Origin of the sequence: Maribacter polysaccharolyticus, from assembly GCF_028882255.1 — a bacterium.
Classification (GTDB): Bacteria; Bacteroidota; Bacteroidia; order Flavobacteriales; family Flavobacteriaceae; genus Maribacter_A; species Maribacter_A polysaccharolyticus.
In genome coordinates, this window is sequence record NZ_JARBUY010000006.1 from 1 (window position 1) to 42,491 (window position 42,491).

At 42.2% G+C, this 42,491-nt stretch carries 40 protein-coding genes and 1 pseudogene; 28 read left to right on the forward strand and 13 right to left on the reverse strand.

Annotation, left to right across the window (positions count from 1 at the left end):
* The 5 genes and pseudogenes from PHU20_RS17305 to PHU20_RS17325 all read left to right on the forward strand — a co-directional run.
* Nucleotides 1–988, forward strand: a pseudogene (locus PHU20_RS17305) (hypothetical protein); the annotation flags it as partial.
* 93 nt (nt 989–1,081) lie between these two features.
* On the forward strand, nt 1,082–2,254 hold the full coding sequence (locus PHU20_RS17310) for a T9SS type B sorting domain-containing protein (protein WP_274826670.1): 1,173 nt from the start codon (nt 1,082–1,084) through the stop codon (nt 2,252–2,254).
* A gap of 224 nt (nt 2,255–2,478) precedes the next feature.
* Nucleotides 2,479–3,219, forward strand: coding sequence for a M15 family metallopeptidase (locus tag PHU20_RS17315; RefSeq protein ID WP_274826671.1), 741 nt, complete (start codon nt 2,479–2,481; stop codon nt 3,217–3,219).
* Nucleotides 3,220–3,257: 38 nt separating this feature from the next.
* Nucleotides 3,258–4,019, forward strand: coding sequence for a M48 family metalloprotease (locus PHU20_RS17320; RefSeq protein WP_274826672.1), 762 nt, complete (start codon nt 3,258–3,260; stop codon nt 4,017–4,019).
* A 132-nt stretch (nt 4,020–4,151) separates the two neighbouring features.
* Entirely contained in the window at nt 4,152–4,319 is a 168-nt protein-coding gene (locus PHU20_RS17325) for a DUF6747 family protein (RefSeq protein WP_274826673.1), read from the forward strand.
* A 91-nt stretch (nt 4,320–4,410) separates the two neighbouring features.
* On the opposite strand, the gene PHU20_RS17330 is transcribed toward PHU20_RS17325, so the two are convergent.
* Nucleotides 4,411–4,806 carry an ankyrin repeat domain-containing protein gene (locus tag PHU20_RS17330; protein WP_274826674.1) on the reverse strand — a complete coding sequence of 132 codons (396 nt, stop codon included), beginning with the start codon at nt 4,804–4,806 and terminating at the stop codon, nt 4,411–4,413.
* Nucleotides 4,807–5,045: 239 nt separating this feature from the next.
* On the opposite strand from PHU20_RS17330, the gene gpmI reads away from it, so the two are divergent.
* From gpmI to PHU20_RS17350, 4 genes are all read left to right on the forward strand, one after another.
* The gene (gpmI, locus tag PHU20_RS17335) at nt 5,046–6,548 is read left to right on the forward strand and encodes a 2,3-bisphosphoglycerate-independent phosphoglycerate mutase (RefSeq protein WP_274826675.1); all 1,503 of its coding nucleotides are present in this window, start codon (nt 5,046–5,048) and stop codon (nt 6,546–6,548) included.
* A 14-nt stretch (nt 6,549–6,562) separates the two neighbouring features.
* Entirely contained in the window at nt 6,563–7,348 is a 786-nt protein-coding gene (locus PHU20_RS17340) for an ABC transporter substrate-binding protein (protein ID WP_274826676.1), read from the forward strand.
* A 74-nt stretch (nt 7,349–7,422) separates the two neighbouring features.
* Entirely contained in the window at nt 7,423–8,241 is an 819-nt protein-coding gene (gene map / locus PHU20_RS17345) for a type I methionyl aminopeptidase (RefSeq protein WP_274826677.1), read from the forward strand.
* Between the two features lie 59 nt (nt 8,242–8,300).
* A complete protein-coding gene (locus tag PHU20_RS17350; protein WP_274826678.1) occupies nt 8,301–9,068 on the forward strand; it encodes a class I SAM-dependent methyltransferase in 768 nt (255 codons plus the stop codon).
* Here PHU20_RS17350 and PHU20_RS17355 read toward each other — a convergent pair whose 3' ends face one another.
* From PHU20_RS17355 to PHU20_RS17390, 8 genes are all read right to left on the reverse strand, one after another.
* Nucleotides 9,069–10,112 carry an FAD:protein FMN transferase gene (locus PHU20_RS17355; protein ID WP_274826679.1) on the reverse strand — a complete coding sequence of 348 codons (1,044 nt, stop codon included), beginning with the start codon at nt 10,110–10,112 and terminating at the stop codon, nt 9,069–9,071.
* A 3-nt stretch (nt 10,113–10,115) separates the two neighbouring features.
* Complete coding sequence (locus PHU20_RS17360; protein WP_274826680.1) at nt 10,116–10,472, reverse strand: Na(+)-translocating NADH-quinone reductase subunit F; 357 nt, start codon at nt 10,470–10,472, stop codon at nt 10,116–10,118.
* Nucleotides 10,473–10,561: 89 nt separating this feature from the next.
* A complete protein-coding gene (gene nqrF / locus PHU20_RS17365; RefSeq protein WP_274826681.1) occupies nt 10,562–11,869 on the reverse strand; it encodes an NADH:ubiquinone reductase (Na(+)-transporting) subunit F in 1,308 nt (435 codons plus the stop codon).
* 2 nt (nt 11,870–11,871) lie between these two features.
* Nucleotides 11,872–12,618 (reverse strand): NADH:ubiquinone reductase (Na(+)-transporting) subunit E, encoded by a 747-nt coding sequence (gene nqrE, locus PHU20_RS17370; RefSeq protein WP_274826682.1) that lies wholly within the window; start codon nt 12,616–12,618, stop codon nt 11,872–11,874.
* 22 nt (nt 12,619–12,640) lie between these two features.
* Nucleotides 12,641–13,288 (reverse strand): NADH:ubiquinone reductase (Na(+)-transporting) subunit D, encoded by a 648-nt coding sequence (locus PHU20_RS17375; protein WP_274826683.1) that lies wholly within the window; start codon nt 13,286–13,288, stop codon nt 12,641–12,643.
* 1 nt (nt 13,289) lies between these two features.
* Nucleotides 13,290–14,039 (reverse strand): Na(+)-translocating NADH-quinone reductase subunit C, encoded by a 750-nt coding sequence (locus PHU20_RS17380; protein WP_274826684.1) that lies wholly within the window; start codon nt 14,037–14,039, stop codon nt 13,290–13,292.
* Between the two features lie 2 nt (nt 14,040–14,041).
* Nucleotides 14,042–15,325, reverse strand: a complete 1,284-nt coding sequence (locus PHU20_RS17385; RefSeq protein ID WP_274826685.1) for an NADH:ubiquinone reductase (Na(+)-transporting) subunit B — start codon at nt 15,323–15,325, stop codon at nt 14,042–14,044.
* A 3-nt stretch (nt 15,326–15,328) separates the two neighbouring features.
* On the reverse strand, nt 15,329–16,681 hold the full coding sequence (locus tag PHU20_RS17390) for a Na(+)-translocating NADH-quinone reductase subunit A (protein WP_274826686.1): 1,353 nt from the start codon (nt 16,679–16,681) through the stop codon (nt 15,329–15,331).
* A gap of 151 nt (nt 16,682–16,832) precedes the next feature.
* On the opposite strand from PHU20_RS17390, the gene PHU20_RS17395 reads away from it, so the two are divergent.
* The 4 genes from PHU20_RS17395 (at nt 16,833) to pruA (ending at nt 21,361) form a co-directional block, all read left to right on the forward strand.
* Entirely contained in the window at nt 16,833–18,077 is a 1,245-nt protein-coding gene (locus tag PHU20_RS17395; protein WP_274826687.1) for a type IX secretion system plug protein, read from the forward strand.
* 22 nt (nt 18,078–18,099) lie between these two features.
* Nucleotides 18,100–19,248, forward strand: a complete 1,149-nt coding sequence (locus tag PHU20_RS17400) for a DUF3667 domain-containing protein (RefSeq protein ID WP_274826688.1) — start codon at nt 18,100–18,102, stop codon at nt 19,246–19,248.
* A gap of 6 nt (nt 19,249–19,254) precedes the next feature.
* Nucleotides 19,255–19,647: a Co2+/Mg2+ efflux protein ApaG gene (gene apaG / locus PHU20_RS17405; RefSeq protein WP_274826689.1), complete on the forward strand. Its 393-nt coding sequence runs from the start codon at nt 19,255–19,257 to the stop codon at nt 19,645–19,647.
* 82 nt (nt 19,648–19,729) lie between these two features.
* Entirely contained in the window at nt 19,730–21,361 is a 1,632-nt protein-coding gene (gene pruA, locus PHU20_RS17410; RefSeq protein WP_274826690.1) for an L-glutamate gamma-semialdehyde dehydrogenase, read from the forward strand.
* 475 nt (nt 21,362–21,836) lie between these two features.
* Here pruA and rsmG read toward each other — a convergent pair whose 3' ends face one another.
* Complete coding sequence (gene rsmG / locus PHU20_RS17415) at nt 21,837–22,472, reverse strand: 16S rRNA (guanine(527)-N(7))-methyltransferase RsmG (protein WP_274826691.1); 636 nt, start codon at nt 22,470–22,472, stop codon at nt 21,837–21,839.
* A gap of 109 nt (nt 22,473–22,581) precedes the next feature.
* On the opposite strand from rsmG, the gene PHU20_RS17420 reads away from it, so the two are divergent.
* Both PHU20_RS17420 and PHU20_RS17425 read left to right on the forward strand, forming a co-directional pair.
* A complete protein-coding gene (locus PHU20_RS17420) occupies nt 22,582–23,685 on the forward strand; it encodes a fatty acid desaturase family protein (protein ID WP_274826692.1) in 1,104 nt (367 codons plus the stop codon).
* Nucleotides 23,686–23,698: 13 nt separating this feature from the next.
* Entirely contained in the window at nt 23,699–24,883 is a 1,185-nt protein-coding gene (locus tag PHU20_RS17425) for a pyridoxal phosphate-dependent aminotransferase (RefSeq protein ID WP_274826693.1), read from the forward strand.
* Between the two features lie 49 nt (nt 24,884–24,932).
* Here the strand turns inward: PHU20_RS17425 and PHU20_RS17430 are convergent, their stop codons facing one another.
* A complete protein-coding gene (locus tag PHU20_RS17430) occupies nt 24,933–26,423 on the reverse strand; it encodes a TrkH family potassium uptake protein (protein ID WP_274826694.1) in 1,491 nt (496 codons plus the stop codon).
* 1 nt (nt 26,424) lies between these two features.
* Entirely contained in the window at nt 26,425–27,774 is a 1,350-nt protein-coding gene (gene trkA / locus PHU20_RS17435; RefSeq protein ID WP_274826695.1) for a Trk system potassium transporter TrkA, read from the reverse strand.
* A 251-nt stretch (nt 27,775–28,025) separates the two neighbouring features.
* Between trkA and ubiE the strand changes: the two genes are divergently transcribed.
* Complete coding sequence (gene ubiE, locus PHU20_RS17440) at nt 28,026–28,754, forward strand: bifunctional demethylmenaquinone methyltransferase/2-methoxy-6-polyprenyl-1,4-benzoquinol methylase UbiE (protein WP_274826696.1); 729 nt, start codon at nt 28,026–28,028, stop codon at nt 28,752–28,754.
* 3 nt (nt 28,755–28,757) lie between these two features.
* Nucleotides 28,758–29,453: a type IX secretion/gliding motility protein PorT/SprT gene (gene porT / locus PHU20_RS17445; protein ID WP_274826697.1), complete on the forward strand. Its 696-nt coding sequence runs from the start codon at nt 28,758–28,760 to the stop codon at nt 29,451–29,453.
* 70 nt (nt 29,454–29,523) lie between these two features.
* On the opposite strand, the gene PHU20_RS17450 is transcribed toward porT, so the two are convergent.
* Complete coding sequence (locus PHU20_RS17450; protein WP_274826698.1) at nt 29,524–30,252, reverse strand: TrmH family RNA methyltransferase; 729 nt, start codon at nt 30,250–30,252, stop codon at nt 29,524–29,526.
* Between the two features lie 24 nt (nt 30,253–30,276).
* On the opposite strand from PHU20_RS17450, the gene tamL reads away from it, so the two are divergent.
* The 11 genes from tamL to PHU20_RS17505 all read left to right on the forward strand — a co-directional run bounded on the left by tamL (nt 30,277) and on the right by PHU20_RS17505 (nt 42,371).
* Nucleotides 30,277–32,877, forward strand: a complete 2,601-nt coding sequence (gene tamL, locus PHU20_RS17455) for a translocation and assembly module lipoprotein TamL (protein WP_274826699.1) — start codon at nt 30,277–30,279, stop codon at nt 32,875–32,877.
* 59 nt (nt 32,878–32,936) lie between these two features.
* The gene (gene fbaA, locus PHU20_RS17460) at nt 32,937–34,004 is read left to right on the forward strand and encodes a class II fructose-bisphosphate aldolase (RefSeq protein WP_274826700.1); all 1,068 of its coding nucleotides are present in this window, start codon (nt 32,937–32,939) and stop codon (nt 34,002–34,004) included.
* Nucleotides 34,005–34,031: 27 nt separating this feature from the next.
* The gene (gene accD / locus PHU20_RS17465) at nt 34,032–34,892 is read left to right on the forward strand and encodes an acetyl-CoA carboxylase, carboxyltransferase subunit beta (RefSeq protein WP_274826701.1); all 861 of its coding nucleotides are present in this window, start codon (nt 34,032–34,034) and stop codon (nt 34,890–34,892) included.
* Nucleotides 34,893–34,982: 90 nt separating this feature from the next.
* Nucleotides 34,983–35,252, forward strand: a complete 270-nt coding sequence (rpsO, locus tag PHU20_RS17470; protein WP_109652527.1) for a 30S ribosomal protein S15 — start codon at nt 34,983–34,985, stop codon at nt 35,250–35,252.
* A gap of 218 nt (nt 35,253–35,470) precedes the next feature.
* On the forward strand, nt 35,471–37,693 hold the full coding sequence (locus PHU20_RS17475) for a polyribonucleotide nucleotidyltransferase (protein ID WP_274826702.1): 2,223 nt from the start codon (nt 35,471–35,473) through the stop codon (nt 37,691–37,693).
* Nucleotides 37,694–37,843: 150 nt separating this feature from the next.
* The gene (locus PHU20_RS17480; RefSeq protein WP_013304569.1) at nt 37,844–38,707 is read left to right on the forward strand and encodes a sigma-70 family RNA polymerase sigma factor; all 864 of its coding nucleotides are present in this window, start codon (nt 37,844–37,846) and stop codon (nt 38,705–38,707) included.
* Nucleotides 38,708–39,045: 338 nt separating this feature from the next.
* On the forward strand, nt 39,046–39,756 hold the full coding sequence (locus tag PHU20_RS17485) for a peroxiredoxin (RefSeq protein ID WP_274826703.1): 711 nt from the start codon (nt 39,046–39,048) through the stop codon (nt 39,754–39,756).
* Nucleotides 39,757–39,926: 170 nt separating this feature from the next.
* A complete protein-coding gene (locus PHU20_RS17490) occupies nt 39,927–40,148 on the forward strand; it encodes a VF530 family protein (RefSeq protein WP_274826704.1) in 222 nt (73 codons plus the stop codon).
* Nucleotides 40,149–40,601: a tRNA (cytidine(34)-2'-O)-methyltransferase gene (locus PHU20_RS17495; protein ID WP_274826705.1), complete on the forward strand. Its 453-nt coding sequence runs from the start codon at nt 40,149–40,151 to the stop codon at nt 40,599–40,601.
* Nucleotides 40,602–40,740: 139 nt separating this feature from the next.
* Nucleotides 40,741–41,400 carry a ribulose-phosphate 3-epimerase gene (rpe, locus tag PHU20_RS17500; protein WP_274826804.1) on the forward strand — a complete coding sequence of 220 codons (660 nt, stop codon included), beginning with the start codon at nt 40,741–40,743 and terminating at the stop codon, nt 41,398–41,400.
* Nucleotides 41,400–42,371, forward strand: coding sequence for a YpdA family putative bacillithiol disulfide reductase (locus tag PHU20_RS17505; RefSeq protein WP_274826706.1), 972 nt, complete (start codon nt 41,400–41,402; stop codon nt 42,369–42,371). The genes rpe and PHU20_RS17505 overlap by 1 nt, the downstream gene beginning before the upstream one ends.
* Nucleotides 42,372–42,491 lie beyond the last annotated feature (120 nt).

The window sequence follows — 42,491 nt, forward strand, 5'->3', positions numbered from 1 at the left end:
TCAGGATATTTCAGGAATTGCAGTCAATGCTGCAAATATTGCTACCAATGCCACGGACATTGCGACCAATGTTGCTGCCATCGCCGCACATAACACTGCCGATGGGGATTTAAGCGCTACCAATGAAATACAAGACCTACAATTTTCAGGAGGTATTATCACCTTATCCAATGACCCAGATGCCACCACTATAGACCTTAGTGGGTATGATGATAATGCGGCCGATGATTTTGATGGGGGTTGGACCAGTCTTAGCAACAGACCAACGGGACTCGACGATGGGGATGACGACACCCAATATACGGCCGGAACGGGGTTGACCTTAAGTGGAACGGAGTTTTCCATCAGTGATTTGGCCGGTGATGTTACAGGTCCGACCAATGCCACGGTTATCGCAGACGATGCCATAACCACGGCTAAAATCTTAGATGGAGCCATAATTGGAGGTCCTGGAGGAAAAATAGCCGATAACTCGATTACAGCATCCGATCTGGCCCCTAATTCCGTAAATGCCTCGGAAATCAATGCCGATGCCGTAGGTACCTCCGAACTTAAGGTGGATGCCGTAGAAACGGAAAATATTTTGGATGGCAGTGTAACGCCCATAAAAATCGAGCCCGGAAACAGCAATCAAGTTTTGGTAACCAACAGTTCCGGAGATGTAGCATGGGAAGACCAAACCACGAATGCTGATACACCGGGTGGCGCGCTTATTCGTGGTATTGCCAGTACAACATCAGATTACACCCTAGGACCAAATGATTATACTTTAATTGTTTATGGAAACAACGATACCATTTCATTCCCTTCAACAGCTGTAACAGGACAAATCTATGTTTTGAAAATAATGCAAAATGCCAAGAAAAATGAAACGAATATAAATTATATAGATGAAGAAGGGGATAGAGAAAATGAACTAAAAGAAAAACATACCTATACATTTCAATTTGATGGAACATATTGGCAGCTAATAAACAAATCCCAGTAATAAGGTAAAACGAGCTTTAGTTTTCGTTATCAGGAAGTTTCATCGACTAAGGAATCATTGTATAGAACTCGAAAAGAAAGTATAATTCAGTATATGAATGTTATCAAACAAATATTTGTAATCCTAATTTTTACAGCTGTTGCGTTTTTAAACGCCCAAGATGCCGTACACAACTATGGCCCCATGCAGATACATGGGTCTACCATGGTCGGTTTTCATATGGATGTAATCAATGACGGTGATTTTGACCAAAATTCGGGCTTGGTCGGTTTTTATGGGTTCGATAAATCGATTACGGTTTCAGGATCTGAAATACCCGTTTTTTACGATGCCGAAATCGCGGTCGACAATGGACTGTATTTAAACACCCAAATGGATGTGACCAATAATGTGAACCTCGTCGTCGGGGATGTGATCACCCCTAGGATCAATTCCGATATATTCACCAATTTTTTGGAAGATGCCTTTTACGTAGGGGAAAATGACGTATCCCTTATCGATGGATATGCCGCTTTCACGAACAAGGACAACTTTACCTTTCCCGTGGGTGATGATAATAGACTTAGGCCCTTGGGAATAAGCTCGGATGAGATCGACCCCTTGGTCAAATGCGCTTATTTTTATGAAGACCCCAATTCGCCTTCCGTTTTCGGAAAGAGTTTTGAAACCGGAAAAATAGCCTCTGAATACATGTCGGTCAGTGACAAGGAATTCTGGCATCTGGAAGGTGAGGTCATGACCTCGGTTACCCTTACTTGGGATGAAGATAGTAATATTGGGGCATTGGCCGAATATTTAGGGGACCTCAAGGTCGTGGGCTGGCATAAGGAAGGTAATCAATGGGTAAACTTAGGAAATACCAACGTCGAAGGCGGACTTGTAAACGGTTCCATTACCTCGGAACCCTTTATCCCCAATGACTACGAAATATTGACCTTGGGAGGTAATGCGGATGAAGTGGAACAATTTGAAACTTTAGAACTCGACAATTATTATATGACCCCCAATGGGGATGGTAAAAACGATTACCTGGTACTCGATGGTTTGGAGGCGTCCCCCAATAACTCCCTTCAAATTTTCAATAGATATGGGGTTTTGGTCTATTCCAAGGAAAATTACCAAAATGAATTCAACGGGGTTTCGAACAGGAATTCGGTGATCAGCAGGGATTCTGGACTGGCCACAGGTATTTATTTTTATATCATTACAATGCACGACCTTAAAAAGCGCCATCAGGGATATTTATACCTTTCCGTAAAACAATAATGGCGTAAACATACCTTCCTGAAAACCCCGATGCATGGATCCGTTTTCGATCTTCCCTTATTATTTTGATTACTTTTAGGGAATGGAATACCCATTGGAATTTTAAATTACCCCATGGTATAATCTTTTTAGAAGGTTCGACGTTATAGAACATATACCCAATGGTGGCACCATAGTTGCAGATAAACATCGAAAATCACATGGGTTCAAATCATATTAATAAGATGAAAAGAAGATCGTTCATAAAGAAAAGTAGTATTTCCGGAATCGGCTTAGCTTTAACCCCCTCCCTGATGCTTGCCAAGGAGCCTGAACATGAGTACTCGGTCTTGGAATTAATGGGTAAGGAGGATATAGAATTATTCGGCGAAGGGATAAACCTTCGTAAAGAAGCCCACGATGCTTTTTTGGCCATGAAAAAAGCCGCATACAGCGATGGTATCGATCTTAAAATCGTATCAAGCTATCGTAGTTTTTATAGACAGGAAGCTATCTGGGAAAGAAAATACATCAAGTACACCGAAGACGATGGTATGTCGCCTTTAGCGGCCATTGAAAAAATCATTGAATATTCGACCATTCCCGGAACGAGCAGACATCACTGGGGTACCGACATCGACATTATTGATGGGTATAGAAAAACAAATGGGGATGTACTCGTTCCCGAAAAATTCGAAGCAGGGGGCCCTTTTGAGGATTTTAAAAAGTGGATGGATGAAAATTCAAAGAAATTCGACTTCCATTTGGTATATACGAAGGACCCTAAAAGAAGGGGTTTTAAATATGAACCATGGCATTATAGCTATGCCCCGATCTCCATACCCATGTTAACCGCTTATAGAAGGTTGAATATCGTTCAATTGTTACGGGAAGAAAGTTTTTATGGGGGCGAACACTTCACAACGGGATTTATCAAAAATTACTTGCGAAATAATATTTTGGATATAAATACGGCACTTTTATAGGATTTTTATATATTGGCCGACACTCGTTATTACTAACCATGGGAAGAGGCAATTGGAAAATTCGGATATTCATAGGCTTGGCCATTGTCATTTTTGCCATTATCCAAAGGTGCAGTAACCAAGAAGAGAATCCGTACACGGGCAGGGAGCAGAACATCAACATGACCTCGGACCAAGAAATTGCCATTGGCCTACAAAGTGCCCCTGAAATCGCGCAACAACATGGCGGTCTTTATCCCGATGAACGATTTCAGTCCTTTGTAGATTTCGTAGGGAACAAACTGGTCGAAAACAGTATCGCCCGTGAGACCCCTTACCAATATGATTTTCACTTATTGGCAGATGACCGAACCATAAACGCATTTGCTTTACCGGGGGGGCAGGTTTTTATCACCTATGCCCTATTTTCCCAATTGAACGAAGCACAATTGGCAGGAGTACTCGGGCATGAAATCGGACATGTGATCGGTAGGCATTCCGCCGAACGTATTGCGGACAGTAATTTTTGGCAAACCGTCGCCATGGGAGCCAACGTTGGTGCCGATGCCGGTGGAATCGTAAGTAGTATCGGACAGAATACACTCTTGAAAAATGGTCGTGGGGATGAATTGGAAAGCGATGAACTTGGCGTTCTTTTTATGATAAATGCGGGTTATGACGCTATGGAAATGATCGAGGTCATGAAGATTTTAAAGGCAGCCGCCGGGCCCGATCGCGTGCCCGAATTCCAGAGTACCCACCCTGACCCGGAGAACCGTGTGGAAAAGATCAAGGAAGCCATTGCCAAATACGGGGGCTAGTTTTTTTAGAATTAACGGAAAACGATTTGATTAAAATTTTATTTTAGTATCTTTGGGCTTTACCCCCCAATCTTTCAATTGCCTCAGATTTAACCCTTATAGCTTTGATTTACGATCACTTAAACAAACTATATGGGAACACTATTACATTTTAAAGACATTTACACGGAAGCATTCGAGGGTTGCCGTCCATATTTTGTGGTATTGCTCTTAAAAGCCTACTCGGTTTTCTGTGTTATTATGCTGATGATGGCATTCTATGCTTTTATTTATAGGGCAGCTACGGGTTTCGAATTCTAAACCACTAAGGTTCACTCTTTTACCTGAACACTATTTGAAGTGAATATCAATGAATCCCGCCAAAGGCGGGATTCATTATTTTGTACCTTCATCAACTTTGCATTTCTGCGTTGATTACCCTCAAAGCCTCCTTGGCACGGGACATTTTTGCAATTTCCGCAATGGTATATCCATTATTGCTTTTGATACTAAGGTCGGCCCCATTTGTAATCAACACCTTCAAAATCTCGACTTGGTTATAACGGGCAGCATAAATGGCAGGGGTCTTCCCAAGGGATTTTTTATTCACATCCTCCCCCAGGGCAATCAACTTTTTGACCAGATCGATATCCCCATTGATTATGGCCTTACAAAATGTACTCAGCTCTGCCATTTCCGAGGAAACGAGGTTCCCTTTTAAAGGTTCTTTTTGACTTTGATGGCTTGCCATTACATTGGAAACCACGAACATACACGCCGTGACCGCAATTACGATTGTTTTTCTCATGATGATTGTTTTTGCTACCGGATTTATCCGGTAATGATTGATGAATACTGTTAATTACTATACCAATAGACCCCTTGGGCGTAAAATTGTTTCAGTGCAAATTGTTAAATAACTAAATTTTAACATCTTGCGAATATATTTGTGCCCCTATCACGGGGTTTGAATGTTAAAAAAAGGCCCTTGAATAACTAGCTAAACTTATTGTAACACCGTATTTTTGCAGAACGAAATTATACATCATGAACAAAAAAGTAATCTTAATGATTTTGGATGGCTGGGGCAAATCCCCCGATCCAAAAGTTTCCGCTATTGACAATGCAAACACTCCTTTTATTGACAGTTTATATACGAAGTACCCGAATGCGACATTACGTACAGATGGGTTAAATGTAGGTCTGCCGGATGGCCAAATGGGAAACAGTGAAGTTGGGCATATGAATTTAGGTGCCGGAAGAATCGTTTACCAAGAACTGACCAGAATCAATCTTGCGATTGAAAACAATACTTTAAAAGACGAAAAAGTCTTGGTTGATGCATTTAACTATGCAAAAACAAACAATAAAAAAGTACATTTCTTAGGATTATTGAGCAATGGCGGTGTCCATTCCCACATTAACCACTTAAAAGGCCTGTTAAGTGCGGCAAAAGACAATGACCTTGATAAGGTATACGTACATGCCTTTACGGATGGTAGGGATGTAGATCCAAAATCGGGAGCTTCATTTGTTGCCGATTTAGAGGACCATATGGCAAAAACCACAGGTAAAATCGCCACATTGACAGGTCGTTATTACGCTATGGATCGCGATAATCGATGGGAAAGGGTAAAACTGGCTTATGACGTAATTGCCAATGGAATCGGTGACCCCACCGATAATGTGGTAGCAAGTTTAGAATCCAACTATGCTAATGGAGTTACGGATGAGTTCATTAAACCATTGGTTGCCGATAAAAATGGTATTATTGAAGAAGACGATGTTATAATCTTTTTCAATTTCAGAACAGATCGCGGACGGGAATTGACCAATATGTTGTCACAAAACGATTTCCCTGAGTACAATACGACCAAACGGAAATTATATTATGTTACCATGACAAACTATGATGATAGTTTTAAAGGTATCCATGTAATTTTCAATAAAGACAATATCACTGAAACCATTGGTGAAGTATTATCCAAAGCTGGCAAAAAACAAATCAGAATAGCAGAAACAGAAAAATACCCTCACGTAACTTTCTTTTTCTCAGGAGGAAAGGAAGAACCTTTTGAAGGTGAAAGTAGAATCCTGAGAAATTCGCCTAAAGTAGCCACTTACGACCTAAAGCCTGAGATGAGTGCTTATGAATTAAGGGATGCTTTGGTAGAAGAATTGAAAAAGCAAGAAGCTGATTTTGTATGTCTTAATTTTGCGAATGGTGATATGGTAGGCCATACAGGAATTATGGAGGCTGCAATTAAAGCTTGCGAAGCTGTGGATATTTGCGCAAAGGATGTCATTGAAACAGGTTTGGAAAATGGATACTCGACCATATTGATTGCGGATCACGGTAACTGTGAGACCATGATCAACCCTGATGGTTCACCCCATACGGCACATACCACGAATCCTGTTCCTGTAATTTTGATCGATAAGGAATTAAAAGAAATAAAGGATGGTGTTTTAGGTGATGTTGCACCGACCATTTTAAAAATGATCGGTGTTGCGCAGCCAGAAGCCATGACAAGGGAGCCTTTGGTATAAATCAATACGTAGCAATGCAAAATAGAATAAAAGACCAACTTGGAAGAACTACGGTTTTACCAAGTTGGCCTTTTCGTATCATATCCCTAGTACCCTCCGAAACTGAACTACTTGTAGATTTGGGCCTTGAAGAGTACTTGGTCGGAATCACTAAATTCTGTGTTCATCCAGGCCACTTAAAAAAAACAAAAACCATTGTTGGAGGAACTAAAAAAGTCTCCTATGATAAAATTGCCAAATTAGAGCCCAATATTATTCTCTGTAACAAGGAAGAAAACACAAAAGAAATTGTTCAGACCCTTGAAAAAAAATACGCGGTTCATGTCTCTGAGGTAAACAATATAAAAAACGCATTACACCTAATAAGACAATACGGAACCATGTTCAATTGTGCGGATAAATCGGCAACTTTGGTTTCCGGGATCGAACGCGAACAAAAAAGCTTCCTATCCTTTATTGAAAATAAACCCAAAAAAAGAGTGCTCTATTTTATTTGGCAAAAGCCATGGATGCTTGCAGGAAAAGGTACTTTCATAGATCATTTGCTTCAATTAAATGGCTTTATCAACATGAGTCCCGAAAAACCTCGATATCCCTCAATTGACAACGATCTATTGAATAAAACCAAAGTAGATCTGGCCTTGCTTTCTTCAGAACCATTTCCTTTTAAAGAGCAACATATCAATGCTATTGAAAATACCGGTATGGAAGGAAAGGGCCTCCTTGTGGATGGCGAATATTTTTCTTGGTATGGTTCTCGACTATTATTGGCTTTTGAGTACTTTAAAAGCCTGCATTAACACTTTTGACAAACCTATTAGATTGACACCTTTAGGCTTCCAAGCTTCGAAGTAAATATATACCTTTGCAACATATGATTATAGTTAAAACACCCGAAGAAATAGAACTGATGCGCGAAAGCGCATTGGTCGTTTCCAAAACACTTGGAATGTTGGCCACAGAGATCAAACCAGGTGTCAATGCCTTGTTTTTAGATAAATTGGCTGAGGAATTCATTAGGGAACAAGGTGCCGAGCCCGGTTTTTTGGGGATGTACGATTTTCCCAACACCCTGAACATGAGTCCAAATGCCCAAGTTGTACACGGTATACCCACCAACGAGCCTTTAAAAGATGGGGATATCATCTCCGTGGATTGCGGAGCCTATAAAAATGGTTATTATGGGGATCACGCCTATACGTTTGAGGTGGGTGAAGTAGCCCCGGAAACCAAAAAACTGCTCAAGGTCACCAAAGAATCGCTCTATTTGGGCATTCGCGAATTCAAAGTAGGGAATCGTGTCGGTGATGTCGCCTACGCCATTCAGCATTATTGCGAGAGCTTTGGTTATGGCGTTGTTCGTGAATTGGTCGGTCATGGCTTGGGAAAAAGTCTGCATGAAGATCCCGAAATGCCCAATTACGGTAGACGTGGAAGGGGTAAAAAATTCATGGAAGGCCTTGTCGTTGCCATTGAACCCATGATCAACATGGGCACAAAAAGAATCAAGCAACTGAAAGACGGTTGGACCATTCTTACGGCTGACGGACAGCCCAGTGCACATTTTGAACACAACGTGGCCATAGTCAACGGCAAACCCGAACTACTATCCACATTTCAGTATATTTATCAGGCTTTGGGAATTGAATCCGATGAAGAGGATGAATTTCATCAAAAGAAAATCCAATTATAGCCCATATACCGATTTCAAACCATATTGATGAAACTAAGCATCGGTAGCGGAAGGAATACATGAAAAAAGTCTTTAAATATTTCCTGAACATCATTCCGCGACCTGTACTTATAAAGTTGAGTTATTGGGTCAGACCCTTTGTTGCCTTTTGGCTTAGGGGAAAAAAATACACCGACCCTATTGACGGGAAACAATTCAAGGCATTTTTGCCCTATGGTTACGAGAACCCAAGGGATAATGTACTATCCCCCTCTACCCTTTCCTTGGAAAGACATCGATTATTATGGTTGTTCCTTAAAAAGGAAACCGATTTCTTCATTTCCGATCTCAAGGTTTTACATTTTGCACCTGAACAGGCATTTTATAAAAAGTTTCGGCGCATGGAGAATATCGACTACACCACAACGGACTTAAACTCCCCTTTGGCCGATGTAGAAGCCGATATTTGCGACCTGCCCTTTAAGGACAACACTTATGATGTGATACTTTGCAACCATGTATTGGAGCATATCCCCAATGACCAAAAAGCCATGCAGGAACTATATCGTGTCATGAAACCCGGCGGTTGGGGCATATTTCAAATTCCACAAGATTTGGACCGGGAACATACTTTTGAAGACAATAGCATTACCGACAGAAAGGAACGTGCAAGGATCTTTGGCCAATACGACCATGTGCGCATTTATGGCCGGGATTATTTCGACAAACTCAGGAATATTGGTTTCAACGTAACGGAAGTATCCTTCAATAAGAACCTGACACCGGAGGAAATAGACAGGTATAGATTGGCTCCCAATGAAATTATACCGCTGGTTCGCAAGCTTTAATCAAGGTAACACCAATTTTTTAAAACCAGGCGTCATATACTCCATGGTCTGCCCTTCTTCACCGATATAGATCACATACCCCTCCAACTCGTTTTGATCCTGTAATATTTCTTTGGCCTTTTCAAGATCCATCGCCATAAAAGAGGTCGCATAGGCATCTGCAACGGCGCAGGAATTGGCCAAGACCGTTACTCCCAAAGTACTGGCATTTTTGGTATATCCCGTTTTAGGATCGATCGTATGTACATACTTTTTACCGGTAACCGAATCCACCCTGAATTTTCGGTAATTTCCCGAAGAAGCCAAGGCCTTATCCTCCAACTGCATCAATATTTTCAAACTTCTACCCATTTCCGCTTGGGGATCGTCAATACCGACTACCCATGGTTTTTGCTTTATGCGATTGATGCCTTTTCCGACCAATTCCCCACCGACTTCCAATAGGTAATCCTCGATGCCCTTTTGGTCCATCATCTTCGCCAATCGGTCTATGGCATACCCTTTGGCAATCGCATTAAAATCAAGATACGTATCCGGATACTGTTTAACTATGAGGTTCTCAGGAGTTATATCCACTTTTTCAAGCCCCACAAATTGCATTAGGCTGTCGACCCGAACACTGTCCATAACCACTTTCTCCCCAGGGCCAAAGCCCCATGCATTGACCATGATGCCTACGGTCGGATCGAAATACCCATCGGTTTTGGAGTATATTTCCTTTGAAAGTTCAAAAACCTCCCGGAACATTCCATCGACAACGACATTGGTTTCCCCTTTATTGATCCTCGAAATATCGGAGGTATCGATATAGGTTGAAAGGGATTGGTTCACCACCTTGAAAACGGAGTCGATTTCGGTCTGATAGTCCAATTCCCGATCGGAAATATAGATGATACTATATGACGTTCCCAAAGCCCCACCGGAATTCGAATTCTTTACAAATTTTTCGGGGGACGGGTTACAGGAAGCTATGCCCATTAACAACAGTATACCAAAAAATACACCTAACATTTGGGATAGCGATCCCGGTCTTAGCTTTTCCATATCTTAAATCTCAATAAGTCCTTCATATTCGACCAAGTATTCCTCATTTAAATACACCGGTAAATTACGATTGGATGCGTTATACAACCCCACCCCGGCATAGTAGATCTTGGCCTTGTGCTTTTGGGCATGATCCTTCATTTTGGCCATCAAGGCCCCGTCGTATGATTTTGGGTCTTCGGGATAGGCCACATTGCGGACCACGATAAAATGAAGTTCCTTATCTTTCAGGCATACGAATTGGGGATTCTTTTTGGGCTTACTGTTCACCCCCATGAATTCATACCCCTCGGCCTCGAGTTGCCTCCCCACAATGTTCATGGCAAGATTGTGTAATTCTTGATCATTCAATGCCTTCATCACGTACCACTGCTTAAATTGAAAAAACCTGACAGTTATTGAAACTGCCAGGTCCGTAATCTATATTTTTGGTTTGTGGCTATTATCCATTAGCCTCCAAAATCGTCAAATCGGATATTTTCATCCGGGATTCCAAAATCCTCGCCCATTTTCTGAACGGCCTTGTTCATCAATGGAGGTCCACAGAAATATAATTCTATATCTTCAGGAGCTTCGTGTTTGCTTAAATAATTATCGATAACACAATTATGAATGAAACCGACGAAACCATCTCCCGGTGCATCTATATCCTCTTTCACCTTCCAATTATCCTCTTCCATGGGCTCTGAAAGGGCCAAATAGAATTTAAAGTTCGGGAATTCCCTTTCCAATTCATAAAAATGTTCCAGATAGAACAACTCCCGTTTAGAACGACCACCGTACCAATAGGTAACTTTTCGGTTGGTTTTCAAGGTTTTGAAAAGGTGGTATAAGTGTGAGCGCATCGGGGCCATACCGGCACCACCACCGACATATAACATTTCGGCATCGGACTCATTGATGAAGAATTCACCGTAAGGTCCTGAAATGATCACTTTGTCACCTGGTTTTCTTGAGAAAATATAAGAAGATGCCACCCCTGGATTTACATTCATCCAACCATTCGTTGAACGATCCCATGGTGGTGTGGCAATCCTTACGTTCAACATGACCTCACGGCCTTCTGCAGGATAGGAAGCCATGGAATAGGCTCTTTCCACGGTCTCCGGATTTTTCATCACCAAAGGCCAAAGGTTGAATTTATCCCATTCTGCCTGAAATTTATCGGGTGTTTCATGCTCCTCTGGGTGTGCCGTGATATCAATATCGGAATAGTTGATCTCACAAGGTGGAATTTCAATCTGAATATACCCACCGGCTTTATAGTTCATATCCTCGGGAATCTCCACAACAAATTCCTTGATAAAAGAAGCCACGTTATAATTCCGTACAACGGTTCCTTCCCATTTCTTAATACCGAAAACCTCTTCAGGAATGGTGATTTCCATATCCTGTTTCACTTTTACCTGACAGGCCAAACGTGCCCCTTCATTCAATTCCCTTTTAGAGAAATGAGGGGTCTCCGTAGGTAGCGCCTCACCTCCACCTGAAAGCACATGGCATTCACATTGGATACAGGTACCACCGCCCCCACAGGCCGAAGGAAGGAATATTTTTTGGTTTCCAAGGGTCGATAGCAAAGATCCACCCGATCCAACCTCAATCTTTTTCTCCCCGTTAATGGTAATGGTTACCGGTCCTGACGGAGAAAGTTTTTGTTTGGCAAACAATAGGATTGCCACCAAGGCCAATAATAAAATAAGGAACGAGATTACCGTTATTAGGATTGTTCCACCTGTACTTGTAGCTAAAATCATTTTTACTTGTTTATAGCGTCATTATATGAGATCTCTTTTTCATCGATCTCTTTTTTATTTTCTTTTTTCCCTACCTCTTCGTCTTTCGCAGCAGCCGTGGTTTCCTCTACAGGGGCCTCTTCATCGCTACCACCTGTCAACATACCACCAAAACTCTGGAAACCGATACCCATTAAACCGGTAATAATAAAGGTAATACCCAATCCCCTCAAAGGAGCCGGTACGTTTGAATATCGAATTTTTTCCCGTATGGCCGCTATGGCCAATATGGCCAAGAACCATCCTATTCCAGAACTGACACCGTAATTAAAGGCCAATCCCAACGTGGCGATCTCCCTGGATTGCATAAATAACGATCCTCCCAATATGGCGCAGTTAACCGCGATCAATGGTAAAAAGATACCCAATGAATTGTAAAGTGATGGTGAGAATTTCTCTACTACGATTTCTACCAATTGTACCATGGTCGCAATCGTTGCTATAAAAAGTATAAAAGATAAGAAGCTTAGGTTATAATCCGCATATTCGGGTCCCAACCAGGCCAAAGCCCCATCGCGAAGTAAATATTGATCCAATAACCAGTTCATGGGCACCGTTACCGCCAAAACAAAAATAACCGCAGCACCCAAACCTACGGCCGTAGCCACTTTTTTCGATACAGCCAAATAGGAACACATTCCCAAGAATACCGCAAACACCATATTATCTATGAATATGGACCTAAAAAATAATTCTATATGCTCTAACATGATATTATTTTTAAAATAACTATTAGTTGTCTTCTATTAACGCTTTGTTCTTAGAACGCTGTACCCAGATGATAATACCGACTACGATCAATGCCGCTGGTGGAATGATCATAAATCCGTTATTTTCATACCCCAAGGCGTAAAGACCGGTTTTATTGATCGGGTTACCCAATACCGGGATACCAAACAATGTTCCTGATCCCAAAAGCTCCCTAAAGAACCCAACGATCACCAATATAATTCCATACCCTAGGGAATTACCGATACCGTCAAGAAAAGACCTCCACGGTCCGTTACCAAGGGCAAAGGCTTCAAAACGTCCCATAATGATACAGTTCGTAATGATCAAACCGACAAATACAGAAAGGGTCTTACTCAATTCGTAGGCAAATGCCTTTAATACCTGATCCACGATAATCACCAATGTCGCAACAACGATCAGCTGTACAATGATCCTTATTTTTGATGGGATGATATTCCTCATTAAGGATATGACGACATTACCGATTCCCAATACAAACAGCACTGAAATCGCCATTACCACAGAAGCTTTCAACTCGGCCGTAATGGCCAAGGCAGAACAGATACCCAATACCTGAATGGTAATAGGGTTATTATCGGCTAGCGGGTCTTTAATTAAATTCGCATCTTTTTTTGAAAGTAGTGCCATATTATTTAACTCTAATCGTTTCTAAATAGTCCTTATATAGATTTACACTTTCGCTGATCATCGCAGAAACCCCATTACCGGTAATCGTGGCCCCTGCAAGTGCATCGACTTCATTATCGTCCTTGATTTCGTTCAAGGGATCATTATTTCCTTTGGCAACGGCAATACCAGCGTATTTGGTACCATCCAAGATGGTTTCACCTGCAAAGTCATCCATAAAATATCGTTGTTTGATATTGGCTCCAAGTCCGGGTGTTTCACCGGCATGATCGAAATAAACCCCTTGGACCACCATTTGATCGTCCAAAGCAACGAATCCCCATATGGCGTCCCACAATCCTTTACCCCTCATCGGGATGATATAGAAAGTTTTCCCATCCTTATCCCCTATGAACAAGGGCAGTTTTCTAACTTCTCCATTTTTGGCTGCAGTAGCTTGCTTTTTAAGATCGATCAGATAGGCCTGATCATCTTTGGTGATCTTGTCCCCTTCGATAATCAATTGTTCCTTGATATATTTTGAGAACTCACCCGCTACCTTTTCGGTAGGCACGAAACTAACACTACCTTCTCCTTCATTCTCATTGACACCCATGGCATAAAGAATGTTCTGTTGTTTTTCCAGACGTTTATTCTCATCGATCTTACCACTTAAAGAAGACGATAAAAAGGCCAAAATGGTACCAACGATAACAACCATTACGGCTGCAAAAATTACCGTGTAACTGTTCTTTTCTGTATTCATTGCCATGATTAAACTGTTTCTGCTTTTAATTCTTCTGCTTTGCTATCTGAATCCTTTGGTAGAATAGTCGCGTTCTTGAATCGCTTCAAACGTTTGTTGATATTCGCTTTAACCACATAATGATCGATAGTAGGTGCAAATACGTTCATCAACAGGATTGCCAAGAACACCCCTTCCGGATACGCAGGGTTGAAAACCCGGATCATCACCGACATAAAACCGATAAGGAATCCGTAAATCCATTTTCCCTTATTGGTCTGGGAACCTGTAACGGGATCTGTGGCCATATATACTATACCAAAAGCCAAACCTCCGACCAATAAGTGTTTCCAATATTCAAAACTCATCAATCCGTAAAAATTACTAGCCTCTGAAATTACCCCCATATCCACAACGAGGTTAAAAATCAAGCCCATGACCAAAGATCCGATTACGGCGCTCAACATAATCCGCCAGCTGGCAATTTTACTATAAATCAAGAACAACCCTCCCAAGAGGATAAGGAATGTAGAGGTTTCCCCGACCGATCCCGGTATAAAACCAAAGAACATATCGGATACAGAGTAATTGAGTTCTGCCAGATTGTTTTGGGCCAATGCCCCTAAAACCGTTTCACCCGAGATGGCATCCGCCGTTCCGGTCCTTTCCACGGCTTGGTACACCCAAACCTTATCACCACTCATCCAAGTCGGATAAGCGAAAAACAAGAAGGCCCTAATGGTCAATGCCGGATTCAGGATATTCATCCCCGTACCTCCAAAGACCTCTTTTCCGATGACCACACCAAAGACGACAGCTACCGCCAACATCCATAGCGGGGTATCGATAGGAACGATCAAAGGCACCAACATACCGGTAACCAAATATCCTTCTTCTACTTCGTGTCCTTTTATGATCGCAAAAATGAATTCGACCAACAATCCCACTCCATAGGAAACCACCACCAATGGCAACACCTTGATGATCCCAATCCAAAAATTATCCCAGGTCAAGAACGTATCCCACAATGAAAATTCACGGGATACATTGTTCGCGGCATCGATAGCCGCATAATATTGATAGCCTGCATTGAACATGGAAAACAACAATACCGGAAGCAATGCCATTATCACCATATTCATGGTACGCTTTAAATCATCCGCACCGCGCACATGCGCCCCTGAATGGGTAGTATCATCGGGAGAGAACAAGAAGGTATGGATCGCGTTGAACGCAGGTGCCATTTTCTTATCCCGGTAATGGTGCTTAAGGATATGCAGTCTTTTCTTAAAGGTCAGTCTTTTATCACTCATCTTTTAGCCTATTTCTTTATATAATAAGTCCAATCCCTCCCGAATGATCTTCTGGTGGGGCTGCTTGGAAATGCAAATGAATTCAGTTAAAGCAAAATCTTCCGGAGCCACTTCATAAAGCCCCAGTTGTTCCATTTCATCAAGATCCTTGATCATGCACGCTTTGAGCAGTTGCATTGGAAAAATATCCAATGGGAAAACCTCTTCATATTGCCCGGTTACGACAAATGCACGATGTTCCCCATTCGTATTGGTATTCAGATCGTATTTCTTTTTGGGGTTCAACCATGAGAAGGTCAAGGCCCTCGTCGTGGAAACCTTATTGAAAACCGGAAGTGCCCATCCGAACATTTCGTAATCATCCCCTTCCGGGATAGCGGTCACCGTATTATTGTAAAAACCTAAATGTCCATCAGGCCTACTTTTCGCACCCGTCAGGACATCGCCGTTGATCACCCTGAAATTATCATTGTTCACACCACTGGCATATAGGAAAGTAGCTATCTCAGCCCCTATTTTAGTCGTATAATATTTTGGAGCTTTTACTGATGACCCCGCTAAAGCGATTTTACGCTCCGCATTGAACTTACCGGTCAAGAGCAGCTCTCCGATCACGACCAAATCCTGGGGGGAAACCGTCCATACGACCTCACCTTTATTGATCGGATCCAACTTATTTATTTGGGTACCCACCAATCCGGCAGGATGTGGCCCCGAAACCTTATGCAATTCAATGCCGTTCAATCCCGCTAAAGGCGAACTTGAATTGGCACCCACGGAAACATGGACTTTTCCCGGAGTCAATTTCCCCAAAGCCGTAATCGCGGCCTGAAGTTCCTTTTCCTTGCCCTGTAACACATAATCACAATCGGCAGCCAAAGGTGCCGTTGTGTATCCTGAGATAAAAATCGATTTTGGGTTCGTATCCGGATTTGCTATGATATCGTAGGGTCGTTGTTTGATAAACGGCCAACAACCCGTTTTTAGCAAATGGGCCTTTACTTCGGCTGAAGTTGCCTTTTCCGTATCAAAACCCCCATGTTCAACAATTGACTGTGTTTTATCGGCAAGTATTTTCAAGGAAAGTATCTTTCGCCTTGCGCCACGTTTGATTTCCACCAATTCACCACTAACCGGTGAGACGAACAACATGGCCTCATCACTCTTATTGAAAAATAATGGTTCCCCAGCCTTTACCTCTGCCCCTTGTTTTACGAGCATTTTAGGTGTTATTCCGTGAAAATCTTCCAGGTTTATGGCGTAAACGTTGCTTAAAACCGCCTTGGCTGTAGTTTGTTCGGCAGCACCGACCAAGTTAATATTTAAGCCCTTTCGTATTCTGATGTCTTTAGACATAAATTGTAGACCTTAGGTTAACAAAATTTCGGGCAAAAATAGTATTTAATGAAACGTAATCATAATTATCTCCTATAAATTTAGGCAATTCATCGATGTTAATTTCCTAGGAACTGTTTTTGTTTACCTTTACGTATAAATACATGGATTAATGCAACATTTCATTAAACAAACGTTACTTTTATTGTTTACCCCCTTTTTATTCGCCCAAGTACAAGAAGAAGTGCACCCCCCAGAAAATATCAAATCCATTGTTTTTAAAGGGGAAAATGGCGACCAATTTCCGGTTGTCCAAATCGGGGAATCCATCTATTTGGAGTTCGATGATCTTTTGGCCAGTGAACAGGATTACTATTACAAAATAATCCATTGCGATTATGACTGGACACCCTCCAGGTTACTGAAATCACAGTACCTTAAAGGCATAGACAACCAGCGGATCATGGATTATGAAAATAGCTACACGACCCTTCAACCCTATTCCAATTATAAATTAACGCTCCCCAACGACTATGTAGGCTTTAAGGTCAGCGGTAATTATCTTTTGGAAATTTACAACAGCAGCAATGAATTGCAATTTTCAAGAAGATTCGTGATATACAAAGACTTGGTCCAAGTTAACGGGGAAGTCAAACGTTCAAGGGATTTTGAATTCCTAAACGAGAAACAAGTGGTCCAATTCAGTATCGATGCCGGCAGTTTCAAATGGATAAACCCCAAAAAAGAGGTCAAGGTGGCCATTCTCCAAAACTATTACTGGCCAACGGCCTTATACCATATTGCCCCACAATTCACAATGGGCACCGAACTTGTTTACAAGTACGACCAGGAAACCAGTTTTTATGGCGGCAATGAATTTCTGAATTTTGACACCAAAGACCTCAGGGCCACGAGTTCCGAAATATCCCATATAGAGATTGCGGACCCCTACCAACATTATCTCTTCAGGGATGCGTTCAGGGCCGGCAAGCAATATACCTATTACCCGGACATCAATGGCGACTATCTGGTACGGGCCCTACAGGGCGATGATTCATCAAGGGAGGCCGAATATACCCAAGTACATTTCAGCATCCCCTATGAGGCCCCAATAGGTCTAGACCAGGTTTACATCATTGGAAAGTTCAACAATTACGCCCGGACACCCGAAAATAAAATGACCTACAACAAAAAAAACGGTTTAATGGAGGCAGTCTTAACCATGAAACAAGGGTTTTACAACTACAAATATGTCATTGAACGGGAAAACGGGGATGTTGACATGAATACCATATCGGGAAATTTCCATGTAACCGAAAACACCTATTTGATTTTGGTTTACTACCGCAATTTCGGGGACCTCTATGACAGTATTATCGGGGTTGGGTCCGCTAACTCGAAAAATATCAGCAATTGATGTATATTTATCCTATTGAGTGATGAATATGGCCAACAAACTGATTTCCTTTTCAAAGAAAAGGGACCAACTTAAATATAGGGGAACAAGCTGCAGGAACTGTGGACGTCAGCTAGACCTCAGCGATAAGTTTTGCCCAAACTGTTCCCAGGCGAACAGCACGAAAAAATTGACGCTGAGGGATTTTTTCGATGAATTCTTTGCCAATATCATTTCATACGACTCAAAACTCCTAAAAACCTTATCGGCCTTGTTATGGCGACCGGGAAAGATCACCAAGGATTACGTAAACGGCAAAAGGGTTTCTTACACCAATCCATTCCGGTTTTTACTGAGTTTGGCGATCATCTATTTCTTGGCCATTAGCTTTAATAGCGATTTTTCAAAATTGGACGAAATTGTCCAAGACAAGGACACTCCCTCCTTTTCCTCCTTTTTTGGCGACAATGGGACTTTGAATTTGGATCTCGGGGACCACGAAGAACAAAAAGAATTATCCAATGTAATCGATTCCCTAAAACTGTCGGAAGAAATCCAAAAGATATCGAACCAAATAAAAACCAAGGATTCGATCACACTCAGTCACCCGACCGAAAGTTTCAATGCCTTTGCCGACAGCACATTCGGCGCGCGTATTTCAGGCAAGTACAAGGTCATCAGTCTTCTGATCAACAAGCAGGGCTTAAAATCATATGGTACACTACTCGACAAATACAGCATTGAAGACACCAATGAGAACAAGATTGTTTTTAATTCCGCCAGGAGTGTAAATAAATTTTCAAAACAACCGGGAAGCTTCCTAAACGATCTTATATCAAAACTTCCTTTTGCCACTTTTTTCTTTCTACCCCTCTTTGCCATCTTCATTTGGCTGGCATACATCAGAAAAAAATACACTTATACCGATCATCTTATCTTTAGTTTCCATAATCAATCGTTGTTATTTATCTTGCTCATTATTAGTTTTTTGGTAGACTCCGTATTCAAAGTCGACAGTGGTTGGATCTTTATTTCGATTTTTTCCATATATCTGTTTCGGGCCATGCGGATTTTCTACGGACAAGGAACTCTTAAAACAATAGTTAAATATCTGTTTTTAAACACTATTTTTTTTATTTTAGCAGGAATTTCGGGTATCCTGCTGTTCACGGGGAGCTTAATAACATATTAGATTGGCATGAAGACGATAACACAAGTTACTAAAGGGATAAAAATATCAGTGAACACCAGGTTTGAAGGGACTTTCTTCAAAAACTACAAAATGCACTTTGCATTTGGCTATACCATCACGATCGAAAACCTAAGCAAGGATTCGGTGCAACTTACTTCCCGTCACTGGCAGATATACGATTCATTGAACGAGATTGAATTTTTGGACGGTGAAGGCGTTATTGGCGAGAAACCGATAATTTTGCCCGGAGAATCACACACCTACAATTCCGGATGCCTTTTGGCCTCGACCATTGGCGCAATGAAAGGGCATTACAACATGATCAATATCGATTCTTCCGAAGAATTCAGGGTCTATATCCCTACATTCAAATTCAGCGCTCCTTTTGCTTTGAATTGATTCCCCTTTTACCATATATTTAGTTTTTTATCCATAGCCAATTAAGTACCTTTGGACTGTTTCACATCTAAAAAATACAACTATGGGTAAAGGTTTTTTTCAGGTACCAACGGCCATCAACGAGCCGATTAAGGGTTATTCTCCCGGTAGCCCGGAAAGAAAGGAAGTATTGGCACAATACAAAGCATTTTATAACGGGAATGAGGATATCCCGTTTTATATCGGCAACCAGGAGATAAAAACAGGGAATACACGACCCATTTCCCCTCCACATGACCACAAGCATATTGTAGGGCAATACCATATCGCCGACAAAGAACACATTACCCAAGCCATTGCCAATGCTTTGGCTTCCCGTAGCGCTTGGGCAGATCTTACTTGGGAGCAAAGAGCAGCCATTTTCTTAAAAGCCGCCGAATTGATCGCCGGCCCCTATAGGGCCAAAATCAATGCCGCTACCATGATTGCCCAATCCAAGACCATACACCAGGCAGAGATCGATGCCGCCTGTGAACTTATCGACTTCCTTAGGTTCAACGTGCAATACATGTCGCAGATCTATGAAGAACAACCCGATTCTGCCGAAGGCATTTGGAACCGGGTAGAATATCGGCCCCTCGAAGGGTTCGTATATGCCATTACCCCCTTCAACTTTACCGCTATTGCAGGTAATTTGCCGGCCAGTGCGGCCATGATGGGGAATGTCGTTGTTTGGAAACCCAGCGATAGCCAAATATTTTCCGCAAAGGTGATTGTAGATGTATTCAAAGAAGCCGGCCTTCCGGATGGGGTGATCAATGTCGTTTACGGTGACCCGGTCATGATCTCCAAAACAGTAATCGACAGTCCCGATTTTGCCGGATTGCATTTCACAGGTTCCACCTTTGTATTCAAAGAACTATGGAAACAGATCGGAAACAATATCCATACCTATAAAACCTATCCAAGAATCGTAGGCGAGACGGGGGGCAAGGATTTTATCTTGGCACACCCCACCGCAAAACCGCAACAAGTGGCCACTGCCATAACCCGAGGTGCTTTTGAATTCCAAGGTCAAAAATGTAGTGCCGCCTCTAGGGTATATCTTCCCAAATCAACTTCCAAAGAAATCCTGGAATTGGTCAAGGAAGACGTCGCATCGTTCAATAAACCCGGTTCTCCCGAAGATATGACCAATTTCATCACTGCCGTCATCCATGAAGGGTCCTTTGATAAATTGGCCAAGTATATCGATCAAGCCAAGGAAGATAGTGAAGCGGAAATTGTCGTGGGCGGCAATTATGACAAATCCAAAGGATACTTTATCGAACCTACGGTAATATTGACTACGGACCCCCATTACACTACCATGGAAACCGAATTGTTCGGTCCGGTCGTCACCGTTTATGTCTATGACGACAAGGATTGGAAAGCCACACTTCAACTGATAGACAGCACCTCTGAGTACGCCTTGACCGGTGCCGTATTGTCTAAAGATCGTTACGCCATTGATGAAGCTACCAAAGCATTGCAAAATTGCGCCGGTAATTTCTACATCAACGACAAACCTACCGGTGCGGTAGTAGGCCAACAACCTTTTGGCGGTGCACGGGCATCGGGAACCAACGACAAGGCAGGATCGGCACAGAACCTGCTTCGATGGGTGTCTCCAAGATTGATCAAGGAAACATTCGTAACCCCCGAAGATTACCGGTATCCGTTTTTAGGACAATAAAAAGAGACTACATATCACAATTCACCCCCCTACTCCCTAAAGCGTAGGGGGATTTTTTTATTCCAATTCAGAGCTTTTTGACACTATCCCGAAGACGGATATGGGCTAGGGACTAGTTTTCCGATCTATACCCGGCATTTGATTTCACCCTTGTTGAACAGACAGAAATCCCATTAGCACAACCCCTGTGCCACACCCCTGAAAACCGCACATAACCCCCTAACCCAAAACACTTTAGAATCACATTATTTGGACAAAAGGTAATTTATTTGTAAATTTAACGTTAATTTAATGTAAACTAATTTCACCATACTCAAACATTAATCTTAAAAAAGAAACTATGAACAGGGAAAACAAGCACACGAACACCTCTGATACCAGCATGTTCTCTTATTTAAACAGAGTGCAGAGGTATATTAAAAAATATGCGGAAAATTGCCGATATTCTTTCGATTCGATGTTTAAAATTTAACGATCAGCCTTTGAATTTCATAGGGAGGTATACGACTTTTTTGGTAGCATAAAAATCCTCGGTAAAATAGTCGGACAATTCAAAAATCCGGGCATTCCTATAGTCCTTCAGTTCCTCTGACAGATCCCCTCCTTTAAGGTAAAGAATACCGTTTCGCTCCTCGTGGACACTTTCTTTTTTAATACGGCCTTTTACCCAATGTACAAAGGTCGGCATGGCTGCTACGGCCCTACTGACAATAAAATCGAATTGCGAATCCAATTCCTCGACCCGACAATTGACCGGGGTCACATTCTGTAGTTGCAGCCCCTCAACGACCTCTTCAACCACTTTTATTTTCTTTCCAATCGAATCCACTAAAGTAAAACGGGATTCGGGAAAAAGAATGGCCAAGGGTATTCCGGGAAATCCGCCACCCGTACCAACATCCAAAATCAAACTCCCTGGCCTAAAGGTTTGAACTTTGGCAATACCCAAGGAATGCAGCACATGGCGCAGGTACAATTCCTCGATATCCTTTCGGGAAACTACATTGATCTTAAGGTTCCAATCTTTGTACAACTCCTCCAATGCCACGAACTGATGTTGTTGGGTATCAGATAAATTGGGAAAATATTTAAATACTATCTCAGCTTTCATCCTTATCTTTGTGAGCGGCAAAAATAGTACTTAAAGCATTTCCAATTAAGGAAATGAAAATAATTTACCTATTTTCATTGCCTAAAATTTATGAAAAGCCTATAAAAATATGGATACAAAAACAGTGCGATTCTCAAGAAAGGATTCCGCCCAATTTTTTAAAACCCTCAACAAAAGAGTAAACGAATATTTTAAAGAAAACCACAAGAAAAAAACCGGCGATTGGCGTTTGCATTTTAAGACTTTCATCATGTTCGCCTTGTTCCTCACCCCTTACTTCTTAATATTGACCCTTGGCCTTCCCAATTGGGCAAACCTATTATTGACCATTCTTATGGGTATAGGAATGGCCGGAGTTGGCATGAATGTGATGCACGATGGAAACCACGGCTCCTATTCATCGAAAAAATGGATCAATAAGATCATGGGAGGAAGTATTTATATCCTTGCCGGAAATGTCTATAATTGGCAAGTACAGCACAATGTGTTGCACCATACCTATACCAATATACACGAACATGATGAAGATTTGGAAGCGGGGCGCATCCTACGGTTTTCAAAACATGCCGAATGGCGCAAATACCATAGGTTCCAACATTTTTACTCTATCTTCCTATATGGCCTATTGACCTTCAATTGGGCCATAACCACGGATTTTCAGCAGATGTACCGTTATATGAAGAGAAAGCTATCCTTTGGAAAACTACCTAATCCGGTAATCAATTGGAGTACCTTGGTCATCACTAAAGTAATCTATGTGGCCATTTGGATCGTACTACCCATGCTTCTAATGGATATTGCTTGGTGGAAAATATTACTTGGCTTCTTTATCATGCACTATGTGGCCGGTGTCATCCTTAGTGTGGTTTTCCAGTTGGCACATGTCGTGGATGAGGCAGAAACCCCCTTACCCAATGAAGATGGCACAATGAAAAATACCTGGGCCATACACCAATTGTTCACCACCGTGAATTTCGGTACGAAAAACCGTATCGTAAACTGGTTTACCGGCGGACTCAACCATCAAGTAGAGCACCATATTTTTCCGAACATCAGTCATATACATTACACAAATATTTCAAAAATTGTTAAACAAACGGCCAATGAGTTCAATTTGCCATACAATGAATATAAAACTACCAGAAAAGCTATAATTTCGCACTTCAAACATCTAAGGGAATTGGGTAGGAACCCCAATTTGCAAATACAGTAAATTTATTCATTACATGAACAACCATTTATCCGACAGAATTAACAATATGGCCACTTCGGCCACATTGGCCATGGCTGCAAAAGCCAGGGAATTAAGGGGCCAAGGCAAAGATATCATTGGGTTGAGTTTGGGGGAGCCCGATTTCAACATACCCGATTTCATCAAGGATGCCGCCAAAAAGGCCATTGACGAGAATTATAGCAGCTATTCCCCAGTAGACGGTTACGCCGATTTAAAACAAGCCATTTCCAACAAATTCAAAAGGGACAACGGTCTTGAATATGGATTAAACCAGATCGTGGTTTCCACCGGGGCCAAACAGTCCTTGGCGAATATCGCCATGGTCATGCTCAACGATGGGGACGAGGTTATCTTACCGGCCCCTTATTGGGTCAGTTATAGCGATATCGTCAAACTTGCCGGAGGTGTACCTGTAGAAGTCCCTACTAGCATAGATACCGATTTTAAAATGACCCCTGCCCAGCTCGAAGCTGCCATTACACCAAAAACCAAAATGATGTGGTTCAGCTCTCCATGTAACCCAAGTGGCTCGGTGTATAGTGAGGAAGAATTGAAAGGACTGGCAGAAGTCTTGAAAAAACATCCGAATATTTTTGTCGTTTCCGATGAGATTTACGAACATATCAACTTTAGGGGAGGACACGTAAGTATTGCCGGAATAGAAGGAATGTACGATCGCACCATAACGGTCAACGGGGTATCCAAAGCCTTTGCAATGACCGGATGGCGTATCGGGTATATCGGCGGCCCGGAATGGGTGGCCAAAGCCTGTACCAAATTCCAGGGACAAAACACCAGTGGCGCCAATGCCATCGCGCAAAGGGCCACGATTACAGCCTTGGAAGCACCGGTCAGCAAGATACAGTTCATGATCGATGAATTCCACAAAAGAAGGGATTTGGTTCTTGGCCTTTTAGGGGAAATAGAAGGTTTCAACCTCAACATACCTGAAGGGGCATTTTACGTATTCCCCGACATTTCCAGTTTCTTCGGAAAAACCTTGAATGGCACTAAAATCAATGATGCTTCCGACTTTGCCCTGTATTTATTGGAACATGCAAACGTCGCTACGGTAACCGGGGCAGCCTTCGGAAACCCGAACTGCATAAGAATATCCTATGCCGCTTCGGAAGATGAACTGAAGGAAGCCATTTCGAGAATCAAGGCCGTTTTATAAAATAGAATACAACCGAAATAAGAAAAACCCGCAATAGCGGGTTTTTTTATTATACATCCTTCCAAAAATAAGGGGTCAATATAATCAGCACGGTAAACAATTCCAATCTACCCAAGAGCATCAGAAAACCACACCACCATTTTCCCAACATCGGTAATGCATTAAAATTACTCAGGGGATCGAGGAGACCCAAAGCCGGCCCTACATTACCCAACGAGGAAGCCGCACCCCCTACCGAAGATTCAAAATCCAATCCTAGGAAACTCAGTCCCAAAGAACCGATTATGAACAACAACATATAGAGTACGAAAAAGGCTATTACGTTATAGACGATATGTTCCCTTACCATCTTATTGTTATATCGTACCGGAATCACCGCATTGGAATGCAAGGTCCGCTTAAACTCCAACAATCCATTTTTTATAATAAGAAGATGGCGCATGACCTTAATACCCCCTGCCGTTGACCCTGCAGAACCCCCAAGGAAAAACAAACCAAAAAAGAAAACCTTCACAAAAGGGGTCCATTGGGTAAAATCCGCGGTTACGAATCCGGTGGTCGTAATCACCGATACCACTTGAAAAAGTGAATGCCTAAAAGCACTTTCCGCTTCACCATACGGCATGGGGTGATATTCGGATACGGGCACATTCGCTTTAAAATAGACCACCAAGGCCACTATAATCGAGAACATCACGATAAAGCCCGTGTAGAACTTAAATTCCTCGTCTTTGATGATCCGCTGCACTTTACCCTTAAAAGCAAAATAACTCAGTACAAAATTGCTACCGGCCAAAAACATGAAAAATATGACGATATATTGTATCAATGGTTCATTGTTCCAATGCGCCAAACTTGCATTTTTGGTAGAAAAACCACCCGTGGACAAGGTTGCCAAAGAGTGGTTCAAGGCATCGAAAAACGACATCCCCGCCAACTTCAACAAAATGGTTTCCGCAATCGTATAACCAAAATAAATAAACCACAATCTTTTTGCCGTATCGGTAATCCTGGGATGCAATTTATCGGCACTAGGGCCCGGGGCTTCAGCTGCGAACAATTGCATACCCCCAATACCCAAAAGTGGAAGTATGGCTATGGCCAAAACAATGATCCCCATTCCGCCGATCCAATGGGTAAAGCTTCTCCATAAAAGAATACCTTCGGGCATGACCTCAATATCGTCCAATATCGTAGCCCCTGTTGTGGTATACCCCGATATCGTCTCAAAAAATGCATTGGTGACATCGGGTATGGTCCCAGAAAAAAGATAAGGCAACATTCCGGAAAGGGACATTACGATCCAACCGAAAGTCACGATGATGTACCCCTCTTTCCGTTTTACCTCTTTTTTATGGTTTCTGGTAAAATACATGGCCGTGATCCCAACGAACATGGTGACAATGGATGCCAAGGCAATATCCATGGTAGCCCCATCCTTATAGACCCCACTCATTATGGTGGCAAAAAGCATGAACAGGCCATTAAAGAGCAAGAGAAGCCCCATTAAATGGAATATGATTCTAGAATTTAAAGACATACTAGTGGAATAAACGTTCAATTTTAGGAATGGCCTCGGGCAGACTGCATACCACTACCCTATCCCCCGCCTGTATCCTAAGTCCGCCAAGGGCTATAATCCCCTTACCGTCCCGCACTATACCGCCGATGGTCGCCTTACGGGGAAAATCGATTTCCCGGATAACCTTACCGGCGACCTTTGAAGATGGCTTAACCTCAAACTCCAGAATTTCAGAATTGATGTTGTTAAGCCTCATTAAGGCCACCACCTCCCCTTTACGGATATACCTAAAAATATTGTTCGCGGCCAATAGCTTTTTATTGATCAAGGTATCGATCCCTATGGAGTGCGAAAGTTGAAAATAATCCATATTCTCAACAAGGGCAATGGTCTTCTTAATGTTCTTTGATTTTGCCACTAGGCAAGACATGATATTGGTTTCGGAATTACCGGTTACGGCAACAAAGGCATCCATGGAATCCAAACTTTCCTCTTCCAACAATTCAACATTTCGGCCATCCCCGTTTATCACCAAGGCATTGGGCAGTTCATCGGCCAGATCAAAGGCTTTTTCCTTGTTCTTTTCGATAAGCTTCACATTGAATTTCTTGTCACAGAGTTCACGTGCCGTTTTAAAACCGACCTTACTTCCCCCCAAGATCATGACATTCCTGATTTCCTCTTTCTTCTTATTGGTCAATTTGTACAATTCATCAACACCCTCGGGGGTAGTAATAAAATAGACTTGATCGCCTTCCTTAAAAACGGTATCCCCTCGGGGGATTACCGTATACTGTGTCCCCAATCGCTGCAGTGCCAATGGCATAAAATGAAGTTCAGGAAATATCAAGGCGGCCTCTTTCACCATTTTACCGACAAAAGGTGCTTTTTTCTGCAGTGAGACCCCGATCATGATCAACTCACCCCCTTCAAACTCATAGGTATCGTTAAAAGCGGATTTATTCAACAATAATTGGATCTCTGATGCCGCCAACTGTTCGGGGGATATCAATTCGTCGATCCCCAATTCGGAAAAACGGATAAGATCCTTATTGTGGATGAATTCCGTATTGGAAATCCTTGCTATGGTCCGTTTACACCCCAATTGTTTGGCCAGCATACAAAAGGTAATATTGGTCGTCTCCGAAGAAGTAACCCCGATGACCAATTCCGATTGATGCACTTGAGCCTCCTGCAATAATGATATCGAGGTCGCATCACCTCTTAACACCTTTATATCCAAATGGTTATCGGCATACATAAGACTCTCTTTCTCCGTATCGATCAGGGTAATATTCTGAGATTCGTAAGAGAGTAATTTTGCTAAGTGAAAACCAACTTCACCAGCACCGGCAATAATAATTTTCATTGAATTAGATTAGATTTTGCATCCAAGATTACAGTATCTCAATTGCCTTTCAATATATACATATTCAAGAAGTAGTACACACCTTTAATACAGCTAATTAAATAAATATATGCATAATATGCGGGACAAAATTACGTTTTTTTACGTTCTTCCCTAGCGTATATCGGCAATTGTATGGCCTATTGGATGCTTTCCTTACAAAATAAAAGCCATGCTAACCGTCAATTCGTATCTTTGCCGAAATTTTCTCAATGACCGATAAAGTAACTCCATACAAAGACTCAGCGCTAGGAAAAAAAGAACAGGTAACCCAAATGTTCGATAAAATTTCAGGGAATTACGATGGCTTAAACCGCCTCATATCCTTTGGTATCGACATTAAATGGCGTAAGAAAGTAGTCGCCATCCTGAAAAACAAGCATCCGGAAATCATTTTGGATATCGCCACGGGAACAGGTGACTTGGCCATTAACCTTACAGAGACAGGTGCAAGTAAAATCATCGGATTGGATATTTCCCCGGGAATGCTCGAAATAGGCAAGAAAAAAATATCGGATAAGAAGTTGACCCAAACCATTGAAATGGTCGTGGGTGACAGTGAAAACCTCCCTTTCGAGGCCAACACCTTTGATGCGATCACGGTCGCTTTCGGGGTACGTAATTTCGAGACCTTGGAAAAAGGGCTCGAAGAAATATACCGGGTCTTGAAACCCAATGGCACCTTTGTGGTTTTGGAAACCTCGGTACCTACCAAAACCCCTTACAAGCAAGGGTACGGATTTTACACAAAGTATATCTTGCCCAAAATCGGTTCTTTATTCTCCAAAGATGATTCGGCCTATGCGTATTTAAGCAAATCCGCATCAGTTTTCCCACATGGGGAGGCGTTCAACAATATTTTGCATAAAATCGGGTTTATAGATGTAGTGAACAAACCGCAAACCTTCGGTGTTGCCTCTATTTATGTAGCCACAAAATAAACTATGAAAAAATTTGTGTTGATCCTGATCGGAATGGCTTCCCTTAGTCAACCGGCAATGGCCCAATTTAACGAAGACCCGATAATCAACTTGGAGAACGAGGATAAACCCTTTTTGAATTGGGGCTATTTTCTCGGCTTTAACCAATACGATTTCAAATTCGATTATAAGGAAGATGCCAAACACATTTTAGTAGACAAATCTTTTGGGTTCAATGTGGGACTGATAGGGGAAATGCGCATCAATGATTTTTTGGATGTTCGTTTTGAGCCCGGACTTCTGTACAACACCCGAACTTTGGGTTTCCCTGGTTTCACAGATGAAAGCGATGCCATTAGGGAAGTCAAATCCACCTACATCAATTTCCCTTTACTTTTAAAAGTAAATACGAAAAGACTGGGCAATTGGAAACCCTTTTTAATAGGAGGCGCCTCTGCCTCGCTGAATCTGGGAAGCAATGAAGATAGCTTGGACGACAATTCAAGTGGCACGTTTCGGATGAAAAAAACCGTCTATAATTACGAACTGGGATTCGGTATCGATTTTTATCTAGAGTACTTTAAGTTCAGTCCATCCATACGGGGCGTTTTCGCCATTACCGACGAACTGGTACCCGATAATGACCCTGACAGTCAATGGACAGGGAATATTGCCGGGATGAGGACCCGTGGCCTTTTTGTCAATTTCACCTTTGAATGATCAGATGATCGGACTATACTGGATCTATTGAACCCCTTGTTGACCTTAGCGCATTTTCACCCCAATCCGCTCATTTCCCAACCCTTCGGATTTCGTTTAAAAAAATAGCCGTGGCCGTGGCAACATTGAGACTTTCGGTTTCCCTACTGCCAAATTGGGGGATACTGATTTTTTGATCCACCAAATTTTCAATTGCCTTCGAAATACCATTGGCTTCATTCCCCATAACCAAAATCCCCTTTTCAGGCATTTTTTCGGTATGTACGTCCGCTCCGTCCATAAAAGTACCATAGACCGGCAATGATGAAGCTTTTATGAATTGGATCAAATCGGTGTACACGATATCCACCCTGGTAATAGAGCCCATGGTAGCCTGCAACACTTTGGGATTATAGCAGTCGACGGTGTTTTCCGAGCAGACCAATTGCTTTATCCCAAACCAATCACAAAGTCTTATGATGGTCCCTAAATTTCCCGGGTCACGAACATCATCCAAGGCCAGGATCCACCCTTGGTCCTTGATCGTTTTTATTTCAGGGAACTTAAATACCCCAAGTACCTTATTCGGATTCTTTAGACTGCTCATCCTAAGTAGATCAGGCTCTGAAATCAATTCGATATCGATCTGATCGGTAGTTATCGTTCCTTCGGCAATGGCATATACCTTATGGGGTTCAAAACTGGAGTCCAATAGCTCCTGAACCGTTTTTATACCTTCGACCACAAACATCCTATGTTGATTTCGGTACTTTTTTTGTTGCAGGCTTTTTATAAATTTTATTTGGCTTTTTCCAACCATTGAAATAATGTATTTTTGATTCCTATGAGGATAGTGTTTCGTTTTAAAAACCCCAGCGCTAAAATAAGCTTATTATTTCTTGTCGTCACACTTGCCTCATGCAATACCTTGAAGCGCGTGGGGGAAAACGAACTTCTCCTGACCGGGAACAGTGTTCATGCGGATGGCAAGAGCGTGAGTTCGGAAGAGATCCACAGTCTTATCATCCAAAACCCAAACAGCACCCTGTTGGGTTACCCGCTCCGATTGAACCTTTATAATCTCGCGAAACAAAATCCCGATTCTTCCTTTCAAAATTGGTTATTAAAAAAGGAAAAGAGAAAGGAACGACTGGTAAAATTACTCTCGGAAAAGCAGGTAGAAAGACTGGGGGAATCCTTTTGGGTAAAAGGAATGAGCGAATGGCTGAAAAAAATCGGTGAACCCCCCACCATCATCGACACTTCGAACACCAGAAGATCACTGGAAAGACTAAAGGCCTATTACAGCAGTAAGGGCTACTTCAACAACAACACCACCTATAAAATCGACACCTTAAAACGGGCAAAAAGAGGTGAAGTCGACTATCGGATCACTTTGGGAAATCCTTATATGATCGATACCATATCGAATAAAATCGCTTCGAAAGTCGTTGATTCCATTTATCAATTGCATAAAACGGAATCACTTATAAAAGCGGGGGAACAATTTGACTTGGTCAATTTTGAGAATGAACGCCAACGATTGACTTCCATTTTCAGGAATTCCGGAATTCGGAATTTTCAGGAGAGCTCGATCAACTACGCCATAACCCGTGACTCTACCAAAGCAGGAAACGACCAGGATATGAGTGTTGACCTGAACATCGACAATCTACGACTCAGAAGCAACAATGAAATGACCACTTCTGAATACAAGATCGAAACGATGAAAAACATAAACATTTATACCGATTTTATTCCTGCAGAAGAAGATCAAAAATACAATTCGGTTGAATATGAAGGGTACACCATCCACTATAAAGTTGAATTGGGAATTAAACCGAAAACCCTGGCAGATGCCATATTTTTTGAAAAGGACAGTATTTACAGGGAATTGAACAGATCCAGGACCTATCGACAGATTACGAACCTGAATGTTTTCAAATACCCATCCATTGCCTTTGAGACCGATAGTGCCCAGACAGGGCTTACAGCGAACATTTATTTGACCGAAAAGCCAAAATACCAATTGGGAATGGATACCGACGTATCCCATTCCAACATTCAACAGATCGGCTTGGCGTTCAGTCCGTCCTTACAGGCTAGAAATCTATTTAAAGGGGGCGAAAACCTAAGTTTAACGGGCAGGTTCAATGTGGGGTCGTCCAACGATGAAAGCGTGACCGCCACCGACAATCGGTTTTTCAATCTATACGAGTTTGGTGCCGATATCAACTTGACCTTCCCGAGAATATGGTTTCCATTCGTAAATACGGGCAAACTCATCCCCAATTACACCTTACCACAGACCAGTCTCTCCCTTGGGACCACTCTCCAGAAAAACATCGGATTGGACAAACAGACCTTTAATAGTGTTTTAGGATATAAATGGTCACCAACCGATTTCAAAAAACATTCGTTAGAACTGCTTAACGTGCAATTCGTGCGCAATGTAAACCCCGAAAGGTTTTTCTCTGTATACGAAAGCACCTATGAATCCCTTGACGAAATAGCCGATGATTATGAGTCTGAAGAGGCATTGTACGGTTATTACGAGATTGATGATGATGAAACCGACCCGTCATTGACCATCCCCGATGGCACCACAGGATTTACCAACGCCATTCTGAGCGGGGCAGTAGTGGCCACTGAGGATGATTATGACGACGTGAAAAGCATAGAAGAAAAAAGAATTCGACTTACTGAGGACAATCTTATTTTCGCCACGAATTACACCTTTAACACCAATAACAAAAACGGGATTACCGACAATAGTTTCCATAGCTTTCGCTGGAAACTCGAAAGTGCCGGGAATTTTCTTTCGGTTTTGTCCAACGTTGTTCCTTTTAACGAGGACAGCGATGGTGATTTATTGGTTTTCAGCGTCCCTTTTTCCCAATACCTCAAAACGGAATTCGACTATATAAAATACTGGGACCTAAGGCGCTCCAAGGTTTTGGCCTTTAGAAGTTTCTTTGGCATAGCCGTCCCTTATGGCAACTCGGACAACATCCCTTTTGTACGAAGTTATTTTGCCGGGGGATCAAATGACAATAGGGCCTGGAACCCATATTCCCTGGGACCTGGAAAATCAGATGAGACCAGTGATTTCAATGAGGCCAACTTAAAAATAGCCTTGAATCTGGAATATCGGTTTCCTGTTGTAGGCGATCTTAAAGGGGCTCTTTTTGCCGATGTGGGCAATATATGGAACGTCTTCGACAGCGAGGACGACCCCGATAAGGTCTTCAAAGGCATTGACTCCTTGGCAGACATTGCCTTGGGTACCGGATTCGGTATTCGCTACGACTTTACCTATTTCTTGATCAGGGTTGATTTGGGCTTTAAAACCTACAATCCTGCGGAAGAAATTTCCAAAAGATGGTTCAGGGACTATAATTTTGCCAATTCAGTGCTACAAATAGGGATAAACTATCCATTTTAGACCTAATAATTTATTACTTTTGTACTTCACTTTTTAAGAAATCTAAATACAATATAATTATGGCCCATAACATAAAGCCAGGTGTAGCCACCGGAGATCAAGTTCAGGAAATTTTTAATTATGCCAAGGAAAAAGGATTTGCCATACCAGGGGTAAACGTTATAGGCTCTGACACGATCAACGGCGTGTTGGAAACCGCTGCAGCTTTAAACGCACCGGTAATCGTTCAATTTTCCAACGGTGGTGCCCAGTTCAACGCAGGAAAAGGACTATCCAACGAAAATCAACGTGCTGCCGTTCTCGGTGCAGTAGCCGGAGCAAAACACGTACATCAATTGGCCGAAGCTTATGGTGCTACCGTAATTCTTCATACCGATCACTGTGCAAAAAAATTATTGCCTTGGATCGATGGTATGTTGGAAGCCAGTGAAAAACACTTTGCCGAAACGGGAAAACCATTGTTCAGCTCCCATATGATCGATCTTTCAGAGGAACCTATTGAAGAAAACATCGAAATCTGCAAAGGGTATCTTGAAAGAATGAGCAAAATGGGAATGACCTTGGAAATAGAACTCGGAATCACCGGAGGTGAAGAAGACGGTGTTGACAATTCGGATGTTGACGATTCCAAATTATACACCCAACCAGAGGAAGTGGCCTATGCCTATGAAGAACTTTCCAAAGTAAGTCCAAGATTTACCATTGCGGCCGCTTTTGGTAACGTACATGGGGTATATAAGCCAGGTAACGTTAAATTGACCCCTAAGATCCTTAAGAATTCCCAGGAATTCATCACCGAAAAATACGGTGTTGAACACAACCATATCGATTTCGTATTCCATGGTGGATCGGGATCATCCGTTGAGGAAATCAGGGAAGCCATTGGTTACGGTGTCATTAAAATGAATATCGATACCGATTTACAATATGCTTTCTTAGCTGGCGTAAGGGATTACATTCAGGATAAAAAAGATTATCTTCAATCACAGATCGGTAACCCAGAAGGTGCTGATGAGCCCAACAAGAAATACTATGACCCAAGGGTATGGTTACGTGAAGGAGAAAAGACCTTTGTTGCCCGTTTGAAAAAAGCATTCGAAGATTTAAACAATGTAAATACGCTTTAAAAAGTAGGTTCACCCAATATGGAAGATATGTCGTTGTGGTTCAAAAGGAAGGAAAAGGGTATTCAGACTGCCACTGATCAGAAAAAGGACACCCCAAAGGGCTTGTGGTACAAGTCCCCAACAGGTAAGATAGTTGAATCCGAAGAACTGGCCAAGAATTTTTATGTCAGCCCCGAAGATGATTATCATGTCCGTATCGGTAGCAAGGAATATTTCGAAATCCTTTTCGACAACAATGAATTTACCGAATTGGATGCCAAATTACATTCAAAAGACCCTTTAAAATTCACGGATACCACAAAGTATACCGATCGCTTAAAAGCAGCCCAAAAGAAAACCGGGCTTAAAGATGCAGTCCGTACGGGATATGGCAAGTCCTTGGGAAAGGATGTTGTCATCTCTTGTATGGATTTCAGCTTTATCGGCGGTTCTATGGGTAGTGTCGTAGGTGAAAAAATAGCACGGGGGATCGATTATGCCATCAAGAAAAAAGTGCCTTTTGTCATGATATCCAAGTCAGGAGGGGCCCGAATGATGGAAGCTGCCATATCTTTGATGCAGATGGCGAAAACTTCGGTGAAATTGGCTCAACTGGCCGAGGCAAAATTGCCTTATATCTCGTTGTGTACCGACCCGACCACAGGGGGTACTACGGCATCCTATGCAATGCTGGGCGATATCAACATTTCCGAACCCGGTGCGTTGATCGCTTTTGCAGGACCACGGGTGGTCAAGGAAGCTACCGGCCAAGATTTACCTGAAGGATTCCAAACTGCGGAATTTCTACAAGAGCACGGCTTTTTGGATTTCATTACCCATAGAAGGGATTTAAAGAAAAAAATAAACCTTTATATCGATTTGATCCAGAACAATCCGGTTCGTAAATAAAAATCCCTTTAATACCGAAAATATTATTATCTTTGCGCCCTGATTGAAAATCAATCGGATACATAAAAATCATTTAAAAATAATATTGGAATGTATTTAACAAAAGAGATTAAAGCCGAGATATTCAAAAAACACGGCGGTAAAGAGGAGAACACCGGTTCTACGGAAGGTCAAATTGCTTTGTTCACACATCGCATCAACCATTTGACAGGCCACCTAAAAAGAAACCACAAAGATTATAACACCGAACGTTCATTGGTAAGACTGGTAGGTAAGAGAAGAAGTCTTTTGGATTACTTGAAAAAGAAAGATATCGTCAAGTATCGTGAACTTATCAAGGAATTAGGTATTAGAAAATAATTTTTCAAGGGGAAGCCAGGCTTCCCCTTTTTTATATAAAACTGGACACGTTTCAGTCTATATCACTTAACCCCCCGAAACAATTTTTGGGGAATACAAAAAGCTGCACACAGTTTTTCATTGGTCACCACACAACACACAACAAAATCCGACCAGTAAGATTGGCGGATAGACCATTGTATAATAAACCTGTACGATTCAGGTTTTAAATCGAATTTATGATTCCAAAAGTATTTAAAGAGGTCATCGACCTTGGTGACGGCAGGGAAATTTCCATCGAAACCGGAAAATTGGCAAAACAGGCCCATGGTTCTGTTGTTGTCCAGTCAGGAAAATGTATGTTATTATGTACCGTTGTTTCCAATTACAAACAATCGGACGTTGATTTTCTACCCTTGACCGTAGATTATCGTGAAAAATTTGCCGCCGCCGGTCGTTATCCAGGCGGTTTCTTTAAACGGGAGGCAAGGCCCAGTGACGGGGAAGTATTGACCATGAGGTTGGTAGACCGCGTATTGCGCCCACTATTCCCTAAGGATTATCATTCCGAAACCCAGGTAATGATCCAGTTAATGTCACATGACGAGGAAGTCATGCCAGACGCAATGGCCGGTTTGGCAGCATCCGCCGCCATCCAATTATCCGATTTCCCATTCGAATGTGCCATTTCAGAAGCCAGGGTAGGTCGTGTGAACGGTGAATTCATCATTAACCCTACAAGGGCTCAATTAGCAGAAAGTGACATTGACATGATGATCGGTGCATCTGCCGATTCCGTCATGATGGTCGAAGGTGAAATGGGTGAGATTTCCGAAGAGGAAATGGTCGAGGCCATTAAATTCGCCCACGAAGCGATCAAGGTACAGTGTGCCGCACAATTGCGATTGGCTGAAGCATTCGGTAAAAAAGAAGTCCGTGAATATGAGCCGGAACGTGAAGACGAGGAATTGGCCAAAAAGATTCATGACATGGCCTATGACAAGGTCTATGAGATTGCGAAAGCCGGTTCATCCAAACACGAAAGAAGCGAAGCGTTCGCAGCAATAAAAGAAGAAATCAAGGCTTCTTTTTCCGAAGAGGAATTGGAAGACATCGGCGGACTCGTGTCCAAATATTACAGTAAAGCTGAAAAAGCGGCTGTTAGGGACCTTACACTTAAAGAAGGATTACGACTTGATGGAAGGAAAACCGACGAGATAAGACCTATTTGGTGCGAGGTGGATTACCTACCTTCAACCCACGGTTCGTCAATATTCACACGGGGTGAAACCCAAGCTTTGGCTACGGTTACCTTGGGAACTTCAAGAGAGGCGAACCAAATTGACATGCCATCTTTTGAAGGCGAAGAGACTTTCTACCTTCATTACAATTTCCCTCCTTTCTCAACCGGTGAAGCAAGACCGATCAGAGGTACCTCACGTAGGGAGGTCGGTCATGGTAATTTAGCACAACGTGCTTTAAAAGGTATGATTCCTACTGATTGCCCTTATACCGTACGTGTCGTTTCCGAGGTATTGGAATCCAACGGTTCCTCATCCATGGCTACGGTTTGTGCCGGTACGATGGCGTTAATGGATGCCGGTATCCAAATGAAAAAACCCGTTTCCGGTATTGCGATGGGATTGATTTCCGACAGTGAAACCGGAAATTATGCCGTGCTATCCGATATCTTGGGTGATGAGGATCATTTAGGGGATATGGATTTTAAAGTTACAGGTACTGCAGATGGTATTACAGCTTGCCAAATGGACATTAAGGTAAAGGGATTATCCTATGAAATCCTGGTAAAAGCCCTAAAACAAGCCCAAGCAGGTCGTTTACATATTCTTTCCCTCCTTACCGATGCCATTGCTGCCCCTAATGAGGATGTTAAGGCACATGCACCAAAAATGGTGACACGTGTTATTCCTAACGAATTTATCGGCGCATTGATCGGACCCGGAGGTAAGGTCATTCAAGAACTTCAGAAAGAAACAGGTACAACCATCGTAATCAACGAAGACCCTGTTACCGAAGAAGGTATTGTGGAAATATTGGGAACAAACCAAAATGGCATTGATGCCGTTTTAGCGAAAATAGATTCATTGATGTTCAAGCCTGAAGTAGGCAGTGTATATGAAGTAAAAGTAATCAAGATGTTGGATTTTGGTGCTGTTGTTGAATATATGGACGCTCCAGGAAACGAAGTCCTCTTACATGTATCCGAATTAGCTTGGGAACGTACTGAAAATGTCAGTGATGTTGTCAACATGGGTGATGTTTTTGATGTGAAATACTTCGGTATCGATCCAAGGACCCGTAAAGATAAAGTCTCTCGAAAAGCCCTTTTACCAAAACCGGAAGGGTTCGTTGAAAGACCACCACGTAGTAACGACCGTAATCGCGGAAGGGACGATCGTCGTGGAAGGGATAACCGGGACCGTAAACCCAGAAGGGATTAATACCCGAACAGCTTAAAAAAAAGAAGTCCTGGCGCCATCGTCAGGACTTCTTTTATGTCAAATGATTTTTTTACCACCCTTTTGTAACATTTCAGTTTTTTTTACGTATAAATATATGCAGTCTATGCAAATTGAACTTAAAAACAGTAGATGAGACAGCTTAAGATTACAAAACAGGTTACCAATAGGGAAACCGCATCTTTGGACAAGTACTTGCAAGAAATCGGCAAAGTGGATTTGATTACCGCAGATGAAGAAGTAGAATTGGCACAACGCATCAAGGCAGGCGACCAGATCGCTCTTGAAAAACTCACAAAGGCCAATCTCCGATTCGTGGTATCGGTCGCCAAGCAGTACCAGAACCAAGGACTTACTCTACCCGATTTGATCAATGAAGGAAACTTAGGATTGATCAAAGCGGCACAACGTTTTGACGAAACCCGTGGATTTAAATTCATCTCCTATGCCGTTTGGTGGATTCGTCAATCTATTTTACAAGCACTGGCAGAACAATCACGTATTGTACGTTTGCCATTGAATAAAATCGGTTCGATCAATAAAATAAACAAAACCTTTGCTTTTTTGGAGCAAGCGCATGAAAGAATGCCTTCTGCAGAAGAAATTGCCAAGGAATTGGATATGACCGTTGAGGATGTTAAACAATCCTTGAAAAACTCGGGTCGACACGTATCTATGGACGCCCCTTTGATCGCAGGTGAGGATTCCAACCTATATGATGTACTTCGTAGTGGTGAATCCCCTAACCCTGACAGGGAATTATTGCACGAATCCTTACGCACGGAAATAGAACGCGCCTTGGAGACCTTGACCCCTAGGGAAGCCGATGTAATTCGTCTTTACTTTGGATTGGCAGGTCAACACTCCATGACCTTGGAAGAAATCGGTGAGACTTTCGACCTTACAAGGGAAAGGGTTCGCCAAATCAAGGAAAAAGCGATTCGACGCCTAAAGCACACTTCGAGAAGTAAAATCCTAAAAACCTATTTAGGATAGGTAGTTACAATATAAGACCTGTTAAATTCCCCTTAAATTGGAAATTTGGCATATATATTGTACTTTTATAGTTAACAACAGTTTATCATGACTGTTCGTTTTTTGATTGATGAATAAACTCCGGCTGATTACCGGAGTTTTTCATTTCACACCTTTTCCAAGTCCGACCAAACAACTTGGACGACCCTCCCAAGATTGGGTAACACATAACACCACCCCAACATATACCCCTGGTGTTAAAGAATTTACAAAACACCTTTTGTGTAACAATTGTGGCTTATTGCAACCTCCAATGGACCTTATCTTTAAGTTTAAGTTAAAACCATAAAATAGAAACAATGGAAGAACAAATGGAACAGGTGATCAGCATGCCAAGGATAGGTGATGCCGCCCCAGCGTTTAAAGCAGTAACTACACAAGGTAATATTGATTTTCCGTCTGATTACAAAGGCAATTGGGTCATCCTTTTTAGCCACCCCGCAGACTTTACCCCGGTATGCACCTCGGAATTCATGACTTTTGCCACCTTGGAAGAAAAATTCAACAAAGCCAATTGTAAACTGGTCGGACTCTCGATCGATGGTTTATACAGCCATATCGCATGGCTACGGAACATCAAGGAAAAAATAGAATACAAAGGCATGAAGAATGTCGAGGTCAATTTCCCCTTGATCGAAGACATTACCATGGAAGTAGCTAAAAAATATGGCATGATCCAACCCAATGAAGATTCCACAAAAGCCGTACGGGCCGTATTCTTCATAGACCCCAAAGGAATCATAAGGACCATCATCTATTACCCATTAAGCCTTGGACGTAATTTCGATGAACTTTACAGGGTCATCATTGCCCTACAGGCTGCCGATGAATTCGATATAGCGACACCGGCAGACTGGTATCCCGGAGATGACGTGATCATTGGCCCTGCCGGTTCTTGCGGAACGGCCAAAGACCGAATGGAAGATGGGGACATCGACTGTAAGGATTGGTTCTTTTGCACCAAAAAGTTGGACAAGGAAACGATTTTGAAGAAAGTACTAAAAAATTGACCGCAAAGAACAATCCTCATAAAAGTAGAAAAGGCAAGCCACTTAGTGCTTGCCTTTTTACTTATACTACCCCAAAATTCCATTTTGGCAACAGTTCCGGCTGGGGTATCCCTCCTTCAATTTTTTATTGAACCGCAAACCACGTATTTTTGCCATATTACCCTAACACTATGAACAACGAACAACCCAACAACCCCTTACATGGTATAAAGCTAGTGGATATCTTGGAATATCTTACGGAAAACCACACCTGGGAAGAGTTGGCCAACCAAGTGAATATCAATTGCTTCAAAAACAATCCTTCCATAAAATCATCACTTAGGTTTTTACGGAAAACCCCTTGGGCACGTGAAAAAGTAGAACAATTTTATTTACATTCAATTCGAAGATAAATGCCCTTGAATATCGTACTCATAGAACCTGAAATCCCCAACAACACAGGCAACATCGGACGGCTCGCTTTAGCTTCCGGTTCAAACCTACATCTGGTGAAACCTTTTGGTTTCGAAATCGACGACAAACGTTTAAAAAGGGCGGGGCTTGATTATTGGCCCCATATTTCATTATTCATTTATGAAAGTATATCCGATTTCTATTCCATTCATCAAGATAAGAACCTAGTGTACCTTTCCAGTCATGGCAAAAAGGACTATTGGTCAATTGACTTTACCGATGACATGTTCCTCGTTTTCGGAAAGGAATCCGTTGGCCTTCCGGACAGGATCACCCGGGAAAACACCGACAAACTTTACAAAATACCCATTTACAGCTCCCATGTAAGGAGCCTTAATTTGGCGAATGCCGTCAGCATAACGGTCTACGAAGGGCTAAAACAACTCCGATAAAACAATCCAATTCAGGATTGCCGAACACAAATCAATGGTAAATCTACTTTAGGTAAATCCCCCTATTTAAGATGGGGCAGTTCTTGTCCTAAACCAAGGCAAATTGTTACTTTTGCATAAACTTCTTGCAAAAAGTATGATGAACGAAATTAAAATAGCCCCCTCGCTCCTCGCTGCCGATTTCGGCAACTTACAACGCGATGTTGAAATGGTCAACAATAGTGAAGCCGATTGGCACCATATAGATATTATGGACGGGGTTTTTGTCCCCAATATTTCCTATGGTATGCCCGTTTTGAAAGCCATACAAAAACATGCCACAAAACCCTTGGATGTTCACTTGATGATCGTTGACCCTGACAGGTACATTAAAACTTTCGCCCAATTGGGAGCAAGCGTTCTTACGGTGCATTATGAGGCTTGCAACCACCTTCATCGCACCTTGCAAGCCATAAAGGCCGAGGGGATGATGGCAGGGGTTGCCATAAATCCTCATACCAACATAAGTTTATTGGAAGATACGATCAAAGACATTGACCTGGTCTGTGTCATGAGTGTCAATCCAGGTTTCGGCGGACAGTCTTTCATTGAGAATACCTATGAAAAAATAAGGTCGTTAAAAGCCTTGATCCTAGGAAAAAGGGCCAACACCCTTATTGAAATCGATGGAGGCGTTACCTCTAAAAATGCAAAATCATTGATCAATGCCGGTGCGGACATCCTGGTTGCAGGTAGTTTTGTTTTCAAAAGCGACGATCCAACCCAAACCATTCACGAATTAAAGGAAATTATAAACTAATGGATCATTTTGATGTAGTAATCGTAGGCGGAGGGCCTATAGGCATTGCGTGTGCCTTGGAAGCCAAGAAAAACAAACTGAGTTATGTCATTCTAGAAAAGGGACCCATTGTAAACTCCCTTTTCAACTACCCCATTAACATGCAGTTCTTCTCCTCTTCAGATTTGCTGGAAATCGACAACATCCCGTTCATTAGTGGCGAGGCCAAACCCAAAAGAAATGAAGCCCTGGAGTATTATCGCCGTATCGTTACCAGTAATGACCTGAACATCAACCTGTTTGAAAAAGTAGAGGATGTTACCAAGACCAATGACGGTTTTGAAGTGGTTACGGAGAAAAACAACTATGGGGCAGCCCATGTAATAATTGCCACCGGTTTTTATGACATTCCGAATCTATTGGGTGTTCCCGGGGAAGAACTGGACAAGGTGGCACATTATTACAAAGACCCCCATTTCTACGCCAGTCAAAAATTGGTGGTCATCGGGGCAAGTAATTCCGCAATAGATGCAGCCCTGGAATGTTACCGCAAAGGTGCGGAAGTCACCTTGGTCATTCGGGAGCCGGAAGTTGGACAACGTGTCAAATACTGGGTACGGCCCGATATCATCAACAGAATCGAAGAAGGAAGCATCAAAGCCTATTTCAATTCGAATGTAAGGGAAATACATCCTGATAAAGTATTGGTGGAGACCCCTGACGGCATTATCGAATTGGAAAACGATTTTGTTTTGGCCTTGATCGGATACCAGCCCAATTTCAGTTTTCTTGAGAAAATGGGGATCCAACTGTCTGATGATGATAAAAAATTACCCCTATACAATAAGGAAACGATGGAGACCAATGTCAACGGACTTTATCTTGCCGGCGTTATTTGCGGAGGCATGGAAACCCATAAATGGTTTATCGAAAACTCCCGGGTACATGCGCCCATGATCATCAAATCGATTTTGGCCAATAAGAAAAAGTAAAAGTTTTTGACCAAGGACCTTTGCCCGAAAAGTCATGCATTAAAAAAAGTCAAAAAAAACGGGACTTATTAAGGCATTGGCTAGCGCCTTTCCCTACAAGGCTCCGCCTTGAAAGTCAAA

Bases quoted from the DNA above. Each gene is read 5' to 3' on its own strand.
- rpsO (WP_109652527.1), top strand. From the start codon at position 34,983: ATGTATTTAACAAAAGAGATTAAAGCCGAGATATTCAAAAAACACGGC.
- porT (WP_274826697.1), top strand. From the start codon at position 28,758: ATGAAAAAATTTGTGTTGATCCTGATCGGAATGGCTTCCCTTAGTCAA.
- PHU20_RS17395 (WP_274826687.1), top strand. From the start codon at position 16,833: ATGCAACATTTCATTAAACAAACGTTACTTTTATTGTTTACCCCCTTT.
- fbaA (WP_274826700.1), top strand. From the start codon at position 32,937: ATGGCCCATAACATAAAGCCAGGTGTAGCCACCGGAGATCAAGTTCAG.
- PHU20_RS17495 (WP_274826705.1), top strand. From the start codon at position 40,149: ATGCCCTTGAATATCGTACTCATAGAACCTGAAATCCCCAACAACACA.
- PHU20_RS17375 (WP_274826683.1), bottom strand. From the start codon at position 13,288: ATGGCACTACTTTCAAAAAAAGATGCGAATTTAATTAAAGACCCGCTA.
- pruA (WP_274826690.1), top strand. From the start codon at position 19,730: ATGGGTAAAGGTTTTTTTCAGGTACCAACGGCCATCAACGAGCCGATT.
- ubiE (WP_274826696.1), top strand. From the start codon at position 28,026: ATGACCGATAAAGTAACTCCATACAAAGACTCAGCGCTAGGAAAAAAA.
- PHU20_RS17505 (WP_274826706.1), top strand. From the start codon at position 41,400: ATGGATCATTTTGATGTAGTAATCGTAGGCGGAGGGCCTATAGGCATT.
- PHU20_RS17380 (WP_274826684.1), bottom strand. From the start codon at position 14,039: ATGGCAATGAATACAGAAAAGAACAGTTACACGGTAATTTTTGCAGCC.
- gpmI (WP_274826675.1), top strand. From the start codon at position 5,046: ATGAACAAAAAAGTAATCTTAATGATTTTGGATGGCTGGGGCAAATCC.
- PHU20_RS17485 (WP_274826703.1), top strand. From the start codon at position 39,046: ATGGAAGAACAAATGGAACAGGTGATCAGCATGCCAAGGATAGGTGAT.
- tamL (WP_274826699.1), top strand. From the start codon at position 30,277: ATGAGGATAGTGTTTCGTTTTAAAAACCCCAGCGCTAAAATAAGCTTA.
- PHU20_RS17390 (WP_274826686.1), bottom strand. From the start codon at position 16,681: ATGTCTAAAGACATCAGAATACGAAAGGGCTTAAATATTAACTTGGTC.
- nqrF (WP_274826681.1), bottom strand. From the start codon at position 11,869: ATGATTTTAGCTACAAGTACAGGTGGAACAATCCTAATAACGGTAATC.
- PHU20_RS17475 (WP_274826702.1), top strand. From the start codon at position 35,471: ATGATTCCAAAAGTATTTAAAGAGGTCATCGACCTTGGTGACGGCAGG.
- PHU20_RS17420 (WP_274826692.1), top strand. From the start codon at position 22,582: ATGGATACAAAAACAGTGCGATTCTCAAGAAAGGATTCCGCCCAATTT.
- rsmG (WP_274826691.1), bottom strand. From the start codon at position 22,472: ATGAAAGCTGAGATAGTATTTAAATATTTTCCCAATTTATCTGATACC.
- PHU20_RS17350 (WP_274826678.1), top strand. From the start codon at position 8,301: ATGAAAAAAGTCTTTAAATATTTCCTGAACATCATTCCGCGACCTGTA.
- rpe (WP_274826804.1), top strand. From the start codon at position 40,741: ATGAACGAAATTAAAATAGCCCCCTCGCTCCTCGCTGCCGATTTCGGC.
- nqrE (WP_274826682.1), bottom strand. From the start codon at position 12,618: ATGTTAGAGCATATAGAATTATTTTTTAGGTCCATATTCATAGATAAT.
- trkA (WP_274826695.1), bottom strand. From the start codon at position 27,774: ATGAAAATTATTATTGCCGGTGCTGGTGAAGTTGGTTTTCACTTAGCA.
- PHU20_RS17480 (WP_013304569.1), top strand. From the start codon at position 37,844: ATGAGACAGCTTAAGATTACAAAACAGGTTACCAATAGGGAAACCGCA.
- PHU20_RS17430 (WP_274826694.1), bottom strand. From the start codon at position 26,423: ATGTCTTTAAATTCTAGAATCATATTCCATTTAATGGGGCTTCTCTTG.
- PHU20_RS17450 (WP_274826698.1), bottom strand. From the start codon at position 30,252: ATGGTTGGAAAAAGCCAAATAAAATTTATAAAAAGCCTGCAACAAAAA.
- PHU20_RS17325 (WP_274826673.1), top strand. From the start codon at position 4,152: ATGGGAACACTATTACATTTTAAAGACATTTACACGGAAGCATTCGAG.
- PHU20_RS17355 (WP_274826679.1), bottom strand. From the start codon at position 10,112: ATGGAAAAGCTAAGACCGGGATCGCTATCCCAAATGTTAGGTGTATTT.
- apaG (WP_274826689.1), top strand. From the start codon at position 19,255: ATGAAGACGATAACACAAGTTACTAAAGGGATAAAAATATCAGTGAAC.
- map (WP_274826677.1), top strand. From the start codon at position 7,423: ATGATTATAGTTAAAACACCCGAAGAAATAGAACTGATGCGCGAAAGC.
- accD (WP_274826701.1), top strand. From the start codon at position 34,032: ATGTCGTTGTGGTTCAAAAGGAAGGAAAAGGGTATTCAGACTGCCACT.
- PHU20_RS17490 (WP_274826704.1), top strand. From the start codon at position 39,927: ATGAACAACGAACAACCCAACAACCCCTTACATGGTATAAAGCTAGTG.
- PHU20_RS17310 (WP_274826670.1), top strand. From the start codon at position 1,082: ATGAATGTTATCAAACAAATATTTGTAATCCTAATTTTTACAGCTGTT.
- PHU20_RS17360 (WP_274826680.1), bottom strand. From the start codon at position 10,472: ATGAAGGCATTGAATGATCAAGAATTACACAATCTTGCCATGAACATT.
- PHU20_RS17320 (WP_274826672.1), top strand. From the start codon at position 3,258: ATGGGAAGAGGCAATTGGAAAATTCGGATATTCATAGGCTTGGCCATT.
- PHU20_RS17425 (WP_274826693.1), top strand. From the start codon at position 23,699: ATGAACAACCATTTATCCGACAGAATTAACAATATGGCCACTTCGGCC.
- PHU20_RS17315 (WP_274826671.1), top strand. From the start codon at position 2,479: ATGAAAAGAAGATCGTTCATAAAGAAAAGTAGTATTTCCGGAATCGGC.
- PHU20_RS17385 (WP_274826685.1), bottom strand. From the start codon at position 15,325: ATGAGTGATAAAAGACTGACCTTTAAGAAAAGACTGCATATCCTTAAG.
- PHU20_RS17330 (WP_274826674.1), bottom strand. From the start codon at position 4,806: ATGAGAAAAACAATCGTAATTGCGGTCACGGCGTGTATGTTCGTGGTT.
- PHU20_RS17340 (WP_274826676.1), top strand. From the start codon at position 6,563: ATGCAAAATAGAATAAAAGACCAACTTGGAAGAACTACGGTTTTACCA.
- PHU20_RS17400 (WP_274826688.1), top strand. From the start codon at position 18,100: ATGAATATGGCCAACAAACTGATTTCCTTTTCAAAGAAAAGGGACCAA.